This is a genomic window from Pseudomonas sp. GW821-FHT02A11, from assembly GCF_059421985.1.
This window is the reverse complement of record NZ_JBWKWB010000015.1, coordinates 1-57,270: the sequence shown is the minus strand read 5'-3', so window position 1 is coordinate 57,270 and position 57,270 is coordinate 1. Positions and strand designations below refer to the sequence as shown.

General features: G+C 62.0%; 51 protein-coding genes and 2 pseudogenes (1 of these 53 only partly in view). 33 read left to right on the top strand and 20 right to left on the bottom strand.

Annotation, left to right across the window (positions count from 1 at the left end; genetic code table 11):
- A protein-coding gene (locus tag AC07V9_RS19845) for a FadR/GntR family transcriptional regulator (RefSeq protein WP_495017352.1) crosses the window boundary here: on the bottom strand, positions 1 to 519 show its 5' portion. The gene continues 189 nt to the left of window position 1, outside the view; only the first 519 of its 708 coding nucleotides appear in the window; it begins with the start codon at positions 517 to 519; its stop codon lies off the left edge, out of view.
- Between the two features lie 341 nt (positions 520 to 860).
- On the opposite strand from AC07V9_RS19845, the gene AC07V9_RS19840 reads away from it, so the two are divergent.
- From AC07V9_RS19840 to pncA, 5 genes are all read left to right on the top strand, one after another.
- Complete coding sequence (locus AC07V9_RS19840) at positions 861 to 2,210, top strand: MFS transporter (RefSeq protein ID WP_495017351.1); 1,350 nt, start codon at positions 861 to 863, stop codon at positions 2,208 to 2,210.
- Positions 2,211 to 2,280: 70 nt separating this feature from the next.
- Positions 2,281 to 3,624, top strand: a complete 1,344-nt coding sequence (gene gudD, locus AC07V9_RS19835) for a glucarate dehydratase (RefSeq protein ID WP_495017350.1) — start codon at positions 2,281 to 2,283, stop codon at positions 3,622 to 3,624.
- Between the two features lie 146 nt (positions 3,625 to 3,770).
- Positions 3,771 to 4,424, top strand: coding sequence for a DUF1345 domain-containing protein (locus tag AC07V9_RS19830; RefSeq protein WP_495017349.1), 654 nt, complete (start codon positions 3,771 to 3,773; stop codon positions 4,422 to 4,424).
- A 63-nt stretch (positions 4,425 to 4,487) separates the two neighbouring features.
- A complete protein-coding gene (locus AC07V9_RS19825; RefSeq protein ID WP_495017348.1) occupies positions 4,488 to 5,453 on the top strand; it encodes a D-2-hydroxyacid dehydrogenase family protein in 966 nt (321 codons plus the stop codon).
- Complete coding sequence (gene pncA / locus AC07V9_RS19820; protein WP_495017347.1) at positions 5,453 to 6,103, top strand: bifunctional nicotinamidase/pyrazinamidase; 651 nt, start codon at positions 5,453 to 5,455, stop codon at positions 6,101 to 6,103. Before AC07V9_RS19825 ends, pncA begins: the two co-directional genes overlap by 1 nt.
- Before the next feature lie 227 nt (positions 6,104 to 6,330).
- Here pncA and AC07V9_RS19815 read toward each other — a convergent pair whose 3' ends face one another.
- Positions 6,331 to 6,816 (bottom strand): GNAT family N-acetyltransferase, encoded by a 486-nt coding sequence (locus tag AC07V9_RS19815; protein WP_495017346.1) that lies wholly within the window; start codon positions 6,814 to 6,816, stop codon positions 6,331 to 6,333.
- A 151-nt stretch (positions 6,817 to 6,967) separates the two neighbouring features.
- On the opposite strand from AC07V9_RS19815, the gene AC07V9_RS19810 reads away from it, so the two are divergent.
- The 3 genes from AC07V9_RS19810 (at position 6,968) to AC07V9_RS19800 (ending at position 10,126) form a co-directional block, all read left to right on the top strand.
- On the top strand, positions 6,968 to 7,858 hold the full coding sequence (locus tag AC07V9_RS19810; protein ID WP_495017345.1) for a formate/nitrite transporter family protein: 891 nt from the start codon (positions 6,968 to 6,970) through the stop codon (positions 7,856 to 7,858).
- A gap of 215 nt (positions 7,859 to 8,073) precedes the next feature.
- Positions 8,074 to 8,757 carry a response regulator transcription factor gene (locus tag AC07V9_RS19805; RefSeq protein ID WP_093467438.1) on the top strand — a complete coding sequence of 228 codons (684 nt, stop codon included), beginning with the start codon at positions 8,074 to 8,076 and terminating at the stop codon, positions 8,755 to 8,757.
- Complete coding sequence (locus tag AC07V9_RS19800) at positions 8,735 to 10,126, top strand: sensor histidine kinase (protein ID WP_495017344.1); 1,392 nt, start codon at positions 8,735 to 8,737, stop codon at positions 10,124 to 10,126. Before AC07V9_RS19805 ends, AC07V9_RS19800 begins: the two co-directional genes overlap by 23 nt.
- 290 nt (positions 10,127 to 10,416) lie before the next feature.
- On the opposite strand, the gene AC07V9_RS19795 is transcribed toward AC07V9_RS19800, so the two are convergent.
- Complete coding sequence (locus tag AC07V9_RS19795; protein ID WP_495017343.1) at positions 10,417 to 10,830, bottom strand: PA0061/PA0062 family lipoprotein; 414 nt, start codon at positions 10,828 to 10,830, stop codon at positions 10,417 to 10,419.
- Positions 10,831 to 11,093: 263 nt separating this feature from the next.
- Here AC07V9_RS19795 and AC07V9_RS19790 point away from each other — a divergent pair.
- Positions 11,094 to 12,038 (top strand): annotated as a pseudogene (locus AC07V9_RS19790) (efflux transporter outer membrane subunit); the annotation flags it as partial.
- A 68-nt stretch (positions 12,039 to 12,106) separates the two neighbouring features.
- Here the strand turns inward: AC07V9_RS19790 and AC07V9_RS19785 are convergent.
- The 5 genes from AC07V9_RS19785 to AC07V9_RS19765 all read right to left on the bottom strand — a co-directional run bounded on the left by AC07V9_RS19785 (position 12,107) and on the right by AC07V9_RS19765 (position 17,628).
- Positions 12,107 to 12,952 carry an amidohydrolase family protein gene (locus AC07V9_RS19785; protein WP_495017342.1) on the bottom strand — a complete coding sequence of 282 codons (846 nt, stop codon included), beginning with the start codon at positions 12,950 to 12,952 and terminating at the stop codon, positions 12,107 to 12,109.
- A gap of 64 nt (positions 12,953 to 13,016) precedes the next feature.
- The gene (locus tag AC07V9_RS19780) at positions 13,017 to 14,306 is read right to left on the bottom strand and encodes an MFS transporter (protein WP_495017341.1); all 1,290 of its coding nucleotides are present in this window, start codon (positions 14,304 to 14,306) and stop codon (positions 13,017 to 13,019) included.
- 219 nt (positions 14,307 to 14,525) lie between these two features.
- Entirely contained in the window at positions 14,526 to 15,257 is a 732-nt protein-coding gene (locus tag AC07V9_RS19775) for a GntR family transcriptional regulator (RefSeq protein ID WP_495017340.1), read from the bottom strand.
- A 155-nt stretch (positions 15,258 to 15,412) separates the two neighbouring features.
- A complete protein-coding gene (locus tag AC07V9_RS19770; protein WP_495017339.1) occupies positions 15,413 to 16,906 on the bottom strand; it encodes a sensor histidine kinase in 1,494 nt (497 codons plus the stop codon).
- Positions 16,903 to 17,628, bottom strand: a complete 726-nt coding sequence (locus tag AC07V9_RS19765; RefSeq protein ID WP_495017338.1) for a response regulator transcription factor — start codon at positions 17,626 to 17,628, stop codon at positions 16,903 to 16,905. The genes AC07V9_RS19770 and AC07V9_RS19765 overlap by 4 nt, the downstream gene beginning before the upstream one ends.
- A 177-nt stretch (positions 17,629 to 17,805) precedes the next feature.
- On the opposite strand from AC07V9_RS19765, the gene msrB reads away from it, so the two are divergent.
- From msrB to AC07V9_RS19745, 4 genes are all read left to right on the top strand, one after another.
- Positions 17,806 to 18,324 carry a peptide-methionine (R)-S-oxide reductase MsrB gene (msrB, locus tag AC07V9_RS19760; RefSeq protein WP_495017337.1) on the top strand — a complete coding sequence of 173 codons (519 nt, stop codon included), beginning with the start codon at positions 17,806 to 17,808 and terminating at the stop codon, positions 18,322 to 18,324.
- Between the two features lie 151 nt (positions 18,325 to 18,475).
- A complete protein-coding gene (locus tag AC07V9_RS19755; protein ID WP_495017336.1) occupies positions 18,476 to 20,296 on the top strand; it encodes a cytochrome c biogenesis protein DipZ in 1,821 nt (606 codons plus the stop codon).
- A gap of 27 nt (positions 20,297 to 20,323) precedes the next feature.
- The gene (gene msrA, locus AC07V9_RS19750; protein WP_495017335.1) at positions 20,324 to 21,058 is read left to right on the top strand and encodes a peptide-methionine (S)-S-oxide reductase MsrA; all 735 of its coding nucleotides are present in this window, start codon (positions 20,324 to 20,326) and stop codon (positions 21,056 to 21,058) included.
- A 431-nt stretch (positions 21,059 to 21,489) separates the two neighbouring features.
- Positions 21,490 to 22,440, top strand: a complete 951-nt coding sequence (locus tag AC07V9_RS19745) for a VTT domain-containing protein (RefSeq protein WP_495017334.1) — start codon at positions 21,490 to 21,492, stop codon at positions 22,438 to 22,440.
- A 193-nt stretch (positions 22,441 to 22,633) separates the two neighbouring features.
- On the opposite strand, the gene AC07V9_RS19740 is transcribed toward AC07V9_RS19745, so the two are convergent.
- Genes AC07V9_RS19740 through AC07V9_RS19720 form a run of 5 tightly spaced genes read right to left on the bottom strand, consistent with a single transcriptional unit; the run spans position 22,634 to position 27,090 of the window.
- On the bottom strand, positions 22,634 to 23,374 hold the full coding sequence (locus tag AC07V9_RS19740; protein WP_495017333.1) for an amino acid ABC transporter ATP-binding protein: 741 nt from the start codon (positions 23,372 to 23,374) through the stop codon (positions 22,634 to 22,636).
- On the bottom strand, positions 23,371 to 24,873 hold the full coding sequence (gene argH / locus AC07V9_RS19735) for an argininosuccinate lyase (protein WP_495017332.1): 1,503 nt from the start codon (positions 24,871 to 24,873) through the stop codon (positions 23,371 to 23,373). The genes AC07V9_RS19740 and argH overlap by 4 nt, the downstream gene beginning before the upstream one ends.
- 11 nt (positions 24,874 to 24,884) lie before the next feature.
- A complete protein-coding gene (locus AC07V9_RS19730; RefSeq protein WP_495017331.1) occupies positions 24,885 to 25,562 on the bottom strand; it encodes an amino acid ABC transporter permease in 678 nt (225 codons plus the stop codon).
- A 7-nt stretch (positions 25,563 to 25,569) separates the two neighbouring features.
- Complete coding sequence (locus AC07V9_RS19725; protein ID WP_495017330.1) at positions 25,570 to 26,232, bottom strand: amino acid ABC transporter permease; 663 nt, start codon at positions 26,230 to 26,232, stop codon at positions 25,570 to 25,572.
- Between the two features lie 12 nt (positions 26,233 to 26,244).
- Positions 26,245 to 27,090 (bottom strand): transporter substrate-binding domain-containing protein, encoded by an 846-nt coding sequence (locus AC07V9_RS19720; protein WP_495017329.1) that lies wholly within the window; start codon positions 27,088 to 27,090, stop codon positions 26,245 to 26,247.
- Positions 27,091 to 27,308: 218 nt separating this feature from the next.
- Here AC07V9_RS19720 and AC07V9_RS19715 point away from each other — a divergent pair, with 218 nt between their 5' ends.
- Positions 27,309 to 28,214, top strand: coding sequence for a LysR substrate-binding domain-containing protein (locus AC07V9_RS19715; protein WP_495017328.1), 906 nt, complete (start codon positions 27,309 to 27,311; stop codon positions 28,212 to 28,214).
- A 230-nt stretch (positions 28,215 to 28,444) separates the two neighbouring features.
- Here the strand turns inward: AC07V9_RS19715 and hemB are convergent, their stop codons facing one another.
- The gene (gene hemB / locus AC07V9_RS19710) at positions 28,445 to 29,419 is read right to left on the bottom strand and encodes a porphobilinogen synthase (protein WP_495017327.1); all 975 of its coding nucleotides are present in this window, start codon (positions 29,417 to 29,419) and stop codon (positions 28,445 to 28,447) included.
- Positions 29,420 to 29,728: 309 nt separating this feature from the next.
- The gene (locus AC07V9_RS19705) at positions 29,729 to 30,262 is read right to left on the bottom strand and encodes a GNAT family N-acetyltransferase (RefSeq protein WP_495017326.1); all 534 of its coding nucleotides are present in this window, start codon (positions 30,260 to 30,262) and stop codon (positions 29,729 to 29,731) included.
- Positions 30,263 to 30,373: 111 nt separating this feature from the next.
- Between AC07V9_RS19705 and AC07V9_RS19700 the strand changes: the two genes are divergently transcribed.
- Entirely contained in the window at positions 30,374 to 31,312 is a 939-nt protein-coding gene (locus AC07V9_RS19700) for a class I SAM-dependent methyltransferase (RefSeq protein WP_495017325.1), read from the top strand.
- Positions 31,313 to 31,486: 174 nt separating this feature from the next.
- Here the strand turns inward: AC07V9_RS19700 and AC07V9_RS19695 are convergent.
- Positions 31,487 to 32,761: pseudogene (locus AC07V9_RS19695) on the bottom strand (methyl-accepting chemotaxis protein); the annotation flags it as partial.
- Positions 32,762 to 33,536: 775 nt separating this feature from the next.
- On the opposite strand from AC07V9_RS19695, the gene AC07V9_RS19690 reads away from it, so the two are divergent.
- Positions 33,537 to 34,514, top strand: coding sequence for a hypothetical protein (locus AC07V9_RS19690; protein ID WP_495017324.1), 978 nt, complete (start codon positions 33,537 to 33,539; stop codon positions 34,512 to 34,514).
- Entirely contained in the window at positions 34,511 to 34,876 is a 366-nt protein-coding gene (locus AC07V9_RS19685; RefSeq protein ID WP_495017323.1) for a hypothetical protein, read from the top strand. The genes AC07V9_RS19690 and AC07V9_RS19685 overlap by 4 nt, the downstream gene beginning before the upstream one ends.
- A gap of 45 nt (positions 34,877 to 34,921) precedes the next feature.
- On the opposite strand, the gene AC07V9_RS19680 is transcribed toward AC07V9_RS19685, so the two are convergent.
- Positions 34,922 to 35,758, bottom strand: coding sequence for an IclR family transcriptional regulator (locus AC07V9_RS19680; RefSeq protein ID WP_495017322.1), 837 nt, complete (start codon positions 35,756 to 35,758; stop codon positions 34,922 to 34,924).
- A gap of 263 nt (positions 35,759 to 36,021) precedes the next feature.
- Here AC07V9_RS19680 and AC07V9_RS19675 point away from each other — a divergent pair, with 263 nt between their 5' ends.
- From AC07V9_RS19675 to moaA, 10 genes are all read left to right on the top strand, one after another.
- Positions 36,022 to 37,050 (top strand): ABC transporter ATP-binding protein, encoded by a 1,029-nt coding sequence (locus AC07V9_RS19675; protein ID WP_495017321.1) that lies wholly within the window; start codon positions 36,022 to 36,024, stop codon positions 37,048 to 37,050.
- Positions 37,047 to 37,919 carry an ABC transporter permease gene (locus AC07V9_RS19670; RefSeq protein ID WP_495017320.1) on the top strand — a complete coding sequence of 291 codons (873 nt, stop codon included), beginning with the start codon at positions 37,047 to 37,049 and terminating at the stop codon, positions 37,917 to 37,919. The genes AC07V9_RS19675 and AC07V9_RS19670 overlap by 4 nt, the downstream gene beginning before the upstream one ends.
- Before the next feature lie 3 nt (positions 37,920 to 37,922).
- Entirely contained in the window at positions 37,923 to 38,717 is a 795-nt protein-coding gene (locus tag AC07V9_RS19665) for an ABC transporter permease (protein WP_495017319.1), read from the top strand.
- 43 nt (positions 38,718 to 38,760) lie between these two features.
- A complete protein-coding gene (locus AC07V9_RS19660) occupies positions 38,761 to 39,051 on the top strand; it encodes a (2Fe-2S)-binding protein (RefSeq protein ID WP_495017318.1) in 291 nt (96 codons plus the stop codon).
- Positions 39,048 to 40,409, top strand: coding sequence for an FAD/NAD(P)-dependent oxidoreductase (locus AC07V9_RS19655; RefSeq protein WP_495017317.1), 1,362 nt, complete (start codon positions 39,048 to 39,050; stop codon positions 40,407 to 40,409). Before AC07V9_RS19660 ends, AC07V9_RS19655 begins: the two co-directional genes overlap by 4 nt.
- Positions 40,406 to 41,590 (top strand): NAD(P)/FAD-dependent oxidoreductase, encoded by a 1,185-nt coding sequence (locus AC07V9_RS19650; RefSeq protein WP_495017316.1) that lies wholly within the window; start codon positions 40,406 to 40,408, stop codon positions 41,588 to 41,590. Before AC07V9_RS19655 ends, AC07V9_RS19650 begins: the two co-directional genes overlap by 4 nt.
- A 5-nt stretch (positions 41,591 to 41,595) precedes the next feature.
- The gene (locus AC07V9_RS19645) at positions 41,596 to 42,648 is read left to right on the top strand and encodes an ABC transporter substrate-binding protein (protein WP_495017459.1); all 1,053 of its coding nucleotides are present in this window, start codon (positions 41,596 to 41,598) and stop codon (positions 42,646 to 42,648) included.
- A 198-nt stretch (positions 42,649 to 42,846) separates the two neighbouring features.
- Positions 42,847 to 44,229, top strand: a complete 1,383-nt coding sequence (locus tag AC07V9_RS19640) for a cation:proton antiporter (RefSeq protein WP_495017315.1) — start codon at positions 42,847 to 42,849, stop codon at positions 44,227 to 44,229.
- Positions 44,230 to 44,475: 246 nt separating this feature from the next.
- Positions 44,476 to 45,300 (top strand): formate/nitrite transporter family protein, encoded by an 825-nt coding sequence (locus tag AC07V9_RS19635; protein WP_495017314.1) that lies wholly within the window; start codon positions 44,476 to 44,478, stop codon positions 45,298 to 45,300.
- Between the two features lie 85 nt (positions 45,301 to 45,385).
- Entirely contained in the window at positions 45,386 to 46,384 is a 999-nt protein-coding gene (moaA, locus tag AC07V9_RS19630) for a GTP 3',8-cyclase MoaA (protein WP_495017313.1), read from the top strand.
- Here moaA and AC07V9_RS19625 read toward each other — a convergent pair.
- From AC07V9_RS19625 to ercA, 3 genes are all read right to left on the bottom strand, one after another.
- Positions 46,381 to 46,728, bottom strand: coding sequence for an ANTAR domain-containing response regulator (locus AC07V9_RS19625; RefSeq protein WP_495017312.1), 348 nt, complete (start codon positions 46,726 to 46,728; stop codon positions 46,381 to 46,383). The two genes, moaA and AC07V9_RS19625, sit on opposite strands and share 4 nt — an antisense overlap.
- 220 nt (positions 46,729 to 46,948) lie before the next feature.
- Positions 46,949 to 48,637 carry a PAS domain-containing hybrid sensor histidine kinase/response regulator gene (locus AC07V9_RS19620; protein ID WP_495017311.1) on the bottom strand — a complete coding sequence of 563 codons (1,689 nt, stop codon included), beginning with the start codon at positions 48,635 to 48,637 and terminating at the stop codon, positions 46,949 to 46,951.
- Positions 48,621 to 49,784, bottom strand: coding sequence for an alcohol dehydrogenase-like regulatory protein ErcA (gene ercA, locus AC07V9_RS19615; RefSeq protein ID WP_495017310.1), 1,164 nt, complete (start codon positions 49,782 to 49,784; stop codon positions 48,621 to 48,623). The genes AC07V9_RS19620 and ercA overlap by 17 nt, the downstream gene beginning before the upstream one ends.
- A 353-nt stretch (positions 49,785 to 50,137) precedes the next feature.
- Between ercA and purU the strand changes: the two genes are divergently transcribed.
- Genes purU through AC07V9_RS19585 form a run of 6 tightly spaced genes read left to right on the top strand, consistent with a single transcriptional unit; the run spans position 50,138 to position 56,922 of the window.
- Positions 50,138 to 51,004, top strand: coding sequence for a formyltetrahydrofolate deformylase (gene purU / locus AC07V9_RS19610; RefSeq protein WP_495017309.1), 867 nt, complete (start codon positions 50,138 to 50,140; stop codon positions 51,002 to 51,004).
- Entirely contained in the window at positions 51,001 to 51,915 is a 915-nt protein-coding gene (gene folD, locus AC07V9_RS19605) for a bifunctional methylenetetrahydrofolate dehydrogenase/methenyltetrahydrofolate cyclohydrolase FolD (protein WP_495017308.1), read from the top strand. Before purU ends, folD begins: the two co-directional genes overlap by 4 nt.
- Positions 51,897 to 53,138 (top strand): FAD-dependent oxidoreductase, encoded by a 1,242-nt coding sequence (locus tag AC07V9_RS19600; protein WP_495017307.1) that lies wholly within the window; start codon positions 51,897 to 51,899, stop codon positions 53,136 to 53,138. Before folD ends, AC07V9_RS19600 begins: the two co-directional genes overlap by 19 nt.
- 10 nt (positions 53,139 to 53,148) lie before the next feature.
- Positions 53,149 to 53,451, top strand: a complete 303-nt coding sequence (locus AC07V9_RS19595) for a sarcosine oxidase subunit delta (protein WP_495017306.1) — start codon at positions 53,149 to 53,151, stop codon at positions 53,449 to 53,451.
- Complete coding sequence (locus tag AC07V9_RS19590) at positions 53,448 to 56,345, top strand: 2Fe-2S iron-sulfur cluster-binding protein (RefSeq protein WP_495017305.1); 2,898 nt, start codon at positions 53,448 to 53,450, stop codon at positions 56,343 to 56,345. The genes AC07V9_RS19595 and AC07V9_RS19590 overlap by 4 nt, the downstream gene beginning before the upstream one ends.
- 1 nt (position 56,346) lies before the next feature.
- Positions 56,347 to 56,922 carry a sarcosine oxidase subunit gamma gene (locus AC07V9_RS19585; protein WP_495017304.1) on the top strand — a complete coding sequence of 192 codons (576 nt, stop codon included), beginning with the start codon at positions 56,347 to 56,349 and terminating at the stop codon, positions 56,920 to 56,922.
- The last annotated feature ends 348 nt before the right edge of the window (positions 56,923 to 57,270 follow it).

Genomic DNA, 57,270 nt, shown 5'->3' with positions numbered 1-57,270 from the left:
GGCAGGGCCCAGATTCTGCAAGATCTCGACGAAATACGGGTTGCCGGTGGCCTCGGCGATCAGCAGGTGAAAGCGCCGATCGGCTTCCACGCAACTGTCTTCCTTGGCCAGCAGGTCCTGGTAGTCGTCCAGCGCCAGGCGCATTGCCGCCAGTTGCGCCGAGGTGCGGCGTTGGGCTGCCAGCGCTACCGCCTGAGTCTCAAGGCCCATGCGCAGCTCAATGATGTGGCGCACGCTGAAGGCGGTTTCCACCCTCAAATGAAGGCCGCTCTGTTCCGCACGCGCCAGCACGAAGGTCCCTTTGCCCTGGTGGGTCTCCACCAACCCTGAGGCCTGCAGCTTGGAAATCGCCTCGCGCACCACGGTGCGGCTCACGCCATGCTCGCGCACGATCTCGCTCTCGGACGGCAGTTTTTGCCCCGGCGCGATGCTGCCCATGAGGATGCGCTGGCTGAGGTCCGTAACCAGATCCGTGGCCAGGTTGTGCTGCCGTCGTTTGGGGATTGAGGGCGATTGCATGGGCAGGTTGTCCTATCAGTGATGCGTCATCGGGTTACATGACCCGCTGACGCACTTGTATTTTTTAAGATTAACGAGGCAGCGCGAGCCACCTGTTTGTCGCCTGCGCTGCTTACCCAACTCTACTGATAAGCCCACTAAATAAAGGTTTCAACAGGGTTCCCCACTCATTCAACTTGTCAGACAGGCGAGAATATTCCGCCCCTATATTTCCCACAACCCCTGCAAAACCGCTTGCGAAGATCAATTGCACTTGTATGATGACTAACAACAAGGCGCACACACCTTGTCACATACGTAAGCAACAACCCGCATAAAAATAATCAGTGGGAGTCAACAAAGTGAACACACCCTCATCACGCGTGGATGACGTGTCCGATTCCGTCTTGCACTCGGCGGTCTCCAAGGTCAAACGCCATATCCTGCCGCTGTTCGTCATCATGTTCATCGTCAACTACATCGACCGGGTTAACATCGGCTTCGTACGTAGTCACATGGAACACGATCTGGGCATTGGCGCAGCCGCCTACGGTTTCGGCGCCGGCCTGTTCTTCATCGCCTACGCGCTGTTCGAAGTCCCCTCTAACATCCTCATGCAGAAAGTCGGCGCCCGCCTCTGGCTGACCCGGATCATGTTCACCTGGGGCCTGGTCGCTGCCGGCATGGCCTTCATCCAAACCGAGACCCACTTCTATATCCTGCGTTTCCTGCTGGGTGTGGCCGAAGCCGGGTTCTTTCCGGGGGTGATCTACTACTTCACTCGCTGGCTGCCCGGCGTCGAGCGCGGCAAGGCGATCGCCATCTTCCTCAGCGGTTCGGCATTCGCTTCGCTGATTTCCGGCCCTCTCTCCGGCTTGCTGCTGAAAATCGAAGGCCTGGGCATGCACGGCTGGCAGTGGATGTACCTCATCGAAGGCCTGTTCTCGGTGGGACTGTGCTTCTTCGTCTGGTTCTGGCTGGATTCCAAACCCCAGGACGCCAAGTGGATGACCCAGCCGGAAAAAGACGCGCTGACCCACGCCATCGACGAAGAGCAACGTGCCCGTGAAGCGGCAAGCCCGGTGAAATTGTCCATCGGCCAGTTGCTCAAGGACCCGCAGATCATTCTGTTTTGCCTGATGTACTTCTTCATTCAATTGACGATCTACGCCGCCACCTTCTGGTTGCCGAGCATCATCAAGAAAATGGGCGATCTGAGCGACTTCCAGGTCGGCCTGTTCAACTCGATCCCCTGGTTCATCGCCATCGTCTGCATGTACGGCTTCGCCAGCGCGTCGGCCAAGTGGAAGCACCAGCAGGCCTGGGTCGCCACCGCGCTGCTGATCGCCGCGGCCGGGATGTTCATGTCCACCACGGGGGGCCCGGTGTTCGCCTTCGTCGCCATCTGCTTCGCGGCCATGGGCTTCAAATCGGCATCGTCGCTGTTCTGGCCGATTCCGCAAGGCTATCTGGATGCGCGCATTGCAGCGGGCGTGATTGCCTTGATCAACTCGCTGGGCAACCTCGGCGGCTTCGTCGCGCCAACGGCCTTCGGCATTTTTGAACAGCAGACCGGCTCGATTCAGGGCGGCCTGTATGGTCTGACCGCGACCTCGATCATCGCCGCAGTTCTGGTCTTCACTGTGCGTACTGCGCCCAAGCCTGGTGTCGTGCCGCAGGCCAAGGCCGACGCCACGCCAAGCCATTCCTGATGCATTGAACACCCTGAAACCTCGTTTTGATGGCGCCCGTGCGGCGCCCCGTAAACCCAAGGATTTAGCCATGACCACGCAGAATTCCGGCAGCACCCCCGTCATCACCGAGATGCAGATCATCCCGGTCGCCGGCCACGACGACATGCTGCTCAACCTGAGCGGCGCCCATGGCCCGTACTTCACCCGCAACATCGTGATTCTCAAAGACAACGCAGGCCACACCGGCGTCGGTGAAATCCCCGGCGGCGAGAAAATCCGTCAGACCCTGGAAGACGCCCGCGCGCTGGTGGTCGGCAGCACCATCGGCAACTACCAGAAGATCCTCAACGACGTGCGCCGCACCTTCGCCGAGCGCGATGCGGGGGGCCGTGGCCTGCAGACGTTCGATTTGCGCATCACCATTCACGCGGTCACCGGCATCGAAGCCGCCGTGCTTGACCTGCTCGGTCAGCACCTGGAAGTGCCGGTCGCCGCCCTGCTCGGTGAAGGCCAGCAGCGAGACGAAGTGAAGATGCTCGGTTACCTGTTTTACGTCGGCGACCAGAAGAAAACCAACCTGCCGTACCGCACCGAAGAAGACGCCGACAACGAATGGTTCCGCGTGCGTCACGAAGAAGCCCTGACCCCGGAGCGCGTGGTGCGTCTGGCGCAAGCGGCGTTCGAGCGTTATGGCTTCGAAGACTTCAAGCTCAAGGGCGGCGCGCTGAGCGGCGATGCCGAGATCGAAGCGGTCACCGCGCTGGCCGAACGCTTCCCGAAAGCGCGCATCACCCTGGACCCCAACGGCGCCTGGTCGCTGAAGGAAGCGATCCGCCTGTGCCGCGATCAGCACAAGGTGCTGGCTTACGCCGAAGACCCGTGCGGCGCCGAAAACGGCTACTCGGGCCGTGAAGTGATGGCTGAATTCCGCCGTGCCACCGGCCTGCGCACCGCCACCAACATGATCGCCACCGACTGGCGTGAAATGGGCCACGCGATTCAACTGCAATCGGTGGATATCCCATTGGCCGACCCGCACTTCTGGACCATGCAGGGTTCGGTGCGCGTGGCGCAGATGTGCAACGAGTGGGGCCTGACCTGGGGTTCGCACTCCAACAACCACTTCGATATTTCCCTGGCGATGTTCACCCACGCCGCCGCGGCCGCGCCGGGCAACATCACCGCCATCGACACCCACTGGATCTGGCAGGACGGCCAGCGCCTGACCAAAGCCCCGCTGCAGATCATCGGCGGCAACGTGCAGGTGCCGAAAAAGCCGGGGTTGGGTGTCGAGATCGACATGGATCAGGTCGCCAAGGCCCACGAGCTGTACAAGGGCATGGGCCTGGGTGCGCGGGACGACAGCGTCGCGATGCAGTTCCTGATTCCCAACTGGAAGTTCAATAACAAGCAGCCGTGCCTCGTTCGCTGACCTCACGCGAAAGGCTGCCTGCAACAGAACCACGTTAACTGCCATATGGCGACCGGCGCGTACCCCCTTGCGCGCCGTTTTTCTTCATCCGCTGCACCGTGCATGGCGTGCTAAGGTTCCAGCATCCCGCTGCCATGAAGCCGTCCATGTCCCATCTGACCCAGACCCACCCTCGCCTGACCATCGCCATCGGCCTTGGCGTCGTTGCAGGTATCGTTGCCGCCATCGTCGCGCCCTCCATCACTCTCACCAGCAAATGCCTGATCGCCTGGAACGTCGCTGGCTGGGTGTACATGCTGCTGATCATGATCCGCACGTTCAAATCCAATGCAGAAGACGTCAGACGCATCGCCGAGATCGAGGATGAGAACGCGGGGCTTGTGCTGGTGGTGGTCTGCGTCGCAGCGATTGCAAGCCTGGCGGCGATTGTCCTGGAACTGGCCGGGATCAAGGACATGTCGGCCAGCGACAAGGCCCTGCACTATGCCTTTACCGGCTTCACCATCGTCGGGTCGTGGCTACTGATCGGGATGATTTTCAGCCTGCATTACGCGCGGATGTTTTACACCTGGGATGGCGACGACGCGGCGCTGAGATTCGCCGACGCCGAGCAGAACCCGGATTACTGGGACTTCCTGTATTTTTCTTTCACCATCAGTGTGGCGGTGCAGACCTCCGATGTCGGCGTGGCCACCCGTGATTTGCGCAAGGTGGTGCTGGCGCAGTCGTTGATCGGGTTTCTGTTCAATACGTCGATTTTGGGATTTTCGATCAATATCGCGGCGGGGCTATTCAACTGACCACCTCTCAGGCGTATGTTGGCCTGCACAAATCCAATGTGCTCTTGAACGAGGCCTAACCGAATGACTCAGGGTTCCGCGCTGAGAATTGCCGTACTCGATGACTGGCAGTCCGTTGCCCAGGATGTAGTGGACTGGAGCGTACTCAAGCCGATTGGCGACGTCAGCTTCCTTCACGACTATCCCGCCGACACCGCCACCATGGCCACCCGACTGAAAGACTTCAACGTGATCTGCGTGATGCGTGAACGCACGATCTTCGACGATGCTCTGCTCAGCCAGTTGCCCAACCTCAAGCTGCTGGTCACTGGCGGCATGCGCAATGCCGCGCTGGACCTGAAGGCCGCTGCGCGCCTGGGCATCACGGTTGTCGGCACCGACAGCTATAAATATGCAGCCCCCGAGCTGACCTGGGCGCTGATCATGGCCGCCACGCGCAACGTCGTCGATGAGGCCAACTCCCTGCGCGCGGGCCACTGGCAGATCGGCATTGGCAGCGATCTGTATGGCAAGACGCTGGGAATTGTCGGCCTGGGCAGCATCGGTCAGAAGATCGCTCGCTACGCTCTGGCCTTCGACATGAAGGTCATCGCCTGGAGCGAAAACCTTACCGCCGAACGTGCCGCCGAGCATGGCGTGACCTACGTCAGCAAGCAGGCCTTGTTCGAGCAGTCCGACATCATCTCGGTCAACCTGGTGCTCAGCGATCGCAGCCGCGGGCTGGTAGACGCACAATCCCTGAACCGCATGAAGCCTACGGCGTATCTGGTGAACACCGCGCGCGGCCCGATCGTCGATGAAGATGCGCTGATCGAGGTGCTCAAGCAGAAGAAAATCGCCGGCGCCGCGCTGGACGTCTACAGCGTTGAGCCACTGCCGGCCGATCATCCGTTTCGCAGCCTGCCGAACCTGCTGGCGACACCCCACGTGGGTTATGTCACTGAGAACAATTACCGGATGTTCTTCAGCCAGATGATTGAAGACATTCAGGCCTGGCACGCAGGTGCTCCGATTCGGGTGTTCAGCTGATGACCGCGCCACTCTTTCGTCTGCCGTCAGACCCGCGAGCAGCCTTGCTGGTCATCGACATGCAGTACGACTTCATGCCCGGCGGCGCGCTGGCGGTGGCCGAAGGCGATGCCTTGGTGCCGCTGATCAATCGGCTCGGCGCGCAGTTTCGCCATGTCGTGATCACCCAGGACTGGCACCCGGCCGGGCACATTTCGTTTGCATCGAGCCATGCCGGGCGCGCGCCGTTCGACAGCATCACCCTGCCCTATGGCCCACAAACCCTGTGGCCGGATCACTGCATCCAAGGCACGCAGGGCGCTGCGCTGCATGCCGATCTCGACATTCCCCATGCGCAGTTGATCCTGCGCAAAGGCTGCAACGCCGGCATCGACAGCTATTCGGCGTTCGTCGAGGCAGACCGCACCACCCAGACGGGGCTGGCGGGCTATTTGAAGGAACGCGGGGTCGACAGCGTGTTTGTGGTGGGTTTGGCGCTGGACTTCTGCGTGGCCTGGTCGGCGCTGGATGCACGGGCAGCGGGGTTCAACACCTGGGTGATTGCCGATGCGTGCAAGGCGATCGACCTGGTTGGGTCGCTGGAGCAGGCGTGGCGGGATCTGGCTGCGGCGGGTGTGGTCAGGATCGACAGTGCTGATCTGACGGCCTGAACCAGACCACCACCGCATTTGCGACAAGCTGGAACCTAACGTGCGCTTAGGGTCCTCTGTGGGAACGAATTCATTCGCGAAAGGCCCGTTCAGGCACCACATCTTCATCGCCTGAACGCTTTTTCGCGAATGAATTCGCTCTCACAGGGAATATGCAGCGCATGCCATATCTCAATCCGCCGCAGTGCGGATAGCGCCTGTTTATAGGTGAGCCTTCGGATTAGGCATCAATCCTGCCCCAACGCAAAGCGCTTCAACCCTTCCCCTTCCATCCGATACCGCACCCACTCGTCCTGGGGTTCGGCGCCGATGGATTTGTAGAAATCAATCGCGGGCTGGTTCCAGTCCAGCACGCTCCACTCGAAACGACCGCAACCACTGTCATGGGCGATTTTCGCCAGGTGGCGCAGCAGCTGCTTGCCCGCACCGATGCCGCGCTGGCTCGCCGACACGAACAGGTCTTCCAGGTACAGCCCCTTGCGGCCCTGCCACGTCGAATAGCTGAGGAAATACACGGCAAAGCCGATCGGCTCGCCGTCCAGCAGGCAGATCAGCGCCTTGGCCGGTGAAGGCTCGTCGAACAGGCTGCGTTCGATATCGGCGACGCTGGCCTTGACCTCGTGCTCGGCTTTTTCGTAGATCGCAAGCTCGGTGATGAAGCCCAGAATCACGGCGGCATCGGCGCGGGTGGCGTCTCGAATATGAAGGGTCACAGTGGGTCTCCCGAATCAGTGAAAAGGCCGCCGCGCACTGGCGAACGACGGGGAGCGGATTGTGTCTGAACCAACAGCACGGCGCAGCAGGTACACCGAAAAAAACTGACCGTCACCCTCAGAACACTTCAAACCACTCCAGAGAAGCAGCATGGAAACCGAACACGACGGCAAGACCCCGGGCCTCACGCCCGAGGAAGAACGCGACATCGACGAAAATCAGCCACCCCGCGCCGCCGTGCTGCACGAGACGATCCGCATGCAGGGCGATCAGGAACTGGAGCGCAACGTTGCCGCGCTGTTCTGGTCCGCGCTGGCAGCGGGCCTGACCATGGGCCTGTCGCTGATGGCGATGGGTTTGCTCAACTCACGGCTGCCCGACGGCGAAGCGTTCAAAGTGATCGCCAGCGTCGGCTACAGCGCGGGCTTTCTGGCCGTGATCCTCGCCCGTCAGCAGCTGTTCACCGAAAACACGCTGACTGCCGTGCTGCCGGTGATGAGCAAACCGACACTGAACAACTTCGGGCGCCTGCTCAGGCTCTGGAGTGTGGTGCTGGTGGGCAACCTGTGCGGCACCCTGCTGGTGGCCTACGTGATGCTGGAGCTGCCGATCTTCGACACCAAGACTGACGAGGCCTTTCTGGAGATCGGCCGCAAGGTCATGGAAAACGGCACCACGCAGATGTTCGCCAAGGGCATCGTCTCCGGCTGGATGATCGCGACCATGGTGTGGATGATCCCGTCGATGGAGAACGCCAAGATCTGGATCATCCTGATGATCACCTACCTCATGGCGCTGGGGGATTTCACCCACATCGTCGTGGGTTCGGCCGAGGTGTCGTATCTGGTGTTCGCCGGGGAGCTGGCGTGGAAGGAGTTCTGGCTGGTGTTCGCGGGGCCGACGCTGGCGGGGAACATCATTGGCGGCAGCTTCATTTTTGCGCTGATCAGCCATGCGCAGATTCGCAGTGAGAGTGGTGCGCCGAAGAAAGAAAAGCGTTCAGACAATAAGCAGCACGACGTGGATCGCAAGGCGGAATGAGTCTTCTGTGGGAGCGAATTCATCCGCGATACGTAGGCATAGTCGATAGATATGTGTCGCCCGCACCGACGTATCGCGAATGAATTCGCCCCCACAGGTCATATATCGTTTGCGAAATAAAGGCCGTACCCCCTACTTAAATTATTTTTAAGAAATCCCGACTACGTTTAAGGGCAGAATAAAGTCTCCCGTCGCAACATGGTTCAGGCAATCCGATGACCCGAATTCTGACAATCGAAGACGATGCCGTCACCGCCAAGGAAATCGTCGCCGAGTTAAGCAGTCATGGCCTTCAAGTGGACTGGGTCGACAACGGCCGTGAAGGTCTGGTGCGTGCCGTCAGCGGCGATTACGACCTGATCACCCTGGACCGCATGCTGCCTGAAGTCGACGGTCTGGCGATTGTCACCACCATGCGCGCGTTGGGCATTGCCACGCCGATTCTGATGATCAGCGCCCTGTCCGATGTCGACGAGCGTGTTCGTGGCCTGCGTGCCGGAGGCGATGACTACCTGTCCAAACCCTTCGCCTCCGACGAAATGGCTGCCCGGGTCGAGGTCCTGCTGCGCCGCAGTAACCCGGTCACCCAGGCCGAAACCATGCTGCGGGTCGCCGACCTTGAACTGAACCTCATCACCCGCGAAGCCAGCCGCGCCGGTCAGCCGCTGAACCTGCTGCCGACCGAATACAAATTGCTGGAATTTTTGATGCGCAACAGCGGGCAAATCATCACCCGCATGATGATTTTCGAAGAAGTCTGGGGCTATCACTTCGACCCGGGCACCAACCTCATCGATGTGCACATCGGTCGCTTGCGCAAGAAAATCGATCCCCCTACCCTGACGCCGCTGATACGTACCGTTCGAGGCTCAGGTTATGTCATTGCCGAACCCGTCTAAGGGCTGGCGCTCCTCCAGCAGCCGTCTGCTGGCGCTTTACAGTTTTCTGTTCGTGGCCTGGAGCAGCATCCTCATGGGGGTGCTGTACTGGGAAGTCACCAGTTACCTGAACAACCTCGCCCGCCACTCGCTGATGCAACGCCAGCAGCTGTTTTCGCGCTTCGAAGGCGCGCAACTGGACGACGCCCTGCGCACCAGCGACAAGTTCGACATCCGCACCGTCGACGCCTATGGCCTGTTCGACAAGGACCTCAAACCCATCAGCGGGCCGGTCAACAGCATTCCCGACGGGTTGAGCCTCAACGGCCAGATTCAGGAACTCGACACCTGCATCGACTCCGACGACCCCAATTTGCCACGCGCCAGTTGTGACGCGGTGGCCATTCACACGATGGATGATCGCTGGCTGATCCTGGTGCGCGACAACGGCTCGCTGTTCGCGGTGACCACGTTGATCCTTCGCGCGTTGCTGTGGGGCATCTCGCTGACCATCATTCCCGGCGCGTTCGGCTGGCACTTGCTGCGCCAGCGGCCGCTGCGGCGCATCGGAGCGATTCAGGCCAGCGCCGAAGCCATCGTCACGGGGGACCTGACCAAACGCCTGCCGGTCTCTGATCGGCGTGACGAAATCGACATGCTGGCGGACATCGTCAACGCCATGCTCGACCGAATCGAGCGCCTGATGAACGAGGTCAAGGGCGTCTGCGACAACATTGCCCACGACCTGCGCACCCCGCTGACCCGCCTGAGGGCGCAGCTGTACCGGATTCAACAGCAATCGCCGGAAGACTCGCCACAAGGGGAGCAGATGGCCCAGGTGATCGCCGACGCCGACACCCTGATGGCGCGTTTTCGCGGGTTGCTGCGGATTTCCGAGCTGGAAGACCACCAGCGCCGTTCGGCCTTCGGCCAGCTCGACCCCAAGCCGCTCCTGCAGGAGCTGCACGACTTTTACCTGCCACTGGCCGAAGAAGGCCGGGTGTCGCTGCAACTGAAAATCGCCGAACACCTGCCGCCGCTGGTGGGCGACCGCGCGCTGTTGTTCGAAGCGCTATCGAACCTGTTGAGCAACTCGATCAAATTCACCCCGGCTGGCGGGCAAGTCTTGATGATCGCCCGCGCCGAGGGCGAAACCACCTTCCTCGAAGTCCAGGACACCGGCCCCGGCATTCCCGACGCCGAACGCGAAGCGGTGTTCAAACGCTTCTACCGCAGCGAAACCGGCAATCAGCAAAGTGGCTTCGGACTGGGCCTGTCCATCGTCGCAGCCATCGTCAACCTGCACGGCTTCAAACTGCGCATCGGCAACAGCCCTTCGGGCGGCGCGAGCCTGGTGCTGGAGTGTCGGCAGGTGTTGGCGTTGGGATAAGGTGCTCGCCCATCACTTGGCCCACCTCTAACCCCCTGTAGCAGCACGGCTTGCCGGCGGTGGTGTCTTTGGGATCGCCACCGCCGGCAAGCCGGACTGCTACAGGGGATCGATGTCGATCACGTCATCTCGCCGTGGCACAAAACCTGTGGGAGCGAATTCATTCGCGAAAGACGGTTCAGGCGAAGGTGATGTGCGGGAGGTACCGACCATTCGCGAATGAATTCGCTCCCACAGGAGAAGCCCTGCGCGCACAGCCGTGCTGCTACAGGGGAACGATGTCGTTCACATCACCCTGGCATGCAGGTGAAATCCTTGCTGTGGCCCAGCTGTTTGCCGTGGGCGTCTTCAAGCGTGACGCGGTACTCATCGCCCAGGCTCGACTCCACCAGCTTGTAATGTTCGCCGGCCTTGAACGGGTTGAACGTGATCCCCGCCTCGCAGTTCATCTGGTCGTCGTTGTTGCCCGCGCCTTCGACGATCAGGTTCACGTCGAGTTTGTGGGCGCCGGGTTTGACGTCGAAGTAGCGACCGTCGTTGAGGCGCTTGCCGTCCACGTCTTCGGCCATCAATACGCCAGACGGTTCTTCCTGCAGGCCGATCCACGCCTCGCTGGGGTCGGCTTTGGGCATGGGGCCTGCGCAGGCGCAAAGAACAGCCACCAGACCCAGCATGGGGACGAGCAACAGTGATTTGGCGTTCATGGTGTCAACCTCGTGTGTGAGAAGAAGTCCCTGTGGCGCAGGGTGAATTCCGGGAATTCAAGGCTGCGCGCTGCCCCCATGAACAACAAATGAATACCCCATGAAAGCTCCTTGTGCGCTGCACTAACGATTTGTTCATCTGGCCGAAAGCGGCCTGTTAGGTCCCCTTCCCAAGACTGCGCTGATTCGAAATGGGAGGTTTCCGGCATGCTCGGGCTGGTCAAGACTGCATTGCTCAAGCCATACACGTTCATCGTGTTGGCGGTGACGCGCAAGCACAGGCCTCGGCAGATGATCTGGCCGTTGCGCGCCTGAGCCTGCAAAAGCAGTTGGCAGCGCTGTACGTGCAGGCGCGCGGACTGGACGCCCAGAGCTGTATCCTCAAGACCTCGCTGGACGATTACACCCAGGCCCTGCAACTGACCCGCGACCGCTATGAAGGCAAGATCGCCTCGGAACTGGACCTCACCCGCGCCCAGAGTCAGCTGGCCGAAGCCCAAGCGCAACTGGACGACGTGAGGGCCCAGAGTAGCCTGAGCAAGCACGCCATCGCCGAGTTGGTGGCCGTGTTGCCGAGCGACTTCACCCTGGTGCATGACGCCGAACCGCTGAAGCAACCCGAGATCCCGCAAGCCCTGCCGGGCCGTCTGCTGCAACAACGGCCCGACATTGCCGCCGCCGAGCGTCGTGTGTTTGCCGCCAACGCCAACATCGGCGTCGCCAAAGCCGCGTGGTACCCGGATTTCAGCCTGACCGGCCTGCTCGGTGGGCAGACCCAAGGCAGTGGCAACCTGCTGGCGGCGGCCAATCGGTATTGGGCGCTGGGGCCGTTGGTGAACCTGCCGATCTTCGACGCCGGACGCCGCAGCGTCCAGGAGCGACAAGCCAAGGCCGAGTTCGAAGAAGCCGCCGCCCAGTACCACAGCCAGGTGCTCAAGGCAGTGCGCGAGGTGGAAGACAACCTGGGGCAATTGCGCGATCTGCATCGCGAATCCCAAGACCAGCAAGCTGCCGTCGACGCCGCCCACAGCGCCGAACAGATGGCGACCAGCAGTTATGAAGCGGGTGCAGTGAATTACCTGGATGTGGTCACCGCGCAAACCACGGCATTGCAGGCACAGCGGCGGTTGCAGGAGGTGGACACCAGCCGTTTGCAGGCCAGTGTCGGGTTGGTGGTGGCGTTGGGTGGGGGGTGGAAGTCCGAATGATGCTCAGTTCCAGGTTTCACGCGGACCTTGCGCCTTCCACAGGGGCACTAGCCCTCCGCGAGAATGCCTCAGGCCTCAACCACTGAAAAATCGAACAGCACCTGCGGCGCTTCGATCAACAGCGAGCGCATCAGTTGCGGCGAACAGCCCAAAGCTTGCAGTTGCTCGACCACGGTGGCGTAGCTGACCTGTTTTTCGTGCTGCGTGTGCGGCCAGTCGCTGCCCCACACCAGACGCTGCGGGCCTAAACTCTGCACCAGCAGCGGCAAGGCAGCGCGGGCGAAGTCGAGGTTTTCCTGATCGCTGCCTTCCAGACGATAGATGCCCGAAACCTTCATCCACACCTGACCGGTCAGGCCCAGTTCGAGCATCTCGCGAAAACCCGGTTGTGCCAGCCCCAATCGGGCATCGGGGCGACCGAAGTGATCGACGACGATTTTCACGCCGAAGGGCATCAGGCTTCGAATCAACGCCGGGATGTCCGCCACGTGGCGATGCAGTTCCACATGCCAGTCCAGCTCGGCCATGTGCCCGAACAATACCTTCCACTCGGGCTCCGTGAAGTCCGGGAGCGCTTTGCCCATCAGGTTCAGGCGAATGCCGACCACGCCCAGACGATCCATGGCGTCGAGGTCGGCACGGCTGATGTCGCGCTCGACCACCACCACGCCGCGTAACAGATCTGGCGCCTGTTTCAGGGCAGCGAGCAGGTAGCGGTTGTCGGTGCCCAGAAAGCTCGGCTGCACCAGCACGCCGTGGCTCAGGCCGTGACTTTGCAAGTTGTGCTGATACAACGCCAGGGTGGCGTCGTAATCGGGTGAATAGCGTCGTGCCGATGTCAGATCCAGCTCCCTGCTGAATACGTGTGCGTGGCCGTCGATGCCAAGAATCGACGCGGGAAAGGTATCGGACATGGGTCTCATCTGTAGAAGAAATGCGCGGCGGCGAGGCAAACCCGCTCACCGCGCAGGAAAAACATCAGGCGCTGGCGGTTTCGTTGCGCGGGGTCGGCCCTTGAGCGGCGGCCGCGCTGTTTTCCAGGCTGCGGCCACGGGTTTCCGGCAGGCACAGCGCGGCGATCACGGCCACGCCGTAGGCGATACCGGCGTCGATGCCGATGGCCGAACCCAGCGACATGGACTCGCTCATGTGGCCGACCAGGAACGGGAACACCGAAGACAGCACGCGGCCGAAGTTGTAGCAAAAGCCTACCCCCGCCCCGCGCACGTCAGCCGGGTACAGCTCGTTGAACAGCGCGCCCAGGCTGGCCGGAATGCCTGCAGCGAAGAAGCCCAGCGGAAAGCCGAGAAACAGCATCTCGGTGTTGGTCAGCGGCAGGAACACGTAGCACTGCACGGTGATCACGCAGCACAGGGCGAATAGCACGATGTTCATGCGACGGCCAATTCGGTCGATCATGAAGCCGCTGGCCACGCAGCCGCACCAGAAGGCGACGATGATCACGGCCAGATAACCGCCGGAGTTGAGCACCGACAGGTTGCGTTCGGTTTTCAGGAAGGTCGGCAGCCAGGTCATCACCGCGTGATAACCGCCGTGAGCGCCCAGGCCCAACAGGCCGCCGAGCAGGGTCACGCGCAGCAGTTCAGGACGGAAAATACCGGCCAGTGACTTGAAGAAGCTCTGCGGAATGGCATTGCTCTTTTGCAAGCGCTGAAAGCTGTCCGGTTCCTCGACGTTGCGACGCACCCAGATGATCAGCAGCGACGGCAACAGGCCCACCAGGAACATCACGCGCCAGGCGATATCGGCCGGTACGAAGGAGTAGATCAGCGTGAACACGCCCACCGCCAGGCCCCAGCCCACGGCCCAGGCGCTTTGCACGGTGCCCATGACCTTGCCGCGGTATTTAGGGTTGATGGTTTCGGCCATCAGCACCGCACCGGCCGCCCACTCGCCACCGATACCGAAGCCCTGCAGGGCCTTGACCACCAGCAGCGAACTGAAGCCGGTGACGAACGCCGAGAGGAAGGTAAAAAACGAGAACCAGAGAATCATCCACTGCAGGGTGCGCACGCGACCGTAACGGTCCGACAGCGTGCCGCCGACCCAGCCGCCCAAGGCCGAGGTGACCAAGGTCACGCCGCTGATCAGGCCCGCGTCGCCCTTGCTCAGGGCAAAGGCGGCAATCAGGGCCGGGATGGCCAGACCGAACATCTGGACTTCAAGGGCGTCCAGCGACCATCCGCCGAAACAGGCCCAGAATGTTTTGCGCTCCCGAGGAGTGACTTGGCGATACCAGTTGAACATGGTTCTTGTCCTTATACATGTGATGCGGCAGGTGTTGTTTGAGCTCGTTCTAGGTGACGGGCCTGTCGTGTACTTCGGTGGCGGCTCCGGTCTACTGTGGGAGAATTCATTCGCGAAAAAGGGTTCAGCCGACTTTGATGTGTCGCCTGAACCAGCGTCTCGCGAATGAATTTGCTCCCACATCAAGTGCAGCGGTGAGCCATGAAAAACGGTGGCGCGTTATCGAATATCCACGCTGTAACGAAAATGGCTGGCATGCCCCCGCGAACGACGCCACTCCAGGGGCTGCCCGGCGTAATTGCGCGCCAAACGCTCGATCACCACCACCGGGCTGCCCGCCGGCACCTGCAACAGACGGGCGTGCACATCGCTGATGGCCTCGGCCGTGAGGGTCTCTTCGGCATAAGCCACGACCTGGCCGCACAACTCTTCGTAAATCGGGTACAGCAGCGGGCCCTGTTTGCTCAGATCGATTTCCAGCAGGGTCTGGAATTGCACCTGCGGCAGCCAGATCTCTTCGGCCAGTACCGGCTGGGCGTCGAGCAGACGCAAGCGGATCATGCGGATCACCGGGGCATCCAGCGCCAGGCCCAGGGCCTGGGACACCGCCGACGGCGCGCTCACCGGTTCAATGGACAAAATCCGGCTCTCCGGCACCTGACGCTCACCGGAAACGCTCTGAAAACGGAAAAAGCGGAATAGCGAGGACTGGAACTGCGGACGTCGAATGAAGGTCCCACGTCCCTGCTGGCGTTCGAGAATGTTCTCGCTGACCAGCATGTCGATGGCCTTGCGCACAGTGCCGGTGGACAAGCAGTACTCGCTGGACAACGCAGCTTCGGTGGGAATGGCTTCGCCCGGACGCCAGCGGTTATTGGCGATCTGCTCAGCCAATTGATCGCGCAGACGTTGGTAAAGCGGCAGACGGACATCACTGGATAGTCGGTTCATGGCGGCGCTTCGCTGTTGTAGTTATATAGTCATCTATATGAATCTTGGCGAAGTATTATTCCGTTACATGTGCTCGTCAAGAGAGGGATGCGAGTTTGCCTGATGAGCGGCGTGGAACGGCAGGCGCATAAGCTGATACCCGCCTGCCGTTGAAATCACGCCGAGGGCATGGCTCGCTGAGCCGCTTGCTGATCCACCGGCAGGGCAAAGCGGAACGTCGCCCCCTGCCCCGGCACGTCGATCAGCTCGATCTGCAGTCCATGCAATTGCAGGATTTGGTGCACGATCCGCAGCCCCAGCCCGCCGTCACGGCGCGCGCCGCCGATGTTGAACGGCCGCAGGAACAGCCCTTCGCGCAACTCGGGGGCGATACCGGGGCCACTGTCGCTGACGGTCACTTCAACGAACGAGCCTTTGGGCTGCAGCGCGATGCTGATTTCGCCGCCCGCCGGAGTGTGGCGCAGGGCGTTGTCGAACAGGTTGGTCAGCACGCGCTCGATCAACCCCAGATCCCCATGCACGCCAGGGATCGACGGCGCAAAGAGCGGCGTCAGGCTGACGGCCTTGCTCTCGGCGCTCAGCTCGAATTTCTGGAAGATGTCCTGCACCAGATCGGTCAAGGAAAAACGTTCGATCACCGGCACCACAAACCCGTGCTCCAGTCGCACCAGATCCAGCAGCGATTGCGCCAGCCCGCCGACCTTGCGGCTCTGGTCCAGGGCGATACCCAGATAGCGTCGACGCTCCTCCGGTGTCAGGCTGGCGTCCTTGACCGACAACACTTCCAGATAGCCGTGCAACGACGCCAAGGGCGTACGCAGGTCGTGGGAAATGTTGGCCACCAGCTCGCGGCGGTCCTGGCTTTGCCGGTTCAGGGTCTGCCATTGCTCGCTGAGGCGGTTCTGCATCTGCTTGAAGGTCGCGTCGAGCACGGCGATTTCGTCGTGGCCCGGTTGCACAGGCTCGGCGCTCGAGGCAGGCAGGGCGAGCGGCGCGGCGTTGATGTCGAAGTGGCTCACCGAATCGGTCAGACGGCGCAACGGCCGGGTGATCCAGCCAAACGCCGCAAGCCCCGCCAGCAGGCAGAGCAAGGCAATCAGACCGATCGACCACAGCGCGGTGCTCAAGGCCTCGCTGGTGGCGCCGCGCTCGGCGAAACGGTCGTGGGCCTCACCCAGCAGCACCACATAAAGAAAGCCCGCCGGTTTGCCCATGACCATCAATGGCGCGGCACTGAACACTTTGCGCGCATCGAGGCTGCGCGGGTCATCGCCGAGAATCGGCAGTGAGTCTCCCGCCAGCAGTTGCCGCACGGGCGCCAGGTCGACGTGATCGCGCAGCATCCGGTTCTTGGGCGCGGCATCGCCGACAATGCGCCCGTCGCCGTCGAGCAGGTACACCTCGACGCTGGGGTTGACCAGCATCAATTGACTGAACAGTTCGCGCACGGCGTCGGGTTTCAGGCCGTTGGCGTCCATCAGCTGGGTGTCGCGGGCGATGTGCTGGGCCAGGTCGCGGGACAGCCCCTGCACCACTTCCAGCTCGTGCATCTTGCTGGAGCGCACCTGCAGCAACACCGAAGTGCCACAGCAGATCAACAGCAACAGGGCGAAGACCAGCGACAGCCGCTGGGTCAGGGTCATCTTCACAGGGCGTCTCCCCCGTCACCGGGCCCGGTAAATTTATAGCCGCGGCCCCAGACCGTGAGAATGCGCAGCGGCTGCGCCGGATCGACTTCGATCTTGGCGCGCAGACGATTGATGTGGGTGTTGACGGTGTGCTCGTAGCCTTCATGGTTGTAACCCCAGACGGAATTGAGCAGGTCCAGGCGCGAGAACACCTTGCCCGGCTGACGGGCGAAGAAGTACAGCAGGTCGAATTCCCGTGGCGTCAGGTCGAGCGCGCGGCCTTCCAATGAGGCCTCACGGGTCAGTGGGTCGATGAACAGTCCGGCGCTGGACAGGCTGCCGGCGTCCATCTTCAGGTTGCGCGCCATGGCGTCGACCCGGCGCAGCAGCGCCTTGACCCGCGCCACCAGCTCCATCATCGAGAACGGCTTGGCCAGATAATCGTCGGCGCCCAGTTCGAGGCCAAGGATGCGGTGCATCTCGCTGGAGCGGGCGCTGGTGATGATGATCGGCGTGTAGCGGGTCATGGCCCGGGCACGGCGGCAGATTTCCAGACCGTCGACGCCGGGCAGCATCAAGTCGAGGATCAGCGCATCCCAGCCGCCCTGCTCCAGCAGGCGCAGGCCTTTCTCGCCGTCAGCGCTGTGCACCACGTCAAAATGCTCGTCCCGCAGGTGCAGGCAAATCAGGTCGGCGATATGGCTATCGTCCTCGACCACCAAAATGCGTTTGGGCTGATCCATCGAATGCAAACCTTGCCGGCGCTGAATGCGCGATGGGGTCATTGTGCCGATTTTGTGCGCCGCCAGTTATCACGAATTGTTTAACTCTCGGTGAGGATTCCGGGAACAGCGCGCGCCTAACCTTGGCTCATCGCATCACTGGCCTGTGCGCAACGGGCCGAGCCGAGGACTCCTGCCATGCTTTCGAGAAGACAATTCATGGTGCTGAGCACCAGCGCAGGCGTTGCCGCCATCGCCCTGGGCGTGCTGCCGAAATTCGCCGACGGGGAAACCCTGGTGCCGCAGGATTCGGCGATCGGCAGCTTTGAAGTCAGCCACAGCGACGCCGAGTGGCACGCGCTGCTCAGTGACGATCAATTTCAGGTGCTGCGCCGCGAGGCCACCGAACGCCCCTACAGCAGCCCGCTGAACGACGAACACCGCAACGGCACGTTCGCCTGCGCCGGATGCCAGTTGCCGCTGTTTGCCTCGGCCACCAAATTCGACAGCCACACCGGCTGGCCAAGCTTTTGGGCACCGTTGGACAACGCCACGGCGATCCGTACCGACACCTCGTTCGGCGTGCTGCGCAAGGAAGTCCACTGCCGTCGCTGCGGCGGACATCTGGGCCATGTCTTTACCGATGGGCCCAAGCCCACGGGATTGCGTTACTGCATGAACGGTCTGGCGATGACGTTTGCCGGGCAGAACAGCTGAGCACGCTTTACCCCTGTGGGAGCGAATTCATTCGCGATGCGGTCGTTCAAACGACATAGATGTATCGCCTGAAGCACCGTCTCGCGAATGAATTCGCTCCCACAGGTGACGCACCCTTTTCCAGATGGTTAACCTGAACGGACCCACTTCCATGCTCCTGATCATCCTCGCCTACCTCGGCGGCGTCCTGACCATCGTCAGCCCGTGCATCCTGCCGGTGCTGCCCTTCGTGTTCGCCCGCACCGGCCAGCCCTTCGTGCGCAGTGGCCTGCCGCTGCTCGTCGGCATGGCCGTCACCTTCGCGCTGGTCGCCACACTGGCGGCGGTCGGCGGTGGCTGGGTCGTCCAGCTCAACCAGTATGGCCGCGGCCTGGCGCTGATCTTCGTCGCGCTGTTCGGCCTGACGTTGCTGCTGCCCAAACTGGCCGAGCGCCTGACCCGCCCCTTGGTGGCCGCAGGCAGCCGCCTCTCGGAAAACGCCGGTGTGGATGCCCGGCCCAGCCCATGGGCTTCGTTCATGATCGGCGTTGCCACTGGCCTGCTCTGGGCCCCGTGTGCAGGGCCGATTCTAGGCCTGGTGTTGACCGGCGCAGCCCTGCAGGGCGCCAGCGTCGGCACCACGCTGTTGCTGCTGGCCTACGCTGCGGGTGCGGCGACCTCCCTGGCTCTCGCGCTGCTGCTGGGGGGCAAAGTGTTCAGCGCGATGAAACGCTCGCTGGGCGCAGGGGAATGGATACGTCGTGGCCTGGGCGCGGCGATGCTGGCCGGGGTTGCGGCCATTGCGCTGGGGCTCGACACCGGGATTCTCGCTCGCGTGTCGACCGCTTCCACCGGCGGGCTCGAACAATCGCTGGTGGGCCAGTTCACCGGTAAAGGCAAAGACAGCAACGTCATGCAGGGCGGCGCGATGATGGCGCAGAACATACCCGGCCGTGACGAGGCAGGCGCCAGCATGCAGGCCTCCGGCGCGATGATGATGGCGGCAAAAAATAGCGTACCGAGCCTGCCTGTGGAAGGTCAGCTGCCGTCCCTGGATGGCGCCGTGCAATGGCTGAACTCGGGGCCACTGACCGCCGAGCAATTGAAAGGCAAGGTGGTGCTGGTCGACTTCTGGACCTACTCCTGCATCAACTGCCTGCGCACCCTGCCGTATGTGAAAGCCTGGGCCGACAAATACCGTGATCAGGGCCTGGTGGTGATCGGCGTACACGCCCCGGAATTCGCCTTTGAGCGCGACGTGAAAAACGTCACCAAGGCCATGGCCGATCTGGGCATCAACTACCCGGTGGCCATCGACAACAACTACAAGATCTGGCGCGCTTTCGACAACCAGTACTGGCCTGCCCACTACTTCGCCGATGCCAAGGGCCAGATTCGCTATCACCACTTCGGCGAAGGCGCCTACGACGAATCCGAGCGGGTGATTCAGGAGCTGCTGCGCGAAGCCGGCAACACCCGGATCACCACTGACCTGATCGACGCCAGCGGCAAGGGCGTGCAGCAGGCAGCAGACATGAACGAGGTGAAATCGCCGGAAACCTACCTGGGCTTCGAGCGTGCCGAGAACTTCGTCTCTCCAGGTGGCGCCAAGGGTGATCGGGTGGCCAGTTACAGCACCCCGCAAACTCTCGCGCTGAACACTTGGGGCCTGGACGGCCAGTGGAATATCGCCGCCGAGCGCGCCACCCTGGACGCCGCCAACGGCAAGATCGTCTACCGCTTCCACGCCCGCGACCTGCACCTGGTGCTGGGTCCTGGCAGCGATGGCACGCCGGTGCGCTTCAAGGTCTCCATCGACGGCAAGGCGCCCGGTGAAGCCCACGGCACCGACGTCGCCCCTGATGGCAGCGGCACCGTGACCGAACAACGCCTGTATCAACTGGTGCGTCAACCCGGCGATGTCGCCGACCACACCTTCACCATCGAATTCAGCGATCCAGGCGTGTCGGCCTATGCCTTCACCTTTGGTTGATTTCGCCACACTTGAGGAGTGTCAGAGATGAAAAGTTTCAACGTTTCGAGCCTTGCCACTGCCCTGCCGAACTGGCGCCGCAACGGCCTGCGGGTGCTGCTCACCGCCGCCCTGTTGCAAACCGCCGCCTGCTCGTTCGCCGGTGAAGATGCCGTGAGCATCGCACCGCCGCACAAAGACGAAATCGTCAGCACCTCGGGCAGTGAAACCGCGGTGCTCGCGGGGGGCTGCTTCTGGGGTGTGCAGGGGGTTTTCCAGCACGTGCAGGGCGTGAAGAAAGTCGTCTCCGGTTACGCCGGGGGCAAGGCCGACACTGCGCAATACGATCGCGTCAGCGAAGGCGACACCGGCCACGCCGAATCGGTCGAAATCACCTTCGATCCGTCCCAGGTCAGCTACGGCACCCTGCTGCAGATCTTCTTTTCGGTGGCGCACAACCCGACCGAACTGAACCGTCAGGGCCCGGACCACGGCACCCAGTACCGCTCGGCGATCTTTCCCGAAAGCGCCGAACAGCAAGCGGTGGCCAAGGCGTACATCGCCCAGCTCGACAACGCGAAATCATTCAACGCGCCGATCGCGACGAAGATCGAAACTTACAACGGCTTCTACCCCGCCGAGGATTATCACCAGAACTTCCTGACCACCCACCCGACCTACCCCTACATCGTGATCAACGACTTGCCGAAAGTGGACCAGCTCAAACAGCTGTTCGCCGATCGCTACAGCGAGCAGCCGGTGCTGCTCAAGACCGCGCAGTAGCCCGCCTGCATTACCCTGAACCCACGTATGAGCGGCGAAAACCCAGTACCCAGGTACAAGTGACGCCAGCCCTGGGCAGGAATACCTTGGAGTTTCGCTGTTCAGCCGGTGGCGACCATACCGTACCGAACACGCCCCGGATTTCGTGCATGCTTCAAGACATTCATCGGCTGTCCCAACAGCGGGAAGCGCTGGTCACTCGAACGCGGCGCTTCATGGACCGCACAGTGGACGCGTCCGATTACGCCACGGCCAATCCTAGCCACCACTGGGGCTATCAGCGGTGCGTCGGCGCTGGTCAAGCAGCGTCACATCGACATGCTCGGCTGACGCATTTTCAGCGTTGACAGGAGGGGGCGTTCAGGCCACGGTACTGACACCCCTTTTCTCTTGAGCGCCCTCCCCGGTGCTCGTCGACCCGAGTCTTCGCCATGAACGAACTCCAGCAACTGAATGAAAGCCACGGCCTGCTGCTGGTGTTCGTCAACGTGCTGCTGGAGCAGATCGGTCTGCCGGTCCCCGCCTACCCCACCCTCATCGTCACCGGCGCGCTGGCCATGCAGAGCAAACCGTTGCTGGGCGCCGGGGTGCTGGTAGCGATGTTCGCCTGCCTGATCGCCGACACCCTGTGGTACTTCGCCGGCAAGCGCTACGGCGGCGTGCTGCTCAAATCCATCTGCAAGATTTCCCTGTCCCAGGACACCTGCATTCGTCAGGGCCTGAACGTCTACGACCGCGTCGGCCCACGGGCGATGCTGCTGTCCAAATTCCTGCCCGGCGCCGGCGCCCTGGTCACCACGGTCGCGGGCATGAACGCTACGCCGTTTGCGCTGTTCATGCGTTATTCGCTGGCGGGCTCGTTCATCTGGGCAGGCTCGGCGCTGTTGCTGGGCATGCTGTTCACCGACGCGATCATCCCGTTACTGAGCTGGCTGACCGGCTACCTGCCCTTGGCCATCGGTGGCGTGCTGGCGGCGCTGGCGCTGTTCATCGGCTGGAAATACGGGAAGCGTCGTCGCCTGATGAAGCGCACCGCCAAAGTGCCGCGCATCACCGTGCCGCAACTGCTGGCCCTGCGTGACACTGACGACGCCCCGGTGATTATCGACGTGCGCCCTACGTTCCATACGGCCGTGGTCGAAGGCATCCCCGGCGCGGTGTCGATCAGCCTCGAAGAACCTCTCGAGCCTTGGGTCGAGCAACTGGGGGATGTCGACATGGTGTTCTATTGCGCCTGCCCCAATGAACTGTCGGCGGCGTTGCTGGCAGAAAAACTGCGCGCCCACGGGCTGACCCGAGGCAAAGCGCTGGTGGGCGGTTTGGACGCCTGGCGCGCGGCGCACCCTGACCAGGACGTCCCCGAACAGGCCGCAACGGCCTGACCACTCGGCGACGCCGCACTTCTGTAGGAGCGAATTCATTCGCGAGACGGTGTTTCGAACGATGACAATTCATCGTCTGTACTGGCCAATCGCGAATGAATTCGCTCCTACAGCGGTATGCGCCGAGCCTTGAGCCCCCCGAAACGGTGCCAGATACCGTCAAGCCGTCAGGGCTTATTGAGTCGCGCCGACGTCAATGCAACACACTCTGCAGAAACTGCCGCGTGCGCGGATGCTCCGGCGCCGAAAAGATCTGTGCCGGTGGGCCCATCTCGACGATCTTGCCGCCGTCGAAAAACACCACCCGGTCGGCGACTTCCCGGGCGAAGCCCATTTCGTGGGTGACGACGATCATGGTCATGCCCTCCGCCGCCAGGCCCTTCATCACGCTCAGCACTTCGCCGACGGTTTCCGGGTCCAGCGCCGAGGTCGGCTCATCAAACAGCAACAGGCGCGGCTTCATCGCCAGGGCGCGGACAATCGCCACGCGCTGTTGCTGCCCGCCAGACAACTCACTAGGGTAACCCTCAGCCTTGTGCTTGAGGCCCACCCGGTCCAGCAGGGCCAAGGCATTGGCCTGGGCGTCGGCCTTGCTCACGCCCTTGACCTTGACCGGCGCCAGAATCATGTTGGCCATTACCGTCATGTGCGGGAACAGGGTGTAATCCTGAAACACCATGCCGATGTCTTCACGCAGGCGAGCCATGGCCTTGCGATCATTGGCGCGTACCGACTCGCCGCCATCGACCACCACGCTGCCCGCCGAAGGCTCCTCCAGGCTGTTGAGGCAGCGAATGAAGGTCGACTTGCCCGACCCGCTGGGGCCGATGATCACCACCACCTCCCCTTGAGCCACGTCCAGGTCGACGCCCTTGACCACCTCCACCGAACCGAAATGCTTATGCAGCCCGCGGACTGTCAGCATGCTTTTCATAGGCCCGCCTGCGCGCGAGTGGCCGCCTGAAGTTTTTCCTGGGCGGCAAGCAGACGATCCCGGCGCGCCTGATTGGACTGACGCTCGACCTGCAAGCGGGCATTGGCGCGGATCAGGCTTGGTCGCAGAGACGACAACGCCGGGCCACCCGCCGAATCCCGCGACTGCACATTCGCCGTCGGGTCCAGGCACTCGCGGACCTTGGCAGCGGGCAGGTTCAGGGCATGCCCCAGTTGCTGCATGGCGCAGATGTCGACCATGTCGGTGTCGATCCGGTGCGCGGGCAAGCCTGCGTCCATCGCCATGCGCACAGCCGCGCCGACGATGTGGTGGGCCTCGCGGAACGACAGGTCGGCTTCGCGCACGATCAGATCGGCGAGGCCGGTGGCCGTGGAAAAATCTTCCCCGGCGCGTTTGACCGCCAGTTCGATATTTGGCGTGGCAGTGCGCAGCACGAGCTCCAGCAATTTCAGGCAGCGCTGGGTTTCTTCGGCCGCTTCCCAAAAGCCTCGCGTGCCCTCGCGGTTGGCATCGCCGGTGTGGGAAAAATTGCTGCCCTTGACCGTCACGCTGGCCGCCATCAGCAGGCCGACGATGTGCCCGGTGCGACCCTTGAGGTACTCCAGCACCGTGGGGTTTTTCTTCTGCGGCATGATGCTCGACGTCGCCGCCACGCTGTCGGGGAAGTCGATCAGGCTGAATTCGTGGGTGCTCCACACGAAGTAATCCTGCGCCACGCGGCTCCAGAACACTGACAACAGACTCAGGTGCGACAGGCTTTCAAGGATGAAATCCCGCGAGCCCACGGCGTCCAGCGCGTTGTCCAGGTAACCGTCGAAGCCCAGCAACTCGGCGGTGCGTGCGCGATCGATGTCGAACGGCGTACCGGCAAAGGCTGCGGCGCCCAACGGGCTCTGGTTCATCGATTCCAGCGTCTGGGTCAGGCGCTTGCAGTCACGTTCCAGCGCCTGCTCCACCGCCGACAGGTAATAGCCATAGGTGATCGGCTGCGCCGGTTGCAGGTGGGTATAACCGGGCATCACCACTTCGGCGAAGACTTCGGCGTTGTTCAGTGCGGTCTGACGGGTCTGGATCAACAAGTCGATCAGCGCCATCAGCACCTCGCGGCAACGCAGGCGGTCAAGGGTGGCGAGGATGTCGTTGCGGCTGCGACCGGTGTGCAGGCGGCCGCCGACATCGGTGCCGATCTGCTCAATGAGGTGCGCTTCATAGTTGAAATAGGCGTCTTCGCGAGACGGGTCGAGGGTGACAACAGCCGGCCCCGCCGCTTCCATGTCCAGCACGCCCTTGGCCAGGGCGGTGGCATGTTCGCCGCGAATCAGGCCCTGTTCGGCGAGCATCACGATGTGCGCCTTGTTGACGTTGCCCAGGTTGAGGAAGCCGTCGGCGAACCCTTCCAGACGAGGCCGGTATATGTACTCGTTGACCTCAGGGGCGGTGGCTTCTTTCAAGCGACGACTGACTTTGGATTCTTGCATGATCACATCCCTTAACGAGTGGCGCGCATCGCCGGGCGACCCAGGCGACGTTCGAGATAACGGCTGAGCCAGCTCAGCAATGAACAGATGACGAAGTACACCAGCAACACCGCCCCGTAGACGGCAAAGGCAGGGCTGACGCCGGTCATGACCGTGGAGCGTTCGACGATGATCTGGCCGACCTTGAGAAACTCGCTCACCCCCACCAGCGCCCCGAGCGACGTGGCTTGCACCAGCATGGTCAAGAGTCCCGTGTAGGCCGGCAGGATGGCTTTCAACGATTGCGGGGCAATCACGTGCAGATAGATCTGCCAAGGGCGCAGGCCCAGGGTCCAGGCGCTTTTCCACTGGTGGCGGTTTACCGACTCCAGGCCCCCGCGCACGATTTCAATCCCATTGGCGCTGCCCCATAACGTGAGGCCCGTGACCACCGCCGCGAACGGGCTCAGGTCGAGGCCGAACATCGGCGCGCCGAAGAAAATGAAGAACACGTTGACGATCAGCGGGATCGAACGAAACAGCTCGACGTAGCCATGAATCGCCCACCACAACACACGGTTCTTGAGCGTGGCGAGCACACCGAACACCGTCGAAATGATCGTGGTGAACAGCAGAATCACCAGCGCCAGGCGCACGGTCATCCACAGGCCCTTGAGCACGAAGCCCCAGTTTTCAATCAGAAAATTCATCGCGGCCTCAGTGCCGGAAAGGCCGTTGCAAGTGGGCAGACAGACGACCGGTCAACAGGGACAGGATCGCCACCAGCAGCAGGTACATCACGCAGATCGCGCTGAACATCTCGATGGCCCGAAAATCCGTGGCGATGCGGTCCACCGCGACAAAGGTCAGTTCGGCCAGGCCAATGGCCTGCAGGTACGAGGAGTTCTTCAGCAGGGAAATCGCGGTATTGAGCACGGCCGGCAGGCTGGTGCGAAAGGCGATCGGCAAGGCCACCAGATAAAAGTACTGATGGGGCTTGAGGCTCAACGCCATGCTCGCTTCGCGCATCTTGTGCTCCACCGTGGCAAGGCCGCCGCGCATGTTTTCCACCTGATAGGCACCTGCCCACAGCGATAGACACACCACGCCGGACCAGAACAGCGACAGCTCCAGACCGATCGCAGGCAGGCCGTAGAAGATGAAAAACAACTGCACCAGAATCGGCGTGTTGCGAATCAGCTCTACGTAGAGCACCACAATCTGCGACAGCACCGGGATGCGCAAGGACCGCACCGCGCCCCCGAGAATGCCGATCAGCAGCGAGCAACCAATGGCCAGCAGCGATACCCGCAGCGTCATCAGCACACCGTCGAGCAAGGCTGGCCACTGCGCCACCAGGTAATTGAAATCGAAGTCCATGACGGCGCCCGGTCAGAGTTTTTCTTCAGGCTTGGCCTGCTCGAATACGCTCAGGTAGTAGCTCTGGATGTTCTGCGGCACGTATTGCTGGACCCAGCCGCGAAACAGCTTGTCTTCGTGCATCTTGGCCACGGCCGCGCTGAGGTAATCGCGAAACGCTTCGTCGTTCTTGCGCACACCAATGGCCGCGTCGGAAATCTGGAACGGTTCGTTGATCAGCCGTGCGTCGCCATCGTTGGCCGCGACCACCACCAGGGTGGCGGCGTCGTGGGTGTAGGCGTCGGCGCGGCCCTGGCGGAAGGTCTGCAAGGCATCGGCGGCGCTGTTCATGCGCAGGGTCTTGACCTCGGGCATGTGGTCTTCGAACCACTTGGCCTGCACCGAGCCCTTGAGGGTCGCCAGGGTCTTGCCGTTGAGGTCCTTGATCGATTTGATCGGGCTGTCTTTTTTCACCACCACGTCACTGGCGCCCCAGCGATAGGGCGTCGTGAAATCAATCACGCGCTGACGCTCCGGGGTCACGCCCAGGGTGGCGATCAGAAAGTCGACCTTGCGCCCCAGCAACTGCGGCACGCGGTTTTCGGCGGTGACGCAGGTGAAGCTCACTTTGTCCTTGGAGCCCAGCGCCCACAGGGCGATCTGTTTGGACATCTCGACTTCAACGCCCGCGAAGTCGCCGTTGTTGTTCTGGAAGCCATAAGGCGGCTGATCGCAGCGAACCCCGGCACGCAGTTGACCGGCCGCTTTGATTTCATCGGGCACCGGCGGCAATTCGGCGGCATGGACCTGTGCCACCCCTGCCAGGGAGACACATGAAAGAGCCATGACACGAACGAGGGATTTCAACGAAAACGACATATTGCCTCCTGGTTAACTACCAGCGCGGCGACGAACGAGGCGTCACCACGCAACGATTTCAAGGGCAGAGGATTCAGCGAGAATGCAGCGCGTGCGTGCGCCGTGGCATCGTGTCCGTCTGCGCGAACTGTCGATGTCGAAAACAGTTATAAAGCCTCTGGCTCATGCCAACAAATGACAATACATTGGTCACCCATACCGATTTGATATGACCCGCCATGAACTTCAAACAAGTCGAAGCCTTCCGCGCCGTGATGTTGAGTGGCTCGATGACCGCTGCCGCCGAATCCCTGCACACCTCGCAGCCCAACATCAGCCGGCTGATCGCGCAGCTGGAACGTGGCAGTGGCTTCAAATTGTTTGAACGGGTGGGTGGGCGTCTGCTGCCCACCGACGAAGGTGCGGCGCTGTTTGCCGATGTCGAGCGGGCCTTCATCGGCTTGCAGAGCCTGGAGAAATCGGCGCAGAACATCCGCCGTGGCGGCACCGGTCAGTTGCGCATCGCGGCGGTGCCGTCGTTGTCGCTGACCTTGCTGCCCAAGGTCATTCAGCGTTTTCGGCAGGAGAACCCCGAGGCGGCGATATCCATCCACACCAACGACTCACCGATGGTGGCGCACTGGGCGGCCTCGCAGTTCTGTCACGTGGGGCTGGCGTCCTATGTGGGCGAGGAAATGCCGGGGGTGCGCACACACAAGATCTGCGACGTGCCGGGGGTGTGCGTGTTTCCCAAAGGGCATCGGCTGGCAGCGCTGCAAGCCGTGGAACCGCAGGATCTGTACGGCGAAGAGTTTATTTCTCTGTCGCTCAACGACGGCTCGCGCACCCGCGTGGATCGGGCGTTTGCGGCAGACAAGGAATACCGCAAGCTGAACCTGGAGACGCCTTACGCGGCGACCGTCTGCTCGTTGGTGGCGCTGGGGCTGGGTGTGAGCATCGTCAGCCCCATGGTGGCGCGGGAATACCTGCACATGGGCATCGAAACCCGCCCGTTCGCGCCGCAGATCCGTTTTTCAACCTACCTGCTGCTGCCGGAAGACCGCCCGCAGAGTCTGCTGAGCCAGCGTTTCAGCGTACTGATCGAAGAAATGCTCACCGAGGCGAGCAAGACCTGGCAGGTGTGAATTGAAAGGCTCGCACTGCTGACGCCGTATCAAGACGCACCCATCGCGGCACCACCGCGCACCTGCGGGAGTGAATTCATTCGCGAAAAATAGTCCAGGCGATAGTGGTGTATTGCCCGTACCGATCCTTCGCGAATGAATTCGCTCCCACAGTGGATACCGCGCCGTACCGCACCTTGTGCGGCGCTCGCACTGGCGTACGCGTTAGACGTATCTGTAAACCCGCCGGATCAAATCCCTTGCAGCGCCAGATCCATCGCGAAATAAGTGAAGATCAGATCCGCACCCGCACGCTTGATCGCGCCCAGGCTCTCGCGCACGACGCGGCCTTCGTCGATGGCGCCGGCCTGTGCGCCGAACTTGATCATCGCGTACTCGCCGCTGACCTGATACGCCGCCAATGGCAGGTTCGAGGCCTCGCGGATGTCGCGGATGATGTCCAGGTACGCGCCGGCGGGCTTGACCATCAGCGCATCGGCGCCTTCGGCCTCATCCAGCAGCGATTCGCGCAGGGCTTCGCGGCGGTTCATCGGGTTCATCTGGTAGGTCTTGCGATCGCCCTTGAGCGCCGAACCGCCGGCTTCGCGGAACGGGCCGTAGAGCGACGAGGCGAATTTGGTCGAATAAGCCATGATCGGCGTGTTGGTGAAACCGGCGGCATCCAGCGCGGCACGAATAGCGCGCACCTGACCGTCCATCGCCGCCGACGGGGCAATCACGTCAGCACCGGCGCGAGCGGCCATGACCGCCTGCTTGCCGAGGTTTTCGATGGTGGCGTCGTTGTCGACATGGGCGCCGTGCATCACGCCGCAGTGACCGTGGTCGGTGTATTCGCAGAAGCAGGTATCGGACATGACGATCATTTCCGGCACGGCGTCCTTGATGGTGCGCGAGATGCGCGACACCAGACCGTTTTCCTGCCAGGTGTCGCTGCCGCTGGCATCCAGGTGGTGGGACACGCCGAAAGTCATCACCGACTTGATCCCGGCGCGTGCGTAGCGCTCGACTTCCTGAGCGAGCTTGGCCTCCGGAATCCGGCTGACCCCCGGCATGCTGTTGATCGGCACAAAATCGTCGACTTCTTCTTCGACGAAGATCGGCAGCACCAGATCGTTCAGGGTGAATTCGGTTTCCTGAAACAGCGCACGGAAGTTTGCATGGCTGCGCAGGCGACGTGGACGGGCGGCGGGAAACAGACTGGACATGGCAGTTCCTGATCAGAAATGTGCGAAAAACCACCCGACAATGAGCGTACGGGCGCTATCAATGGCGCGAAGCTTATTCCTGCCTCGCTCGGGATTCAAATATCGGGGCGATAAAGACAATTGTGATTTCGACAACAGTCTGGCGCCCGGCATCGAACGAATTTACAACGGCATCGGTCGTTAATCCTGAGCAGCGCAGTCCCGGCTGCGCGACTCACTGGGCGAGGCCAGACTTGAACACCCCTGGAGCGTTTGGACCGCTCGGTCGAAAAGCCGTTATCAGGGGCCAGCGCCAGCCCCTGATTATTATCAGCGCTGAGGCGTGCTGCCCGCCCCCTCGCCCAGTTCGCGCTGCATGATCACGGTGTCGAGCCAACGACCGTGCTTGAAGCCCACCGACTCGAACACGCCGACTTTGCGAAACCCCAGGCGCTCATGCAGACGGATTGAGGCGAGGTTTTCGCTGTTGCCGATGATCGCGACCATCTGCCGCCGCCCATCATCGGTGCAGCGCTGGATCACCGCCTCCAGCAGCCGCTGGCCGATCCCCAGCCCGGCCATACCCTCGCGCACGTAGACCGAATCCTCCACCGTAAAACGGTACGCCGGGCGCGGCCTGTACAGCGTCGCGTAGGCATAGCCCACTACCTCGCCGTTACACTCGATCACCAGATAAGGCAACCCGTTGGCGCAGATGTCCGCGCGGCGCTGCAGCATCTGTTCAAGGGTGGGCGGCTCCAGCTCGAAACTGGCCGTGCCATGAATCACATGGTGGGCGTAGATGGCCTGTACGGCAGGCATGTCGTTGTCCTGGGCGTCGCGCAGGATCAGGGTCTGGGGCATGGGCGACCTTCTTGGAGAAGCAATGGAGTGTGGCGCACAGGATAATCATTCATGACGCAGATTTGGGTTTAGAATGCCGCCCTTTCTCACTGCCGATCCTCTGCCCTTCGAATGAACGCCGACGCCCTGAACACCCTCAACGCGCACCTGCTCGCTGCCCTCGCCCCGGCCCCTGCCGAAACCCGTCGTCTGTTTCATGGACGTGGTCGTCGCTGGCCTGGTCTTGAGCAACTGACGGTCGACTGGATGCAGGGCGTGGTGCTGGTGTCGCTGTTCAAGGCGCCAGCGGCCGAGGAGCTGGAGGGTTTGAAGGGGCTGCTGGCGGCGCTGATTCAGACGCCCGTCTGGAAAAACAGCCAGGCCCACACCCTGCTGCTGCAACACCGCTACCTGCCCGACAGCCACACCGAAACCCTGCTCGGCGAGATGCCGCAGGAGTGGACCCTGATCGAAGGCGGCCTGCGCTACCGGGTGGATTTCGGCAAGAAGCAGAACACCGGGCTGTTTCTCGACATGCGTTATGGCCGCGACTGGGTGCGCGCCAACGCCGCTGGCAAGCGCGTGCTGAACCTGTTCGCGTATACCTGCGGGTTTTCCGTGGCGGCCATCGAGGGCGATGCCGAGTTCGTGGTCAACCTGGACATGTCCCGCGCAGCGCTGAGCCGGGGCCGCGACAACCACCGCCTGAACGGCCATGACCTGAGCCGCGTCAGCTTTCTCGGTCATGAGCTGTTCAAATCCTGGGGCAAGGTGAAGAGCACCGGGCCTTATGATCTGGTGATCATCGACCCGCCGTCGTTTCAGAAAGGCAGCTTTTTGCTGACCAAGGATTACCAGCGCGTGCTGCGCAAACTGCCCGAACTACTGACGTGCGACGGCACGCTACTGGCGTGCATGAACGACCCGGCGCTGGGCGCGGAGTTTCTGATCGAAGAAGTGACGCGCGAAGCACCGGGGTTGCGCTTTGAGCAACGGCTGGAGAACCCGCCGGAGTTTGCCGACATCGAGCCTGAGGGTGGCCTCAAAGCTCTGGTGTTCCGTCAGGGGTGACCCACCCTGTCAACGGAACACTTTCAAATCCCTCGTCAAACGCGGTCCCTTGTGGGAGCTTCTGGAGGTTACGACAGTGGCGAAAGCGGCCTGACTGACACACTGCCTTCGTCCGACTGCGGCCCATACCGTCGTAACCTCCGACGTCTCCCACAGGAGTGCGCGGTGAATGGATCAAGCGCTCAGCCGCGAAATCACGTCATTCAACCCTACCGACAACTCATGCAGGTCCTGACTGGCGGTCTGGGTACGCTGCACGTTGCTCTGGTTGGTGGTGGCGATCGCGGTGATTTCGGTGAGGTTGCGCGAGATGTCTTCGGCCACCGAGGTCTGCTCTTCCGCTGCCGTGGCGATCTGGCGGTTCATGTCGCGGATCGCTTCGACCGCCGTGGTAATGCGTGCCAGCGAGGAGCCCGCCAGCGCCACCTGATCGACACTCTCCTGACTGCGCGCCTGGCCGCTTTCGATGGCTTGCGCGGCATCGATGGCGCCGGTCTGCACCGAGCTGATGATCTGGTTGATCTCGGCCGTAGACGCCGCCGTGCGCTGGGCCAAGGTGCGCACTTCATCCGCCACCACGGCAAAACCACGCCCGGCATCCCCTGCCCGTGCCGCTTCGATGGCCGCGTTGAGCGCCAACAGGTTGGTCTGTTCGGCGATGCCGCGAATCACTTCGAGCACCTTGCCGATGCGTCCGCTGTCACTCTCCAGACGGCGAATCACGTCGGCGGTGTTGCTGATCTCGGCGCGCATCTGGGTAATGGCGGTGATCGTCGCGCTCATCACCTTGCCGCCGTCTTGGGAACTGCGATCCGCTTCATCCGCCGCGTGAGCCGCTTGCGCGGCATGGCGGGCGACTTCCTGAGCGGTGGCCGACATCTCGGTCATCGCCGTGGCCACCTGATCGGTGCGCTCGAACTGCTCGTGAGTGCCCTGTGCCATCAACGCAGCGATGGCTTTGAGCTCGCCGCCAGCGCTGTCCAGGTCGGTGGTGCTGCGCTTCAAACGGGTAAAGGTGTCGGCGAGAAAGTCGCGCAGGGTATTGGCAGCCACGGCCAGACGACCAAGCTCGTCCTGGCGAGTGACGTTCACCCGGTCACTGAAGCGCCCCTGACTCAACTGCGCGACATACTCAATCAGCATGCTGATCGGGCCGACGATATTGCGGTTGACCATCCAAAGCGTCAGCACACCCACCAACAATGCGGACGCGAGCATCACCAGGGTGCCGATGAGAATCGTCTGATCGGCGTTGCTGCTGATCGCGGTCGACTGCGCGTCGCTCTGTTTGCGCAGGCTGACCACCAGTTCGCTCATCTGATCGCTGGCAGCGCGGTCCACGCCCTTGACGGCCTGATCCCCGGCCACCGGGTCTCCACCGGCGGCCACGAACGCATCACGCCCCTTGCGATACGCCACGCCCAGCGCCCGATGCTCGTCACGCAGCTTGTCGACTTGCGATTGAGTTGTTGAGTCCAGGCCCTTCATGGCGCTCAGACGGGCCAGGGTGTCCTGCACCTGACGCTCCTGCTCCTCGAACTGCCCCCAGAACTTGTCGCGGTCAGCCGCTTGCTTGCCGCGCAGCAGAACGTTCTTCCACTCCTGGACCTGAATCTTGAACTGAAGGTTGGCCTGATCGACCAGCTGCGAGGCATGCAGCGGGCCATCCAGCAAGCCGCGATAGGCGTGAACATTGCTGGAGAGAAACTGAAAACAGGCCAATGCAATCAGCAGCACCAGCACCAGGCTGCCGCTGAGCAGCGCCAGAATCTGCAATCTCAAGGATTTCGACATACGGGGAATCTCATCAGGGGGGACTGCGGTCTTCGGACTGCCAGTAAGACAATGGCCGAAAGTTGCCTGCTTGCCACATCCCTGTGCCGCCGCGTTGAGAAGGTCTGGATAACCGTTTCAGAAGTGGCGGGCTTACATAGGTTACTTCGACCTCGCGACAGGCTTCTTTAAAGCCGCCGATGAAGATCCGACAGACGGGTTTCACGATTTGCTACACCGGATCATTGCTCGGCCGGTTCAGCATTTCGCAGCAGATAGATAAAGCGTTTTTCCTGCCTGAACCCTCATGCATCTTATCGCGAGCGCCGGCAACGAACGTAGGACGTTTCCGTATTTAGCGATGAAACGTCCTGAAGTACCGCCGACGCCATACAAGCGTGTGTTTCGGTTTTTATATTGCCGATCCTTTTTCTTGAGGATCTCGGCCCACATGACTGGTCCCTACGCGTACATCAATGACAGAGGCCAACATTACTCGACGATCCGGTTCAGTCTCGGCCTGAATCCCAGGGCCCTATCCCGATTCGATGCGGTCAACGCCCATCTGCGTGACCAGTGGGTGATGCCGGGTCAAATCATCGTCATCCCTGACAGCCACTCGACGTCCTGCACAGTGCAGGAGGCGCGCATGATGGAAGCCGCTCGCATTGTCAGCCGTGCATTTGGACCGGGCAGTGAGGGCGTGGGTACATTCGTCGTGCAGAACTATGACCTGCTGCAGAGTCTGCTGGGCCATGCCGGACTGCTGATCGACAGCGCCAGCGGTTCTTGGGCGAGGCATCTGGACGGGATTGTCAAAACGCTTGAGCAGATCGATCGCGATCACAAACTTTACTTGCGCCGAGGCACACCGATCGCTCGCGCTCAGTTTCTGAGTAGCCGCCAGAGATTATTCCAGAAACTCGACACGCAACTCAAAGGCATGGCTCGTTACGGGACGGGTCTTCGAAATCGGGGTTCAATCAAGAAAATGCTCGGTGTTTCAACTCGTAGCTACCTGCACAACGGCACCATTAAAGGGTACGCGCAGAGGATTGATAGTCTCTCGCGCACAGCGAAGTTCTTGAAGAACGGCACCTACGTGGGGTGGGGATTGTCAGCCACGGCAAGTGCGATTGAAGTTCAGGAAGCGTGCGCCACAGGCCGTGAAGATGAGTGCGCACGGGCAAAATATGTCGAGGCCAGCAAGCTGGCTGGGAATATTGCTTTCAGCTCCTATGGCGGAGCTCTGGGAGCAGTAGCTGGCACATCGACATGCGCGGTGGTTCTGGGTCTCCCGACCCTGGGATCCGGAGCCATTGCATGTGCCCTGATCGGGATGGCGTCCGGCGGGTTCATTGGTGGCGCTGGCGGGGATGCTGCAGGAGAGTGGATGGGCGACAAACTTTACGAGGCAATGGAAAAATGACACTCATTGAATACGTGTCAGCAGCTGTTTTCATGCTTAACATCCTGAACTTTCCCGTGCTGATCATCATGGCCAAGCGCTCAATTAAATCGACCGATATTTTACTGAAGAACAGTCAAATCATTGATCGACTGGACCAGCTTGCTGGCCGTACTCATTTGAACAGCCAACTCGGCAGAATATTTCTGTTGAGCATGGCTTTGGCCTGCGAGCCGATGCTCAGGAAGAAGGCGCTGTTCGATGATGCCGAGCTGCGAGCGTTTCCAAGGAACGTCCGCTACTCGATACAAATCCCTTCATTCATCGCCACTGGCTCATTTATCGCCTTGCTCGTCTGGTGGCTGGCGACCTTGCTCGATTAGCTCCCATATTATTAAAAATTGTCGATCCCGTAACTCACTCATCCGCTACTCCTTCTGCCCGAATACCTGCGAAGGCCTGCGCAGCACTGGGTCGAACGGGTTGATCTTCTGGCCGATGGCCGCCGCTTCGCGCTTGAGCATGTCCACCACCGTGGGCATGCGTTTGGCATTCAATCGGTCGGTGATGGTGGCCACGCTCAAGGCCGCCACCGCCCGGCCTTCGCGGTCGAGGATCGGCACCGCCAGGCCGGCCATGCCTTCCAGCACGCCGGTGTTGCGCGCGGCATAGCCCAGGCGGCGAACGTTGTCGATTTCCGAGCGCAGCATGACTTCGTCGTACAGATGGAAATCCCGCAGGCGCGGCAGGTTGTAGCGGATGACCGTGTCGCGCTCTTCTTCGGGGAGGAACGCCAGAATCGCCAAACTGCCCTGCCCCACGCCCAACGCCACGCGCCCGCCGATGTCGCCGGTAAAAGTGCGGATGGGGTACGGCCCCTCACTGCGGTCCAGACACACCGCATCGAAGCCGCTGCGCGCCAGCAAGAACAACGAATCTCCCAGAGACGCCGACAGCCGCAACAGGCTGGGTCGTACCACATCGCGCAGGTTGCCGGTCTGCCCGGCTTTGGCCGCCAGCGCGAAGAACTCAAGACTCAGGCGATAACGCTTGCTGCGTGCGTCCTGCTCGACCATGCCCTCGTCCACCAGGCTGCGCAGCAAACGGTGGGTGGTCGGTTGCGACAAGCCGACCTGCTGGGCCAGCTGCGTTACCCGCTCGCCGCCCTCGGGGCACTCGCCCAGGCAACGCAGCACCGCAAACAGACGGGACACCGCACCCACGCCTGTTTCTTTTGCTTGATCATTCCGATCAGTGGAATCCATGTTTTCAACTATCCTATTTTTATCCATTGAATGAATAAAATTGAAAATACTACTCGCTCAATGAAATTCATCGTTGAGCGCATCCTAGTCTTGGGCCTAGGATCAGTCCACAGGGCGATTTGAATAACAGCGGCAGCCGACCCCGATCGAGCGCCAGCGTCCACAGTGTTTGCTCCGTGCAGCAGGCATGTTTTTCTCTCTTCGCATCTGCCCATAAAAAACGCATGCCCTGGGCGTGCACGAACAAGAGGTGGAACGCAGCCATGGCTTTTCTTCAACTCCAGGCACTCTGCAAACGTTACGGCGCCGTCGACGCGGTCGTCGCCACTGACTTGTCGGTGGAAAAAGGCGAGTTCGTTTCCCTGCTCGGCCCCTCTGGCTGCGGCAAGACCACCACCCTGCAAATGATCGCCGGTTTCGTTGACGTGACGTCGGGCAAGATCCTCCTCGACGGTCGCGACATCACCCACGCCAAACCTGCCAGCCGCGGCCTGGGCGTGGTATTTCAGTCTTACGCGCTGTTCCCGCACATGACCGTACGCGACAACGTCGCCTTCGGTCTGAAGATGCGCAAGGTCTCGGCCGATGAGATTCAAAAGCGCGTGGCGCGGGTGCTGGAACTGGTGCGCCTGCATCAACACGCCGAGCGTTACCCGCGCGAGCTGTCGGGCGGTCAACGCCAGCGTGTGGCGCTGGCCCGTGCCCTGGTGATCGAGCCGCCGGTGCTGCTGCTCGATGAGCCGCTGTCCAACCTTGACGCCAACCTGCGCGAAGAGATGCAGTTCGAGATCCGCCGCATTCAACGTGAAGTGGGTATTACCACACTGATGGTCACTCACGATCAGGCCGAAGCACTGTCTATCAGCGATCGCGTGGTGGTCATGCAGGCCGGGCGCATCACCCAGATCGACGAGCCCTACACGCTCTACGAACACCCGCGCACCCGCTTCATTTCAGGCTTCGTCGGCAAGGCCAACCTGCTGCGCGGTGACCGCGATCCCAGCGGCGTGGCTCAGGTGCGTCAACAGCACGGCGAGGGCGAACTGACCCTGAGCCTGCGCCCGGAAAAGATCGATCTGGTGAATGCCGGTGAGGGTCGCCTGCAAGGGCGGATCATCACCCGCTACTTCCTTGGCAGTCAGTGGCTGTACCGCGTCGAGACGCCCATTGGCGAACTGACCGTAGTGCGTCGCAACAACGGTGACGCGCCGATGAACGAAGGCACGGCGGTGGGCCTTGACTGGCCTGTGGCGTTGCTGCGCGTGCTGAGCAGCGATGAGGTGTCGGCATGAGTGGAGCAAGCGTGCTGCGCGACAGCGGTCGCGGCTATCTGCTGTCGACCCCGGCGCTGGTGCTGTTCGTCGGTCTGCTGGTGTTGCCGTTGCTGCTGACCCTGGTGTTGTCGTTCAACGTATTCGACTATACGGTGGGCGTCAAAAGCGGCAGCTGGACCTTCGCTCAGTACCTGAACCTGATCACCGATTCGTACTTCTACGAGATCTTCTTTCGCACCTTCTGGATCAGCGCCCTGGTCACGCTGCTGTGCGTGGTGATCGGTGTGCCCGAGGCCTACATCCTCAGCCGCATGGGCACGCCGTGGCGCTCGATCTTCCTGATCCTGATTCTCACGCCGCTGCTGATTTCGGTGGTGGTGCGGGCCTTTGGCTGGAGCCTGCTGCTGGGCGCCGACGGCCTGGTCAACCAGGCGATCCAGGCGCTTGGCGGGCGCCCGATCAAGATGCTCTACACCCCGTTCGCGGTGGTGCTGGCGCTGGTCCACGTGATGCTGCCGTTCATGATCATTCCGGTGTGGACCTCGCTGCAGAAGCTCGACCGCTCCGCCGAACAGGCCGCGCTGTCGCTGGGCGCGAACCAGGCCACGGTGATGCGTCAGGTGGTGCTGCCTCAAGTCATGCCCGGCGTGCTGTCCGGCACGCTGATCGTGTTCGGTTTGTCGGCCAGCTCTTTCGCCATACCGGGTCTGCTGGGCGGGCGTCGCCTGAAGATGGTCGCCACCACCGTCTACGACCAATACCTCTCGGAACTCAACTGGCCCATGGGCGCGGCCATTGCCGTTGCGCTGCTGCTGATCAACCTGCTGGTGATGCTGTCGTGGAACCGACTGGTCGAAGGCCGCTATAAAAAATCCCTGGGGGAATGACCGATGTCCAAGAACGGCCCTCTGGCCCTGTCCTTTCACGCCCTGATCGTGGTGTTCATGCTGGCGCCGCTGTTGGTGGTGTGCCTGGTGGCCTTCACCCCGGAAAACACCTTGAGCCTGCCGTGGCATGGCTTTTCCCTGCGCTGGTTTACTGCGGTGTTCGAGCGCGCCGACTTTATTCAGTCGTTCTATAACAGCCTGATTCTGGCAGTGGTTGCGGCCACGCTGGCGACCTTGATTGCCGTGCCGGCGGCGCTGGCGATCACGCGCTATCAGTTTCCGGGACGCAACTTTCTCAACGGCCTGTTTCTGTCGCCGATCATCATTCCGCACCTGGTGCTGGGCGTCGCCATGCTGCGTTTGTTCGCGCTGATGGGGGTCAACGGCAGCTTCGTCTGGCTGATGTTCGCCCATGTGGTGGTGATCACCCCGTATGTGCTGCGGCTGGTGATCGCGGCGGCCATCGGGGTCGACCGCAGCGCCGAGCAGGCAGCTGAATCCCTGGGTGCCAGCCGCTTCACGCTGTTCCGCCAGATCACTCTACCGATGATCCTGCCGGGCGTGGCCGGGGGCTGGCTGCTGGCGTTCATCAACAGCTTCGACGAAGTGACCCTGTCGATCTTCGTCACCTCGCCCTCGACCCAGACCCTGCCGGTACGCATGTACGTGTACGCCACCGAATCCATCGACCCGATGATGGCCGCCGTATCGGCTCTGGTCATCGCGTTGACGGCCGTCACCATGATCATTCTCGACCGGGTCTATGGCCTGGATCGTGTGCTGGTGGGACGCCACTGATGGCTTGTATTCCAATCATTCGACGCCTCACAGAGAACGCACCATGGCATTGCTGAAACGACTGGCCGAACGCGACCGCGAGGTCCTGCCCTTCACCCTCGACGGCCAGCCGGTCAGCGGCCTTGCGGGCGATACCGTGCTGACCGCCGTACTGACCTGCGCCGATCACCTGCGCGGCAGCGATTTCAGCGCCGAACCCCGCGCCGGTTTCTGCCTGATGGGCGCCTGCCAGGATTGCTGGGTCAAGCTGGGCGACGGTCGCCGGGTGCGTGCCTGTGCCACGCTGCTGGAACCGGGGCTGAGTGTCAGTCGTGAGCCGGGGCGAAGCCTATGAAGCGCTCCGATATCGTCATTGTCGGCGCCGGGCCTGCGGGCATTCGTGCGGCGCAAACCCTGGTGGCTTACGGGCTGCAGCCGTGCCTGATCGACGAAAGCCTTCGCGGCGGCGGGCAGATCTATCGTCGTCAACCCGAGAATTTCAAACGCTCGACCAAGGCGCTGTATGGTTTCGAAGCCTCGAAAGCCGAGGCTGTGCATTCGACGCTGGATGCCCTGAAAAGCGAGATCGACTACCGCCCCGAAACCCTGGTGTGGAACGCCGAAGCCCAGACCCTCGACACCTTGTGCAACGGTGTCGCGGCGCAAGTGCCGTACACGCACCTGATCGTCGCCACCGGAGCCACCGACCGGATTCTGCCGGTGCCCGGCTGGACGCTCCCCGGCGTCTACAGCCTGGGCGCTGCACAGATCGCCTTGAAGTTTCAGGGCTGCGCCATCGGCGAGCGCGTGGTCTTCGCCGGTAGCGGGCCGCTGCTCTATCTGGTTGCCTACCAGTACGCCAAGGCCGGTGCGAAGGTGCTGGCCGTGCTCGACAGCTCGCCCCTGTCGGCCCAGACCCGCGCCCTGCCCGGCCTGCTCGGCCAACCGGCGACGCTGGCCAAGGGCGTCTATTACCGGGGCTGGCTCACCGCTCATGGCATCCCGGTGCATCAAGGTGTCGAGCTGGACAGCATTCAGGGGCAGCAGCGTGTGAGCAGCGTGCAATGGCGCGCCGGCAAACAGCTCAAGCGCCTTGATTGCGACGCCGTCGGGTTCGCCCACGCTTTGCGCAGCGAAACCCAACTGGCGGATCTGCTCGGCTGCGAATTCAGCTGGAGCGCGATCAATCGCGCCTGGCTGCCGAGCCGCGATGCCAGTGGCCGCAGCAGCAGTGAGGGCGTTTATCTGGCGGGCGACGGCGCGGGCATCATGGGTGCCGACGCCGCAGAAATGGCCGGGGAACTCGCCGCGTTAACCCTGCTGAGTGACACCGGACATCACACAGACCAGGCCCGAAGCCACGAACTGCAACGTCGACTCGATGGCATTCAGCGCTTCCGCCACGGATTGGAAACGGCCTTCCCGTTCCCCGAAAACTGGGCTGCCAACGCGCCGGACACAATGACCGTGTGCCGCTGCGAAGAAGTCAGCGCGGGCGACATTCGTCAGACCGTCGCCCAGGGCCATTGGGAGGTGAACCGGGTCAAAGCCATGTGCCGCGTCGGCATGGGCCGGTGTCAGGGACGCATGTGCGGGCTGGCGGCGACCGAGATTGTCGCCCAAGCCGCCGGGCGGGACATCGCCAGCGTCGGCCGTTTGCGCGGTCAGGCGCCGATCAAGCCGCTGCCCTTTGGCGTGGAGATCGAACCATGAGCCTGCCCATTGAAGTGGATGCCGTGGTCATTGGCGGCGGCATCGTCGGCTCGTCTGCTGCGCTGTTTCTGGCGAAAGCCGGCAAGCGCGTGACCTTGCTGGAGCGGGATTTTTTCGGCTCCCATTCCAGTGGCGTGAACTACGGCGGCGTGCGCCGTCAGGGGCGTCCGCTGTCGCAATTGCCGCTCTCGCAACGGGCCCACGGGATCTGGAGCGATTTGCAGAACCTGATCGGCATCGACGGCGAGTACCTGCGCTCCGGCCATTTGAAACTGGCCCGCAGCGACAAGGACATGGCTGCGCTGGTGGCCTATGAGCAGGCTTCTCGAGGCTTTGGTCTGAACCTGCAATTGCTCGATCACCCGCAATTGCGCGCACGCTTTGCTTGGGCAGGCGATGTGGCGGTGGGTGCGTCATTGTGCGCCGACGATGGTCATGCAAACCCGCGTCTGGTGTCCCCTGCATTCGCCTTCGCTGCCCGCCGCGCCGGCGCGCAAGTATTTGAACAGACGCAGGTGACGCAGGTGAGCCACGACGGTCGTGCCTTTGAGGTGCGTACGATCAACGGCCAACTGTTCCGCGCGCCGTGGCTATTGAATTGTGCCGGGGCCTGGGCGGCTGCGTTGGCCGAACAATTCGGCGAACCGGTGCCTATGCGTTCCGGGCACCCGGCGATGCTGGTCACCGAGCCACTGCCGATGTTCATGGACGTCAGCACCGGCGTCGAAGGCGGTGGCATTTACGCCCGTCAGGTCGCGCGGGGTAATTGCGTGCTCGGCGGCGGCCAGGGTTTCCCCCTCGACCCGACCAGGGCGCGCCCCGGTCAGGCAGCGATTCTGGAAATCCTGCGCAACGCGGTCGAGTTGTATCCCCCGCTGGCAGGCGCACAGGCGATTCGCACCTGGAGCGGCACCGAAGGCTATTTGCCGGATCGCGAACCGGTCCTGGGCGCCAGCTCAACTCAGGCCGGTCTGCTCCACGGCTTCGGCTTTGCCGGTTCCGGCTTTCAGATCGGCCCCGCCGCAGGCGAAGCCTTGGCGCAGATCGTCTGCACCGGCGCGCCAACGATCGCCCTCGACGCGTTTTCCATCACCCGTTTTCAAGCTGTACAGCCTGCCACTGCCGCGCCCCCACGCGCGGACAACGTTATCCCTTTGCTCAGAGGAAGATTGCAGCCATGAACACCCTGAAAAGCCTCAAAGGTTTCGCCCTGACCGGCCTCGCCTGTTTGCCCCTCGCCGCGCTGTTGGCGTCGACATCGGCTCACGCGCAAACGACCCTGTACCTGGGCATGAACGGCGGCACTATGGAGCGGCTCTATGCCGATCAGGTGCTGCCGGCGTTCGAGAAGGCCAACAACGTCAAGGTCGTGATCGTGCCGGGCACCTCTTCGGACATCCTTGCCAAGGTTCAGGCCAGCAAGGACAACCCGCAGATGCACGTGATGTTCCTCGACGACGGCATCATGTACCGGGCAATTTCCATGGGCCTGTGCGGCAAGCTGCAACCGAGCGCGGCCTTGGCCGACATCCCCGCCAAGGGCAAGATCAAGGACGAGGCAGCGGCCGTGAGCCTGGGTGTGACGGGCCTTGCGTACAACACCAAGATGTTCCAGGAAAACGGCTGGAGCGCGCCGACCTCGTGGGCGGACATGGCCGACAAGCGCTACAAGGACAAACTGGTGTTCCAGTCGCTGGCCTCCAGCACCTTTGGCCTGCATGGTTTTCTGATGTTCAACCGCTTGCAGGGCGGCAACGAAACCAACGTCGAGCCGGGCTTCACCGCCTGGCCGAAAACCGTGGGGCCCAATGTGCTGGAATACATCGCCAGCTCCGCGAAGATCTCCGAAATGGTGCAGACCGGGGAAGCGGCGTTGTTTCCGTTGACGCCGACTCAGGTGACGGCGCTGAAGCTCAAGGGCATCCCGGTGGAATACGCGCCGCCCAAAGAAGGCGCCGTGGTGCTGAACGTCGCCGAATGCACGATTGCCAACAACGATCAGCCGGAACTGGCGCAGAAACTGGCCGCGTTTCTGTTGACGCCTGAAGCTCAGGCCCCGGCGCTTGAGATGGGCGACCAGATCCCGTCCAACCCGAAAACCCCGACCAGCGACCGCACCCGCGGGCAGGTGGAAGCGATGAACAAATACCTGGAGACAGCGGTGACGATTGACTGGGATCAGGTCAACCAGATTCGGCCGGAGTGGAACGCACGCTGGAGCCGGACGATCGAGCGGTAATCGGCTGCCTGATGGGTCTATGTAGGAGCGCGCTTGCCCGCGATTGGGTCCAAAAGACGCTGACGTACTGCCTGACATGACGGTTCGCGGGCAAGCGCGCTCCTACAGTGGGTCATCTGCACATCATTATTCCTTTCAACTATCCCCCACCCGCGCAGTCATACAAAGAACCCCACCCACTACGCACGACGAGGCCGGATGAGTTTCATTCTTTGTATGACCGTGCTCGGTGTCCTGCTGATGCTGCTGGCACTGACCTCCGCTTACCTGCGCTGGCTGCCGGTGACCACATCGGCGGTGTGCCTGGCGTTTGGCGCCTGCATCGGGCCATGGGGGCTGGATCTGGTCGAACTGGACATCCGCGACTCGCGCCACTGGCTGGAACGCCTGACCGAAGTCGCCGTGCTGTTTTCCCTGTTCAACACCGGTATCAAACTGCGCCTGCCGCTGCACCGCACGGCCTGGCATTCGGCCTATCTGTTGGCCGTACCGGTGATGCTCGCGACCATTGTCGGCGCCTGCCTTGCTGCCCATTACCTGCTCGACCTGCCGTGGGCCATTTCCCTGCTTTTAGGCGCGATGCTCTCGCCCACCGACCCGGTGCTTGCGGGGCTGGTGCAGGTCAACAACGCGCAGGATTTCGACCGGGTGCGCTTCGGCCTGTCCGGGGAAGCCGGGCTCAACGACGGCACGGCGTTTCCCTTCGTCATCTTCGCCCTGCTGTTCCTCAGCCACGGTGCGACGGATTTCAACTGGGTGCAGGGCTGGCTGCTGAAGAACATTGTCTGGGGCGTGCCCGTGGGCCTGTTGCTTGGCTACGCATTGGGGTGCGGCGTGGGCCATCTGATGATTTACCTGCGCATCAAGAACGCCGACAGCACCACCTCGCCCAACGACTTCCTCGCCCTGGCACTCATTGCGATTGCCTATGTTGCAGCGGAAGGGCTAGGCGCCTACGGATTCCTTTCGGTGTTCGCGGCAGGCCTGGGACTGCGTCGCGCTGAAGTGCGCACCACGCAATCGGACGTCCCCTCCGAGCACGTCGCCAGACCCGTGCTCGGCCATATGGACAGCGACCCGCAGGCCGCCATCGTCACCCACCACGACGAACTCAGCGAATCTCAGCTGGCCGCCGGAGTGATGATGGGCGACATGCTGGCGTTCGGCAGCCTGGTAGAGCGCGCCATGGAAGTGCTGCTGATCACCCTGCTCGGCGCGGCCATCGCGATGTATTGGGACTGGCGCGCACTGCCGCTGGCGCTGGCATTGTTCTGCGTGGTTCGCCCCTTGAGCGTCTGGCTGCTGATCAGCCGTCGCCTGCTGACCCGGCCGCAAAAGGCGCTGGTGGGCTGGTTCGGCATTCGCGGCATCGGCACGCTGTATTACCTGTGCTATGCGCTGTCCCACGGCCTTCCGCTGGATGCAGCCTCAAGCATCATCAGCCTGACGCTGTCGGTGGTCGCCCTGAGTATTCTGCTGCATGGCATCAGCATTCAGCCGCTGCTGGAACGTTACGAGCGACGCATGACGGCTGACTCGGCCATCGACAGCGAAACCAGCGCCGATAGAGCCGATCGATGAATTCATCGGAACAAGCGATTGGACGCTCTAGGCCGCGATCGGTAGCTTGCTCAGTAACTGGATACGTCTTTTCCGATGTTTCTGCGATGCGGCGTGAAGTCGCACACCATGACCTTCAAATGGATTGGCGCCGTGTCCGCTGACACGTTCGCGCAACAAGACCGGACGCTTGAACACCCTTACTAATCGTTGTCTGGCGACCGACGCCACGTCGTGTCGCCGGCCCCTGCGTGCGAGCTTGAAAACATGTCCATCAATACACCCCAACAGATTGCTGAAATCACTGTCGAAGCCGGGGTCAAGAAATCGCACATGCCTGTGGCGTCCATTCTGGTGCTGGGTTTTCTAGCCGGCGCCTTTATCTCCCTGGGCTTTCTGCTAGACATCCACGTCAGCACCATGATCCCCGGCCCGTGGGCCTCGTTGGGCAACCTGCTGGGCGCGGCGGTGTTTCCCATCGGCCTGATCCTGACCATCCTTGCAGGGGGCGAATTGCTGACCGGCAACATGATGAGCCTGCCGACCGCGATGTTCGCCCGCCGTATCTCGGCGGGTGCTGTGGCCCGCAACTGGGGCCTGGTGACCCTGGCCAACCTGCTCGGCGCGCTGTTCATCGCGTGGTTTTTCGGTCATGTGCTGGGCCTGACCGAAGGCGCGTTTCTGGCCAAGACCGTCGCCATCGCCAAAGCCAAGGCCGGGGCCGATTTCGGTCAGGCGTTCATCTCCGGCATCGGCTGCAACTGGCTGGTGTGCCTGGCGGTGTGGCTGTCCTACGCGAGCAAGGACGTGACCGGCAAGATCCTTGGCATGTGGTTCCCGATCATGGCGTTCGTGGCCATCGGCTTTCAGCACGTGGTGGCGAACATGTTCGTGATTCCGGCGGCCATCTTTGCCGACGCGCTGACCTGGGGCGACTTCTTCGAGAACTTCGTCGCGGTGTTCCTGGGCAACGCGGTGGGGGGTGCAATTTTCGTCGGGCTGGCGTATTACGTGTCTTATGCCAAGGCTGCGCAAAACACGGGCGAACCTGCTGTGTCGGTCGAGCAACCACTGAGCCAGAAAATCGGATGATTCGATCACCTGGCGCTGCCGATAAACGCCAGGCGATTGGCCTCTGCCACGCAACACGCTGTCGAGATCCTCATCGAGAACCACAATGTCAGATCGCGTCCTGTTAGACAGTTATTCACGCAAAGTCGATTACGTTCGCCTCTCGGTGACCGATCGCTGCGATTTTCGCTGCGTGTACTGCATGGCCGAGGACATGACCTTTCTGCCGCGCCAGCAGATCCTGTCCCTCGAAGAAATCCAGCAGATTGCCGAGCGCTTCGTCGCACTGGGCACCAAAAAGATCCGGCTGACGGGGGGCGAGCCATTGGTGCGCGCAGGGATCGTCGGCCTGTGCAAAAACATCGCCGCCCTGCCCGGCCTGCGCGAACTGTGCATGACCACCAACGGCTCGCAGCTGGAAAAACTCGCAGCGCCTTTGTTCGATGCAGGGCTCAAGCGCCTGAACATCAGCCTGGACAGCCTTGACCCCGTTCGCTTCAAGGACTTGACCCGCACGGGCGATCTGAACAAGGTCATTGCCGGGATCGACGCCGCCAATGCCGCGGGTTTCAGCCACACCAAGCTCAACTGCGTGGTGATGCAGGGGCGCAACGATCATGAGATCAACGACCTGATCGCCTTCGCCATCGACCGTGGTCTGGACATTACCTTTATCGAAGAAATGCCCCTGGGCATCATAAGTGAACACAGCCGCGCCGAGTCGTTCTTCTCAAGCGACCAGGTCCGCGAACGCATCGCCGAGCGTTATACCCTCATCAATTCCACCGAATCGACCCAGGGCCCTTCGCGCTACTGGCGCCTGGCCGAAGCCCCGGACATCCGCGTCGGCTTCATCTCGCCCCACAGCCACAACTTCTGCGCCACCTGCAACCGAGTGCGGGTCACCGTCGAAGGTCGCCTGCTGCTGTGCCTGGGCAACGAACACTCCGCCGACCTTAAAGCCGTCCTGCGCGCCAACCCCGGTCAACCGGAAAAACTCGAAAAAGCCATCGTCGAGGCCATGAAGCTCAAGCCGTATCGGCACAACTTCGAGATCAACGATGACGTGCAGGTGGTGCGGTTCATGAACATGACGGGGGGTTAACGGCGCGGCGAACGCCCTGCCGCCAGATTCAGCAGCGCTTGCGCCACATCCACCATGCGCTGCCCCCGCTCCATCGACGACAGCCGCAGCCGCTCATAGGCGTCGCCTTCGCTCATCTGGTATTCATCCATCAACAGGCGCTTGGCCCGCTCCACCACTTTGCGCTCGTTCAACGCCTGCCGGGCCTCGTCGCGCTCGTCGTGGGCGCTGAGCAAGCGCTGGGTCTGGGTTTGCAGCATGTCGAGCACCGAGCGGCCGAGATGATGACCCAGGCCATCCTGCCCAGCACTGTCCAGATCAACCGCCTGAACGCTGAACAACAGCGCCCATCCCGCTCGGCCCACTGCGCACCGCCTGCGTTCGGCCTGCACCCAAGTCGTGATGTGTGTCGTCTGGTCTATTGCGCACGAAAAGCAGCACATCAAGAGCGGGTGCTCATGCGGCCCTTGCTTCTGCCGAAGGCGTACGAGTCCGGCTTGTCCCGCGATCGGCGACGAAGTCGTCGTAAAACCTGCAAGCGCGGTTCATCTGACTTACCACAGCAATCGGTTTCACGACTACGGCTCACCCCAAAAGCTGACTCACCACCGCCCGCAACTTCCCCGGTTTCACCGGCTTGTTCAACAACGGCGCATCAAGGGCCTGCAACGACCGGCGGCACAGGTCCGTGCGATCAGCAGTGATCATCACGCACGGAATCTGAACCCCGAAATGCTCTCGCAAATGCGCAACCACATCGCACCCCAGCACGCCGTGGTCGAGATGAAAATCAAAGAGGATCAGCTCCGGCGCTCGCCCCTTAAGCACCGCATGGCACGCCGCTTCGTCGGTGGCCGTCAGCACTTCACACCCCCACTGCCCCAGCAACGCCGCCATGCTGTCGAGGATGCTGGTCTCGTTGTCGAGCACCAACAACCGACGGCCGGGCAGCGGGTTGCCGACGCTCGGGAATTGCTGGACCACGACGTTCACCGGCATGGGTCTTTCGGCGGATAACGGCACGTCGATGGCGAAGACCGAACCTCGCCCCGGTTGTGAGCGCACCTGAATACGTCCGCCAAGGATGCGCCCGATACGTTCGACGATTGCCAGGCCCAAGCCCACGCCTTTGCGATCCGCCGCGCGGCCAACATCGAGCTGGTTGAATTCCAGGAAGATCGACTCCAGTCGGTCCTCGGCGATGCCGCGTCCGGTGTCCCACACTTCGATCCGCAGCCTGTCCCCTCGTTTGCGTGCCCCCAACAGGATGCTGCCTCGCTCGGTGTAGCGGCAGGCGTTGCTGAGGAAGTTGCGCAGGATACGCGTGAGCAGGCGCAGGTCGGTGCGCACGGCACACTCGCCGATGCGCGCGCGCAGGGTCAGTCCGGCAGCGGCGGCCACAGGCTGGAACTCCGAGACCAGCGGCGCCAGCACTTCGTCCAGGCGATACAGATCGATGTCGGGCACAATCGCGGCGCGATCGAATTTGGCGATGTCCAGCAGGTCGGTGAGCAGGTCCTCTGCCCCTTCCAGCGCCTGATGGGTGCGCTCGACCATGATCTGCTCGGCGTCTGGCAGGCTGCGTTCGCGCAGGGTGGAGATCAGCAAGCGCGCCGCGTTCAGCGGTTGCAACAGGTCGTGGCTGGCGGCGGCGAGGTATTTGTCCTTGCTGTGGTTCGCGGCTTCGGCGGCGTCGCGGGCGTCGCGCAGGTTGAGATTGGCCTCAAGCAGTTCATCGGTGCGGGCAGCCACGCGCAGCTCGAGCTGATCGTTGAGTTCCTGCAAGCGCTGTTGCGCCAGTTTTCGCTCGGTGATGTCGGCGACGAAGCCTTCGAACACGCCGTCTTCATCAGGTTTGAGCAACAGGTTCATCAGCACGTCGACGTAACTGCCGTCCTTGCGCCTCAGACGCGTCTCATAGCCCTGCACGCTGTGCTCGCGTTTGAGCTTCAGCGCCAATGCGCTCACTTCAGTCTGGCCGCCGATGAACAACGTGCTGGCCAGATCGTCGAGGGCCAGCAGCACTTCCTGGGCGTCGCCGTAGCCCAGCATGCGAGCCAACGCCGGGTTGGCGGCGCGCAGGCCCTCATGCAGCCGGGCCTGAAAGATGCCATGGACAGCGTGCTCGAACAGCCATTTATAACGGTTGCGCTCGTTCTCAAGCTCGGCCAGGCGCAGGGTCAGTTCCGGGTAATGGCTCTTGCGCGTGGAGTGGTTGCCCAGCCCGAGCAGCGCCGTCAGCGCGCCTTGGCGAGGGTCAGAGGGCTTCGCCATAGACCACTTCGACGTCGCGCTGACTGGAGGTTCGCGGGTTGGTGAGGATGCACGGATCGCCCATCGCGTGCTGCGAAAGAAAGGGAATGTCGCTGCTGCTCACCCCATGCAGGCCGAGGGTTTCGTGGAAGCCGATCTGGTGTTTGAGTGCGATCAGATGTTCGACCAGGCGCTTGCTGATTGCCGCGTGGTTCAGGCCACGGCAATCGATGCCCAGGGTTTGGGCAATGACCTTGAAGCGATCGGGGGCCGAGCTGTAATTGAACGCCACCACGTGCTCGACCAGCACCGCGTTGCACAGCCCATGGGGCAGGTCGAGAAAGCCGCCCAGGCTGTGGGACATGGCGTGTACGGCGCCGAGAATCGCATTGGAAAACGCCAGCCCCGCCTGCATGCTGCCGAGCATGATTTTCTCGCGCAGGGCGATGTCGCCGGGGTTGGCGATCATCGGCACCAGGTGGGTGTTGATCAGGCGCAGGGCTTCCAGCGCATGGGGGTCGGTCAGCGGACCGTGGCCGGTGGAGACAAAGGCCTCGATGGCGTGGACCAGCGCGTCGATGCCGGTACAAGCCGAGAGGAAGGGGTCCATGCTCAGGGTCGTTTCCGGATCGATCAGCGAGACATCGGGCACCACTGCCTTGCTGACGATGGAAAACTTCATGCGCTCTTGCTGATCGGAAATGATCACGAACTGCGAGACATCCGCCGAGGTACCCGCAGTGGTGGGGATCAGGATCAGTGGCGGACTGGGCACACGAATGGTGTCGACGCCTTCGAATTCGAGGATGTTGCGGCCGTGGGCCACTGAAATGCCGATGGCCTTGCCGCAATCCATCGGGCTCCCACCGCCGACGGCGACGATCACATCGCAATGGTGCTCGCGGTACAGCTCGGCGCCGAGCATGACTTCCTCCACCCGCGGGTTGGGTGAAACGCCGCTGTAGATGAAGTAGTCCAGGCCCTGCTGTTGCAGGCTGGCCTCGACATCGGCGACCCAACCGGCGGCGATCACGCCAGGGTCGCTGACCACCATGACCTTGCGCGCGCCAAAGGTGCGGGCGTAGTTGCCAACGCTGTGGCGGCTGCCTGCACCAAAGATGATTTCGGGGGAAACGAACTTACGCAGCAGGTGCAGGTTCTGGCTCATATCAGGCGCTTGTTGTTTTTATTCGAGAATGAGCGCCAGCCTAGAGCATCCGCGGGGTAATGCAATACGACCAATGACCCCCATCCCGGAGGCCTTGTATAGGGTCAAACCCTGCCCTGTTTTGCCTGTGCGCTCGCATCAACTTTCAGAGACCTCGCAGTAATTTCCTGTCAGTTAAAAAAGTTTCCAGAAATGTCTGGACGCGTCATTTTCTTTCGCCTATAAAACAGCCTTCGAGAATATTTAATTCCTGATAGGAATTTTTATTCGTCCATGAAGCGTTGTTTTACCGCTGAAATTTTTGCCTTCACACCCGTTGATCCGAGCTGCCGCCACTTCCCAGAGGACATGCCATGCAACACGAAAAGAACCATTTCATTCTCAAGATCAGCTGCCCGGCGACCTCCGGCATCGTCGCGGCGGTCACCTCGTATCTGGCGGGCAATGCTTGCTACATCGGTGAAATGGCGCAGTTCGACGACGAATTCAGCGGCAAATTCTTCATGCGTGCGGTGTTCCGCTTCAACGACGGGCACACAGGCGACATCGCGCAACTCAAGGCCGGGTTCGATGACGTCGCTAAGGCGTTCGACATGCAATGGGAACTGCACGACACCCGGGAACCCATGCGAGTGCTGTTGATGGTCAGCAAGTTCGACCACTGCCTGACCGACCTCTTGTACCGCTATCACAAGGGCGAGATGGACATGACCATCACTGCCATCGTTTCCAACCATCTTGACCTGCGGCCCATGGCCGAGCGCGAAGGCATTCGTTTCATCTACCTGCCGGTAACCAAAGAGACCAAGGCCCAGCAGGAAGCGGCGCTGATGAAAGTGGTCGACGAAACCGGCACTGACCTCGTGGTCCTCGCCCGCTACATGCAGATCCTCTCCGATGACCTGTGCAGGCAGCTCTCGGGCCGGGCGATCAACATTCACCACTCCTTCCTCCCCGGTTTCAAAGGCGCCAAGCCCTATCACCAGGCCTACGAGCGCGGCGTGAAGCTGATCGGTGCCACCGCTCATTACGTCACCAGCGACCTGGACGAAGGCCCGATCATCGAGCAGGAAGTACAGCGCGTCGATCACGTCTACCTGCCGGACGATCTGGTCGCCACCGGCCGTGACACCGAAACCGTGGCCCTCTCCAAAGCCGTGAAATACCACCTGGAGCACCGGGTTTTCCTCAACAACGACAGAACGGTGATCTTCCGGTGAATACCTCCAGGTTGATCGATGGCAAGGCCGCTGCCGATCGCGTCCTCGCTCAGGTAAAAGCTGATGTGCAGGCTTTGAAACGGGACGGCATCGAACCCGTGCTGGCCGTGATTCTGGTGGGTGAAGACCCGGCCAGTCAGGTCTACGTGCGCAACAAGATCCTGCGTGCCGAAGAGGCTGGCATTCGCTCGCTGGAACACCGGCTGAGCAAAGACACCACGCAAGCGCAGCTGCTTGACCTGATCGTCGAACTGAACAGCGATGCCAGCGTCAACGGCATCCTTCTGCAACTGCCGCTGCCCGCCCACATTGAAGAAGCCCGCGCCTTGCAGGCCATCGCGCCAAGCAAAGATGTCGACGGGTTTCACAGCGAAAACGTCGGCGGGCTGAGCCAGGGCCGCAACGTGCTGACGCCTTGCACCCCCAGCGGCTGCATGCAGTTGCTCGAAGACACCTGCGGTGATCTCTCCGGCAAGCACGCCGTGGTCATCGGCCGCTCGAACATCGTCGGCAAACCCATGGCCGCCCTGTTGCTCAAGGCCCACTGTTCGGTGACCGTGGTGCATTCGCGAAGCAGCAATGCCAAGGCCCTGTGCTGCCAGGCCGACATCGTCGTGGCTGCCGTCGGCCGCCCTAGAATCATCGACGCCAGCTGGCTCAAACCCGGCGCGGTGGTGATCGACGTTGGCATCAATCGCATTGAAGAGGACGGCCGCAGCCGTCTGGTGGGCGACGTCGATTTCGACAGCGCCCTGCCCAAGGTGTCGGCCATCACCCCGGTACCCGGCGGCGTCGGCCCGATGACCATCGCTTTTCTGATGAAAAATACCGTGACCGCCGCGCTGCAACAGGCGCAGCAGTCTTCCACGCACAGCAGCCCCTCGGAGGCCCCATGCCTTTCAATCTCCTGAAATACGGGCTCAGCTCGCAATACCCGGTCGAGGTGGACCTGCCTGCGCCCAGGGAACTCAAACCATCCTACGACGTGGTGATCATCGGCGGCGGCGGTCACGGTCTGGCCACGGCCTACTACCTGTCCAAATACCACGGCATCACCCATATCGCGGTGCTGGAAAAGGGTTATCTGGGTGGCGGCAATACGGCGCGCAACACCGCTGTGATCCGCTCCAACTACCTGACCAGCGAGGGCGTGCGCTTCTATGCCGAGTCGGTGCGGATGTTCGAGGGCCTGTCCAATGAGTTCGACTTCAACATCATGTACTCCCATCGCGGCCAACTGACGTTGGCCCATACCGACGCCACCGTGCGTTCGTTCCGCCAGCGCGCCGAGGTCAACAAGCACTTCGGCGGACGCACCGAGATGATTGATCGCCAGCAGATTCGCGAACTGGTGCCGACCCTCAACCTCGACCCCGGTCACCTGCCGGTGATCGCCGGACTCTGGCACATCGACGGCGCCACTGCGCGCCATGACGCCGTGGCCTGGGGCTACGCCAAACAGGCGGCCAAGCGCGGCGTGGAGATTCATCAGCTCACCGAAGTGCAGGAGCTGGTCATCGAGAACGGCACCATCACGGCCGTGAAGACCAATCGCGGCACGATCAAATGCGGTTGCGCAGTGCAAGCTGTGGCGGGCATGAGTTCGCAACTGATGAAGAAGGCCGGGATTCGCTCGCCGATCCAGACCTTCCCGCTGCAGGCGATGGTCACCCAGCCGTTCAAACCGTTCCTCGACCCGCTGGTGAGCTCGTCTGCGCTGCACTGCTACGTGCAGCAGACCAGCCGTGGCGAAGTGGTGTTTGGCGGCGGTTCCGATCCGTATCCGCTGTTCAACACCCGCTCGACGCTGGATCTGAAGGAAAGCCTGTTGGCCCACGCCATCGAAATGTTCCCGTTTCTGGCCAACGCCAAGCTGATGCGCCAGTGGGCCGGGATCACCGACATGACCCCCGACTACAGCCCTATCATGGGCCTGTCGCCGGTGAAGAATTATTACCTGGACGCCGGCTGGGGCACCTGGGGCTTCAAGGCCACGCCCATCTGCGGCAAGACCATGGCCGAGCTTGTGGCCAGTGGCGGCAAGGTGCCGGAGCTGATCAAGCCGTTTGGCCTTGAGCGGTTCTCGACCTTCCAGCAAGTCAACGAAATGGGCGCGACCGCGGCCAGCCACTGAGGAGCAAAACATGAAAGTGATGAATTGCCCGCTCAACGGGCCGCGCAACATCAGCGAGTTCACCTACGGCGGCGAGTTCAAGCAGATGCCGGACCCGCAGACCTGCAGCGATCTTGAATGGGCCGACTACGTGTTCAACAGCGAAGACACCCTGGGCGTGGTCCGCGAGTGGTGGATGCACAACCCGTCCAGCTATTGGTTCCTCGCCGAACGCCACACCGGCAGTGACGAAATCCTGCGCACCTTCGACCCGAAGGAAGTGTTCACCGCCCGAATCGACTTCACGACTGCTGCCAAGGAGACCGCCCGATGAGCCGTCTACCCGCTCCCATGGGTTTGCTGATCGACCGTAATCGGCCGCTCGATTTCAGTTTCGACGGCAAGCCGTACCAGGGCTTTGCCGGTGACAGCATCGCCAGCGCCCTGCTCGCCAATGGCCGGTTTCTGCTGTCCCGCTCGTTCAAATACCACCGCCCGCGCGGCCCGCTGACCATGGCCGGCCAGGACGCAAACACCCTGGTGCAACTGCCCAGCGAACCCAACGTGCTGGCCGACAGTCACCTGCTGGAAAACGGCGTGCAAGTGACCGGGCAGAACTTCAACGGCTCGCTGGACAACGACAAGGACGCGTATCTGGGCAAGTTCTCCAAGTTCATGCCAGTGGGCTTCTATTACCGCTCGTTCTACAAGCCCAAGGGCGCGTGGAAACTGTGGGAGCCGATCATCCGCAAGAAGGCGGGCCTGGGCGTACTGGACCTGAAGTTTCAGCCCGAGTATTACGACAAGGCCTATCTGTTTGCTGACCTGGCCGTCATCGGCGCAGGCCCGGCCGGTTTGCAGGCCGCACTGACCGCAGCCAACGCCGGCGCCAAGGTGCTGTTGGTCGAGCAGCAGCCGGTGCTGGGTGGTTCGCTGACCTACGCGCGCTTCGACATCGAAGGCCAGTGCGCTGAGACCCTGCGCCGCGAACTGGTGAGTGCCGTTGAAGGCCACGCCAATATTCAGGTTCTGAAAAAGGCCACCTGCAACGCCTGGTTCACCGACAACTACCTGCCGGTGATTCAGGGCAAACGCATGTACAAGGTCCGCGCGAGCCAATGCCTGATCGCCAGCGGCTCGTTCGATCAGCCGGTGATTTTCCGCAACAACGACCTGCCCGGCGTCATGCTCACCAGCGCCGCCCAGCGCCTGATGAAGCTGTACGCGGTCAAGCCGGGCAAACGCGCCGTGGTGCTGACCGGCAACGACGACGGCTACCTCGCCGCGCTCGACCTGTACGAGCAAGGCGTTGAAGTCGCAGCACTGGTGGACATGCGCGCCAACCCGGCTGATCGCGCGTTGTTGCTGGCACTGGAAAAACGCGGCATCCCCTGCCACCTCGGCAGCACGGTGTATGAAGCCCTGCACGAAAAGGGCATGCGCCACGTCAACGGCGCCGACATTCGCAAGATCACAGGCCAGGGCCAGGTGGCCAGCAACGGGCTGACGCTTGCGTGTGACCTGCTGTGCATGTCCGGGGGTTACATGCCGGTGTATCAGTTGCTGTGTCAGGCCGGCGGCAAGCTGGCCTATGACGATCAACTCGCGGAATTCACCCTCAGCGGCCTGCCGAAAAACCTCGGCGTGACAGGCTCGGCAAACGGTTTTCACGCGCTGGATAACGTGCTGGCCGATGCGACCCATCAGGCTGCCGAGATCGTCGTCGCGCTGAACCTGCAGCTGAGCGCCAAGCCATTGCCGATGCGTACCGAAGCTCAGGTCAATTTCCCGTGGCCGATCTTCCCGCACCCCAAGGGCAAGGATTTCGTCGACTTCGATGAAGACCTGCAGGTGCGCGACATCGTCAACGCGACCAAGATCGGCTACCGCGACGTGCAGCTGGTCAAACGCTATTCCACGGTCGGCATGGGCCCTTCCCAAGGGCGGCACTCGGCATTGCCGACTGCCCGACTGGTGGCGGCGTCAACCCAGCGCAGCATCAGCGAAACCGGCGTGACCACCGCGCGCCCGCCCTTCGAAGCGGAAAAACTCGCCCACGTCGCAGGCCGCGCATTCGACCCGTACCGGCAGACGCCGATGCACCGTCGCCATCTGGATGCCGGGGCGAAAATGATGCCTGCCGGTAGCTGGCAGCGCCCCGCTTATTACGGCAAGGCCAGCGAGCGGGAAAAATGCATGCAGGCCGAAGCCCTGCATGTGCGCAACAAGGTCGGCATCATCGACGTCTCGACCTTGGGCGGCCTCGACGTGCGCGGCCCGGATGCGGCCGAGCTGCTCAATCGCCTGTACACCTTTGCCTTCCTCAAGCAGCCCATCGGCCGCTCGCGCTATGCGCTGATGACCAACGAACACGGCGTGGTGATCGACGATGGCGTCTGCGCGCGCTTCGCCGAAAACCATTTCTACGTCACCGCCACCACCAGCGGCGTCGATCGCATCTATCAGCAGATGCTCAAGTGGAACGCGCAGTGGCGGTTGAACGTCGACATCGCCAACGTCACCGCAGCGATCTCGGCGGTGAACGTGGCCGGGCCGGATTCACGCAAGGTGCTGGAAAAGGTCTGCAGCGATCTCGACCTGTCGGCGGAAGGTTTTCCGTATCTGGGCGTGCGTGAGGGCACTGTGGCGGGGATCAAGACGCGGTTGCTGCGGGTCGGTTTCGTCGGCGAATTGGGCTATGAGATTCACGTCCCTGCCCGGCATGCCCTGAAGCTGTGGGATGCGCTGATGGAGGCTGGCAAGGCCTTCGACATTCGCCCGTTCGGCGTCGAAACCCAGCGCCTGCTGCGTCTGGAGAAAGGCCACGTGATCATCAGCCAGGACACCGACGGCATGACCCACCCCGCCGAGATCGACATGGGTTGGGCGGTCAGTCGCAGCAAGCCGTTCTTCGTCGGGCGCCGCTCGGTGGACATCCTCGAAGCCCAGCCGCAGAAACGCAAACTGGTGGGTTTCACCCTGCCCAAGGCCAGCCCGCAACCCCTGGAGGGCCATCTGGTGCTCAAGGGGGCCGACATCAGCGGCAACGTGACCTCCTGCGAGTACTCGCAATCGCTCGACAGGATCATCGGCCTGGCCTACGCCGCGTCCGATCAAAGCACGCCGGGGCAGCAGATTCCGATCCGCGTCGAGGACGGCGTCATCGTCCAGGCCACGGTGGTGAAACTGCCGTTCTTCGACCCTGAAAACCAGCGCCAGGAGCTCTGACATGTCCAGCCTCAACACCGAACGTCCCATCGCCCCGGCGCAGGTCAATGTGAACCCGGTTGCCCGATGCGCGCTGGTCGACCTGACCGATCTGCCACGGGTTGGCTTTCGCGGGATGCAGAGCGCGGAGTATCTGCAAGTCCGAGGCTTCTGCCTGCCCGAGGCGCCGAACCGCGCCGTGACGCAAGGCGATGGCAGCCACGTTGCACGCCTGTCGCAGACCGAATACTTGATCCTCGGCAGCGCCAACGATCAAGGCGAGCGCATCGCCGATGAAGAAGCGCGCTGGGAGCTGGACCACACCGCCAACTACCAGCTGCCTCGACAAGACAGTCATGCGTGGCTGCAACTGAGCGGCGTGTGCATCGCCGAGGTCATGGCCAAGCTGTGCGGCGTCGACCTGCGCGCCCAGGCCTTCGCGCCAGGCGCGGTGGCGCAGACTTCGGCGGCGCGGATCAACGTGATCGTGGTGAATGTGGGCGGCGATTCACAGCCTGCGTTCCAGATTCTGTTCGACCGCGCATCGCTGGAGTATTTCAAGGGTGCGGTGCTGGATGCGATGGCGGAATTTGTTTAAGAGCGGTCAAGCCGACCGTTTGATCTTGATCTTGATCTTGCTTTTCAGCTCTTCAGCTCTTCAGCTCTTGATCTTGATCTTGGGACGCGCCCTCACAGACACCGCAAAACGCGACTTGGGTGCAGGCCGAGTGCAGGCGCCGCGCAGTGGATCGAGCCGCAGGATGCGGCGAGAGCGCCGGGACAGGGACGTCCGTTTCGGCGCGTGCCCACGGAGCGGGGCCGAAACGAGGGAACCCGACGAAGGAGGGCCAAGCCAGGAGCAGGGCCTTTGAACTGACCCCCAAAAGTTGGACAAAAAGCGCTAGAGGCTCATGGCCTGGGTTCGAAACTGCACCGGACTCAGGCC

Coding starts and splice junctions, on each gene's coding strand:
- gudD (WP_495017350.1), top strand. CDS start 2,281: ATGACCACGCAGAATTCCGGCAGCACCCCCGTCATCACCGAGATGCAG.
- AC07V9_RS19830 (WP_495017349.1), top strand. CDS start 3,771: ATGTCCCATCTGACCCAGACCCACCCTCGCCTGACCATCGCCATCGGC.
- AC07V9_RS19825 (WP_495017348.1), top strand. CDS start 4,488: ATGACTCAGGGTTCCGCGCTGAGAATTGCCGTACTCGATGACTGGCAG.
- pncA (WP_495017347.1), top strand. CDS start 5,453: ATGACCGCGCCACTCTTTCGTCTGCCGTCAGACCCGCGAGCAGCCTTG.
- AC07V9_RS19810 (WP_495017345.1), top strand. CDS start 6,968: ATGGAAACCGAACACGACGGCAAGACCCCGGGCCTCACGCCCGAGGAA.
- AC07V9_RS19805 (WP_093467438.1), top strand. CDS start 8,074: ATGACCCGAATTCTGACAATCGAAGACGATGCCGTCACCGCCAAGGAA.
- AC07V9_RS19800 (WP_495017344.1), top strand. CDS start 8,735: ATGTCATTGCCGAACCCGTCTAAGGGCTGGCGCTCCTCCAGCAGCCGT.
- AC07V9_RS19795 (WP_495017343.1), bottom strand. CDS start 10,830: ATGAACGCCAAATCACTGTTGCTCGTCCCCATGCTGGGTCTGGTGGCT.
- AC07V9_RS19785 (WP_495017342.1), bottom strand. CDS start 12,952: ATGTCCGATACCTTTCCCGCGTCGATTCTTGGCATCGACGGCCACGCA.
- AC07V9_RS19780 (WP_495017341.1), bottom strand. CDS start 14,306: ATGTTCAACTGGTATCGCCAAGTCACTCCTCGGGAGCGCAAAACATTC.
- AC07V9_RS19775 (WP_495017340.1), bottom strand. CDS start 15,257: ATGAACCGACTATCCAGTGATGTCCGTCTGCCGCTTTACCAACGTCTG.
- AC07V9_RS19765 (WP_495017338.1), bottom strand. CDS start 17,628: ATGGATCAGCCCAAACGCATTTTGGTGGTCGAGGACGATAGCCATATC.
- msrB (WP_495017337.1), top strand. CDS start 17,806: ATGCTTTCGAGAAGACAATTCATGGTGCTGAGCACCAGCGCAGGCGTT.
- AC07V9_RS19755 (WP_495017336.1), top strand. CDS start 18,476: ATGCTCCTGATCATCCTCGCCTACCTCGGCGGCGTCCTGACCATCGTC.
- msrA (WP_495017335.1), top strand. CDS start 20,324: ATGAAAAGTTTCAACGTTTCGAGCCTTGCCACTGCCCTGCCGAACTGG.
- AC07V9_RS19745 (WP_495017334.1), top strand. CDS start 21,490: ATGAACGAACTCCAGCAACTGAATGAAAGCCACGGCCTGCTGCTGGTG.
- AC07V9_RS19740 (WP_495017333.1), bottom strand. CDS start 23,374: ATGAAAAGCATGCTGACAGTCCGCGGGCTGCATAAGCATTTCGGTTCG.
- argH (WP_495017332.1), bottom strand. CDS start 24,873: ATGCAAGAATCCAAAGTCAGTCGTCGCTTGAAAGAAGCCACCGCCCCT.
- AC07V9_RS19730 (WP_495017331.1), bottom strand. CDS start 25,562: ATGAATTTTCTGATTGAAAACTGGGGCTTCGTGCTCAAGGGCCTGTGG.
- AC07V9_RS19725 (WP_495017330.1), bottom strand. CDS start 26,232: ATGGACTTCGATTTCAATTACCTGGTGGCGCAGTGGCCAGCCTTGCTC.
- AC07V9_RS19720 (WP_495017329.1), bottom strand. CDS start 27,090: ATGTCGTTTTCGTTGAAATCCCTCGTTCGTGTCATGGCTCTTTCATGT.
- AC07V9_RS19715 (WP_495017328.1), top strand. CDS start 27,309: ATGAACTTCAAACAAGTCGAAGCCTTCCGCGCCGTGATGTTGAGTGGC.
- hemB (WP_495017327.1), bottom strand. CDS start 29,419: ATGTCCAGTCTGTTTCCCGCCGCCCGTCCACGTCGCCTGCGCAGCCAT.
- AC07V9_RS19705 (WP_495017326.1), bottom strand. CDS start 30,262: ATGCCCCAGACCCTGATCCTGCGCGACGCCCAGGACAACGACATGCCT.
- AC07V9_RS19700 (WP_495017325.1), top strand. CDS start 30,374: ATGAACGCCGACGCCCTGAACACCCTCAACGCGCACCTGCTCGCTGCC.
- AC07V9_RS19690 (WP_495017324.1), top strand. CDS start 33,537: ATGACTGGTCCCTACGCGTACATCAATGACAGAGGCCAACATTACTCG.
- AC07V9_RS19685 (WP_495017323.1), top strand. CDS start 34,511: ATGACACTCATTGAATACGTGTCAGCAGCTGTTTTCATGCTTAACATC.
- AC07V9_RS19680 (WP_495017322.1), bottom strand. CDS start 35,758: ATGGATTCCACTGATCGGAATGATCAAGCAAAAGAAACAGGCGTGGGT.
- AC07V9_RS19675 (WP_495017321.1), top strand. CDS start 36,022: ATGGCTTTTCTTCAACTCCAGGCACTCTGCAAACGTTACGGCGCCGTC.
- AC07V9_RS19670 (WP_495017320.1), top strand. CDS start 37,047: ATGAGTGGAGCAAGCGTGCTGCGCGACAGCGGTCGCGGCTATCTGCTG.
- AC07V9_RS19665 (WP_495017319.1), top strand. CDS start 37,923: ATGTCCAAGAACGGCCCTCTGGCCCTGTCCTTTCACGCCCTGATCGTG.
- AC07V9_RS19660 (WP_495017318.1), top strand. CDS start 38,761: ATGGCATTGCTGAAACGACTGGCCGAACGCGACCGCGAGGTCCTGCCC.
- AC07V9_RS19655 (WP_495017317.1), top strand. CDS start 39,048: ATGAAGCGCTCCGATATCGTCATTGTCGGCGCCGGGCCTGCGGGCATT.
- AC07V9_RS19650 (WP_495017316.1), top strand. CDS start 40,406: ATGAGCCTGCCCATTGAAGTGGATGCCGTGGTCATTGGCGGCGGCATC.
- AC07V9_RS19640 (WP_495017315.1), top strand. CDS start 42,847: ATGAGTTTCATTCTTTGTATGACCGTGCTCGGTGTCCTGCTGATGCTG.
- AC07V9_RS19635 (WP_495017314.1), top strand. CDS start 44,476: ATGTCCATCAATACACCCCAACAGATTGCTGAAATCACTGTCGAAGCC.
- moaA (WP_495017313.1), top strand. CDS start 45,386: ATGTCAGATCGCGTCCTGTTAGACAGTTATTCACGCAAAGTCGATTAC.
- AC07V9_RS19620 (WP_495017311.1), bottom strand. CDS start 48,637: ATGGCGAAGCCCTCTGACCCTCGCCAAGGCGCGCTGACGGCGCTGCTC.
- ercA (WP_495017310.1), bottom strand. CDS start 49,784: ATGAGCCAGAACCTGCACCTGCTGCGTAAGTTCGTTTCCCCCGAAATC.
- purU (WP_495017309.1), top strand. CDS start 50,138: ATGCAACACGAAAAGAACCATTTCATTCTCAAGATCAGCTGCCCGGCG.
- AC07V9_RS19600 (WP_495017307.1), top strand. CDS start 51,897: ATGCCTTTCAATCTCCTGAAATACGGGCTCAGCTCGCAATACCCGGTC.
- AC07V9_RS19595 (WP_495017306.1), top strand. CDS start 53,149: ATGAAAGTGATGAATTGCCCGCTCAACGGGCCGCGCAACATCAGCGAG.
- AC07V9_RS19590 (WP_495017305.1), top strand. CDS start 53,448: ATGAGCCGTCTACCCGCTCCCATGGGTTTGCTGATCGACCGTAATCGG.
- AC07V9_RS19585 (WP_495017304.1), top strand. CDS start 56,347: ATGTCCAGCCTCAACACCGAACGTCCCATCGCCCCGGCGCAGGTCAAT.